58 protein-coding genes, 1 tRNA gene and 1 pseudogene (1 of these 60 cut by a window edge) are annotated in these 54940 nt (G+C 61.6%); 11 read left to right on the forward strand and 49 right to left on the reverse strand.

The window, feature by feature from the left end; all coding sequences use genetic code 11:
* Positions 1-441 precede the first annotated feature (441 nt).
* Positions 442-1647: a hypothetical protein gene (locus CHB65_RS09510; RefSeq protein WP_089384835.1), complete on the reverse strand. Its 1206-nt coding sequence runs from the start codon at positions 1645-1647 to the stop codon at positions 442-444.
* 306 nt (positions 1648-1953) lie between these two features.
* On the opposite strand from CHB65_RS09510, the gene CHB65_RS16895 reads away from it, so the two are divergent.
* From CHB65_RS16895 to CHB65_RS09530, 3 genes are all read left to right on the forward strand, one after another.
* On the forward strand, positions 1954-8064 hold the full coding sequence (locus CHB65_RS16895; protein WP_143420388.1) for a sacsin N-terminal ATP-binding-like domain-containing protein: 6111 nt from the start codon (positions 1954-1956) through the stop codon (positions 8062-8064).
* A 257-nt stretch (positions 8065-8321) separates the two neighbouring features.
* A complete protein-coding gene (locus CHB65_RS09525) occupies positions 8322-8603 on the forward strand; it encodes a DUF433 domain-containing protein (protein ID WP_089384838.1) in 282 nt (93 codons plus the stop codon).
* Positions 8604-8930 (forward strand): DUF5615 family PIN-like protein, encoded by a 327-nt coding sequence (locus CHB65_RS09530; protein ID WP_089384839.1) that lies wholly within the window; start codon positions 8604-8606, stop codon positions 8928-8930.
* A 333-nt stretch (positions 8931-9263) separates the two neighbouring features.
* Here CHB65_RS09530 and CHB65_RS09535 read toward each other — a convergent pair whose 3' ends face one another.
* Positions 9264-11483 (reverse strand): restriction endonuclease, encoded by a 2220-nt coding sequence (locus CHB65_RS09535; protein WP_245809948.1) that lies wholly within the window; start codon positions 11481-11483, stop codon positions 9264-9266.
* A gap of 257 nt (positions 11484-11740) precedes the next feature.
* Here CHB65_RS09535 and CHB65_RS09540 point away from each other — a divergent pair, with 257 nt between their 5' ends.
* On the forward strand, positions 11741-14965 hold the full coding sequence (locus CHB65_RS09540; protein ID WP_089384840.1) for a MarR family transcriptional regulator: 3225 nt from the start codon (positions 11741-11743) through the stop codon (positions 14963-14965).
* A 153-nt stretch (positions 14966-15118) separates the two neighbouring features.
* Here CHB65_RS09540 and CHB65_RS09545 read toward each other — a convergent pair whose 3' ends face one another.
* From CHB65_RS09545 to CHB65_RS09695, 31 genes are all read right to left on the reverse strand, one after another.
* Positions 15119-15427: a hypothetical protein gene (locus CHB65_RS09545; protein ID WP_143420389.1), complete on the reverse strand. Its 309-nt coding sequence runs from the start codon at positions 15425-15427 to the stop codon at positions 15119-15121.
* 547 nt (positions 15428-15974) lie between these two features.
* Complete coding sequence (locus tag CHB65_RS09550; RefSeq protein ID WP_179213635.1) at positions 15975-17042, reverse strand: tyrosine-type recombinase/integrase; 1068 nt, start codon at positions 17040-17042, stop codon at positions 15975-15977.
* Positions 17043-17095: 53 nt separating this feature from the next.
* The gene (locus tag CHB65_RS09555; protein WP_089384843.1) at positions 17096-17716 is read right to left on the reverse strand and encodes a hypothetical protein; all 621 of its coding nucleotides are present in this window, start codon (positions 17714-17716) and stop codon (positions 17096-17098) included.
* 49 nt (positions 17717-17765) lie between these two features.
* Positions 17766-19241 (reverse strand): preprotein translocase subunit SecY, encoded by a 1476-nt coding sequence (gene secY, locus CHB65_RS09560; protein ID WP_089384844.1) that lies wholly within the window; start codon positions 19239-19241, stop codon positions 17766-17768.
* Between the two features lie 2 nt (positions 19242-19243).
* Positions 19244-19738, reverse strand: a complete 495-nt coding sequence (locus CHB65_RS09565; protein ID WP_089384845.1) for an uL15m family ribosomal protein — start codon at positions 19736-19738, stop codon at positions 19244-19246.
* A complete protein-coding gene (locus tag CHB65_RS09570) occupies positions 19735-20199 on the reverse strand; it encodes a 50S ribosomal protein L30 (protein ID WP_089384846.1) in 465 nt (154 codons plus the stop codon). The genes CHB65_RS09565 and CHB65_RS09570 overlap by 4 nt, the downstream gene beginning before the upstream one ends.
* Positions 20199-20846, reverse strand: coding sequence for a 30S ribosomal protein S5 (locus CHB65_RS09575; RefSeq protein WP_089384847.1), 648 nt, complete (start codon positions 20844-20846; stop codon positions 20199-20201). Before CHB65_RS09575 ends, CHB65_RS09570 begins: the two co-directional genes overlap by 1 nt.
* Entirely contained in the window at positions 20839-21396 is a 558-nt protein-coding gene (locus tag CHB65_RS09580; protein ID WP_089384848.1) for a 50S ribosomal protein L18, read from the reverse strand. Before CHB65_RS09580 ends, CHB65_RS09575 begins: the two co-directional genes overlap by 8 nt.
* Positions 21396-21857: a 50S ribosomal protein L19e gene (locus CHB65_RS09585; protein WP_089384849.1), complete on the reverse strand. Its 462-nt coding sequence runs from the start codon at positions 21855-21857 to the stop codon at positions 21396-21398. The genes CHB65_RS09580 and CHB65_RS09585 overlap by 1 nt, the downstream gene beginning before the upstream one ends.
* Positions 21850-22560: a 50S ribosomal protein L32e gene (locus CHB65_RS09590; RefSeq protein ID WP_089384850.1), complete on the reverse strand. Its 711-nt coding sequence runs from the start codon at positions 22558-22560 to the stop codon at positions 21850-21852. Before CHB65_RS09590 ends, CHB65_RS09585 begins: the two co-directional genes overlap by 8 nt.
* A gap of 2 nt (positions 22561-22562) precedes the next feature.
* A complete protein-coding gene (locus tag CHB65_RS09595) occupies positions 22563-23096 on the reverse strand; it encodes a 50S ribosomal protein L6 (protein WP_089384851.1) in 534 nt (177 codons plus the stop codon).
* A gap of 2 nt (positions 23097-23098) precedes the next feature.
* Complete coding sequence (locus CHB65_RS09600; RefSeq protein WP_089384852.1) at positions 23099-23491, reverse strand: 30S ribosomal protein S8; 393 nt, start codon at positions 23489-23491, stop codon at positions 23099-23101.
* Between the two features lie 2 nt (positions 23492-23493).
* A complete protein-coding gene (locus CHB65_RS09605; protein WP_089384853.1) occupies positions 23494-23667 on the reverse strand; it encodes a 30S ribosomal protein S14 in 174 nt (57 codons plus the stop codon).
* Complete coding sequence (locus CHB65_RS09610) at positions 23664-24188, reverse strand: 50S ribosomal protein L5 (RefSeq protein WP_089384854.1); 525 nt, start codon at positions 24186-24188, stop codon at positions 23664-23666. The genes CHB65_RS09605 and CHB65_RS09610 overlap by 4 nt, the downstream gene beginning before the upstream one ends.
* Positions 24181-24936, reverse strand: coding sequence for a 30S ribosomal protein S4e (locus CHB65_RS09615; RefSeq protein WP_089384855.1), 756 nt, complete (start codon positions 24934-24936; stop codon positions 24181-24183). Before CHB65_RS09615 ends, CHB65_RS09610 begins: the two co-directional genes overlap by 8 nt.
* Positions 24933-25289: a 50S ribosomal protein L24 gene (gene rplX, locus CHB65_RS09620; protein ID WP_089384856.1), complete on the reverse strand. Its 357-nt coding sequence runs from the start codon at positions 25287-25289 to the stop codon at positions 24933-24935. The genes CHB65_RS09615 and rplX overlap by 4 nt, the downstream gene beginning before the upstream one ends.
* 2 nt (positions 25290-25291) lie before the next feature.
* Entirely contained in the window at positions 25292-25690 is a 399-nt protein-coding gene (locus CHB65_RS09625; protein WP_089384857.1) for a 50S ribosomal protein L14, read from the reverse strand.
* Positions 25690-26034 carry a 30S ribosomal protein S17 gene (locus CHB65_RS09630; protein WP_089384858.1) on the reverse strand — a complete coding sequence of 115 codons (345 nt, stop codon included), beginning with the start codon at positions 26032-26034 and terminating at the stop codon, positions 25690-25692. The genes CHB65_RS09625 and CHB65_RS09630 overlap by 1 nt, the downstream gene beginning before the upstream one ends.
* Positions 26025-26471 carry a ribonuclease P protein component 1 gene (locus CHB65_RS09635; RefSeq protein WP_089384859.1) on the reverse strand — a complete coding sequence of 149 codons (447 nt, stop codon included), beginning with the start codon at positions 26469-26471 and terminating at the stop codon, positions 26025-26027. Before CHB65_RS09635 ends, CHB65_RS09630 begins: the two co-directional genes overlap by 10 nt.
* A 5-nt stretch (positions 26472-26476) precedes the next feature.
* Positions 26477-26689 carry a 50S ribosomal protein L29 gene (gene rpmC / locus CHB65_RS09640; RefSeq protein ID WP_089384860.1) on the reverse strand — a complete coding sequence of 71 codons (213 nt, stop codon included), beginning with the start codon at positions 26687-26689 and terminating at the stop codon, positions 26477-26479.
* Positions 26689-27630, reverse strand: coding sequence for a 30S ribosomal protein S3 (locus CHB65_RS09645; protein ID WP_089384861.1), 942 nt, complete (start codon positions 27628-27630; stop codon positions 26689-26691). Before CHB65_RS09645 ends, rpmC begins: the two co-directional genes overlap by 1 nt.
* Positions 27630-28094: a 50S ribosomal protein L22 gene (locus CHB65_RS09650; RefSeq protein ID WP_089384862.1), complete on the reverse strand. Its 465-nt coding sequence runs from the start codon at positions 28092-28094 to the stop codon at positions 27630-27632. The genes CHB65_RS09645 and CHB65_RS09650 overlap by 1 nt, the downstream gene beginning before the upstream one ends.
* A 3-nt stretch (positions 28095-28097) precedes the next feature.
* Positions 28098-28523 (reverse strand): 30S ribosomal protein S19, encoded by a 426-nt coding sequence (locus tag CHB65_RS09655; protein ID WP_089384863.1) that lies wholly within the window; start codon positions 28521-28523, stop codon positions 28098-28100.
* The gene (locus CHB65_RS09660; protein ID WP_089384864.1) at positions 28520-29242 is read right to left on the reverse strand and encodes a 50S ribosomal protein L2; all 723 of its coding nucleotides are present in this window, start codon (positions 29240-29242) and stop codon (positions 28520-28522) included. Before CHB65_RS09660 ends, CHB65_RS09655 begins: the two co-directional genes overlap by 4 nt.
* A gap of 2 nt (positions 29243-29244) precedes the next feature.
* Positions 29245-29499, reverse strand: a complete 255-nt coding sequence (locus tag CHB65_RS09665; RefSeq protein WP_089384865.1) for a 50S ribosomal protein L23 — start codon at positions 29497-29499, stop codon at positions 29245-29247.
* Positions 29496-30242: a 50S ribosomal protein L4 gene (gene rpl4p / locus CHB65_RS09670; protein WP_089384866.1), complete on the reverse strand. Its 747-nt coding sequence runs from the start codon at positions 30240-30242 to the stop codon at positions 29496-29498. The genes CHB65_RS09665 and rpl4p overlap by 4 nt, the downstream gene beginning before the upstream one ends.
* A gap of 3 nt (positions 30243-30245) precedes the next feature.
* Positions 30246-31262, reverse strand: a complete 1017-nt coding sequence (locus CHB65_RS09675; RefSeq protein ID WP_089384867.1) for a 50S ribosomal protein L3 — start codon at positions 31260-31262, stop codon at positions 30246-30248.
* Positions 31263-31266: 4 nt separating this feature from the next.
* Complete coding sequence (locus CHB65_RS09680; RefSeq protein ID WP_089384953.1) at positions 31267-32130, reverse strand: putative RNA uridine N3 methyltransferase; 864 nt, start codon at positions 32128-32130, stop codon at positions 31267-31269.
* A gap of 161 nt (positions 32131-32291) precedes the next feature.
* The gene (locus tag CHB65_RS09685) at positions 32292-32828 is read right to left on the reverse strand and encodes a hypothetical protein (protein ID WP_089384868.1); all 537 of its coding nucleotides are present in this window, start codon (positions 32826-32828) and stop codon (positions 32292-32294) included.
* Positions 32825-33127: a UPF0175 family protein gene (locus tag CHB65_RS09690; RefSeq protein ID WP_089384869.1), complete on the reverse strand. Its 303-nt coding sequence runs from the start codon at positions 33125-33127 to the stop codon at positions 32825-32827. Before CHB65_RS09690 ends, CHB65_RS09685 begins: the two co-directional genes overlap by 4 nt.
* A gap of 162 nt (positions 33128-33289) precedes the next feature.
* Positions 33290-33604 (reverse strand): hypothetical protein, encoded by a 315-nt coding sequence (locus CHB65_RS09695; RefSeq protein WP_089384870.1) that lies wholly within the window; start codon positions 33602-33604, stop codon positions 33290-33292.
* Between the two features lie 107 nt (positions 33605-33711).
* Here CHB65_RS09695 and CHB65_RS09700 point away from each other — a divergent pair.
* Both CHB65_RS09700 and CHB65_RS09705 read left to right on the forward strand, forming a co-directional pair.
* Positions 33712-33782: transfer RNA gene (locus CHB65_RS09700), tRNA-Gly, on the forward strand.
* Positions 33783-34120: 338 nt separating this feature from the next.
* On the forward strand, positions 34121-34387 hold the full coding sequence (locus CHB65_RS09705; protein ID WP_089384871.1) for a hypothetical protein: 267 nt from the start codon (positions 34121-34123) through the stop codon (positions 34385-34387).
* Between the two features lie 229 nt (positions 34388-34616).
* On the opposite strand, the gene CHB65_RS16900 is transcribed toward CHB65_RS09705, so the two are convergent.
* From CHB65_RS16900 to CHB65_RS09715, 3 genes are all read right to left on the reverse strand, one after another.
* On the reverse strand, positions 34617-34817 hold the full coding sequence (locus tag CHB65_RS16900; protein ID WP_143420390.1) for a hypothetical protein: 201 nt from the start codon (positions 34815-34817) through the stop codon (positions 34617-34619).
* A 127-nt stretch (positions 34818-34944) separates the two neighbouring features.
* Positions 34945-36618: an ABC1 kinase family protein gene (locus CHB65_RS09710; protein WP_089384872.1), complete on the reverse strand. Its 1674-nt coding sequence runs from the start codon at positions 36616-36618 to the stop codon at positions 34945-34947.
* 3 nt (positions 36619-36621) lie between these two features.
* The gene (locus tag CHB65_RS09715; protein WP_089384873.1) at positions 36622-36987 is read right to left on the reverse strand and encodes an Hsp20/alpha crystallin family protein; all 366 of its coding nucleotides are present in this window, start codon (positions 36985-36987) and stop codon (positions 36622-36624) included.
* A 172-nt stretch (positions 36988-37159) separates the two neighbouring features.
* Between CHB65_RS09715 and CHB65_RS17760 the strand changes: the two genes are divergently transcribed.
* From CHB65_RS17760 to CHB65_RS09730, 3 genes are all read left to right on the forward strand, one after another.
* Complete coding sequence (locus tag CHB65_RS17760) at positions 37160-37882, forward strand: SHOCT domain-containing protein (protein WP_089384874.1); 723 nt, start codon at positions 37160-37162, stop codon at positions 37880-37882.
* Positions 37883-37963: 81 nt separating this feature from the next.
* Entirely contained in the window at positions 37964-38419 is a 456-nt protein-coding gene (locus CHB65_RS09725) for a DUF2240 family protein (protein WP_179213636.1), read from the forward strand.
* A 19-nt stretch (positions 38420-38438) separates the two neighbouring features.
* Complete coding sequence (locus tag CHB65_RS09730; RefSeq protein WP_089384875.1) at positions 38439-38843, forward strand: hypothetical protein; 405 nt, start codon at positions 38439-38441, stop codon at positions 38841-38843.
* Between the two features lie 27 nt (positions 38844-38870).
* Here CHB65_RS09730 and CHB65_RS09735 read toward each other — a convergent pair whose 3' ends face one another.
* From CHB65_RS09735 to CHB65_RS09785, 11 genes and pseudogenes are all read right to left on the reverse strand, one after another.
* On the reverse strand, positions 38871-39170 hold the full coding sequence (locus CHB65_RS09735) for a hypothetical protein (protein WP_089384876.1): 300 nt from the start codon (positions 39168-39170) through the stop codon (positions 38871-38873).
* Between the two features lie 86 nt (positions 39171-39256).
* Positions 39257-40102 (reverse strand): bifunctional hydroxymethylpyrimidine kinase/phosphomethylpyrimidine kinase, encoded by an 846-nt coding sequence (thiD, locus tag CHB65_RS09740; RefSeq protein WP_089384877.1) that lies wholly within the window; start codon positions 40100-40102, stop codon positions 39257-39259.
* Positions 40103-40202: 100 nt separating this feature from the next.
* On the reverse strand, positions 40203-41087 hold the full coding sequence (locus CHB65_RS09745; RefSeq protein WP_089384878.1) for a phosphatase PAP2 family protein: 885 nt from the start codon (positions 41085-41087) through the stop codon (positions 40203-40205).
* On the reverse strand, positions 41084-42976 hold the full coding sequence (locus tag CHB65_RS09750) for an ABC transporter substrate-binding protein (RefSeq protein WP_089384879.1): 1893 nt from the start codon (positions 42974-42976) through the stop codon (positions 41084-41086). The genes CHB65_RS09745 and CHB65_RS09750 overlap by 4 nt, the downstream gene beginning before the upstream one ends.
* A gap of 116 nt (positions 42977-43092) precedes the next feature.
* On the reverse strand, positions 43093-44277 hold the full coding sequence (locus CHB65_RS09755; RefSeq protein WP_089384880.1) for a hypothetical protein: 1185 nt from the start codon (positions 44275-44277) through the stop codon (positions 43093-43095).
* A gap of 218 nt (positions 44278-44495) precedes the next feature.
* Complete coding sequence (locus tag CHB65_RS09760) at positions 44496-45689, reverse strand: AGE family epimerase/isomerase (protein WP_089384881.1); 1194 nt, start codon at positions 45687-45689, stop codon at positions 44496-44498.
* Between the two features lie 129 nt (positions 45690-45818).
* On the reverse strand, positions 45819-46121 hold the full coding sequence (locus tag CHB65_RS09765; protein WP_089384882.1) for a DUF7091 family protein: 303 nt from the start codon (positions 46119-46121) through the stop codon (positions 45819-45821).
* A gap of 202 nt (positions 46122-46323) precedes the next feature.
* The gene (locus tag CHB65_RS09770; RefSeq protein ID WP_089384883.1) at positions 46324-47004 is read right to left on the reverse strand and encodes a phosphate ABC transporter permease; all 681 of its coding nucleotides are present in this window, start codon (positions 47002-47004) and stop codon (positions 46324-46326) included.
* A gap of 221 nt (positions 47005-47225) precedes the next feature.
* A pseudogene (locus tag CHB65_RS09775) lies at positions 47226-47489 on the reverse strand (hypothetical protein); the annotation flags it as partial.
* A gap of 254 nt (positions 47490-47743) precedes the next feature.
* Complete coding sequence (locus CHB65_RS09780; protein ID WP_089384884.1) at positions 47744-48022, reverse strand: zinc ribbon domain-containing protein; 279 nt, start codon at positions 48020-48022, stop codon at positions 47744-47746.
* Between the two features lie 91 nt (positions 48023-48113).
* Positions 48114-49955, reverse strand: coding sequence for a receiver/sensor box histidine kinase (locus CHB65_RS09785; protein ID WP_089384885.1), 1842 nt, complete (start codon positions 49953-49955; stop codon positions 48114-48116).
* Positions 49956-50100: 145 nt separating this feature from the next.
* Between CHB65_RS09785 and CHB65_RS09790 the strand changes: the two genes are divergently transcribed.
* Positions 50101-51552: a DNA polymerase Y family protein gene (locus CHB65_RS09790; protein WP_089384886.1), complete on the forward strand. Its 1452-nt coding sequence runs from the start codon at positions 50101-50103 to the stop codon at positions 51550-51552.
* Positions 51553-51623: 71 nt separating this feature from the next.
* The gene (locus CHB65_RS09795; RefSeq protein WP_089384887.1) at positions 51624-53561 is read left to right on the forward strand and encodes a helicase HerA domain-containing protein; all 1938 of its coding nucleotides are present in this window, start codon (positions 51624-51626) and stop codon (positions 53559-53561) included.
* A 14-nt stretch (positions 53562-53575) separates the two neighbouring features.
* Here CHB65_RS09795 and CHB65_RS09800 read toward each other — a convergent pair whose 3' ends face one another.
* The gene (locus tag CHB65_RS09800; protein WP_089384888.1) at positions 53576-54388 is read right to left on the reverse strand and encodes a CPBP family intramembrane glutamic endopeptidase; all 813 of its coding nucleotides are present in this window, start codon (positions 54386-54388) and stop codon (positions 53576-53578) included.
* A gap of 57 nt (positions 54389-54445) precedes the next feature.
* Positions 54446-54940 carry the 3' portion of a hypothetical protein gene (locus CHB65_RS09805; RefSeq protein ID WP_179213637.1) on the reverse strand. The gene runs 141 nt beyond the window's last position, so the window shows 495 of its 636 coding nt (coding positions 142-636); its start codon lies off the right edge, out of view — the gene reads right to left on this strand; it ends in the stop codon at positions 54446-54448.

Here is a 54940-nt window from a genome sequence, read left to right on the forward strand (position 1 = left end):
TTCGGTTGCTCTGTTCTCAAGATTGCTCGGTGCGAGATACGCGCGTTGTATTCAGTACCGACCTCGTATCAGCCTTGAAGGATTTCAACAGAGCCTCATTAGCTGTTAAGTCGCTCCCCGGAGATCGGGGACCCGCTGTCCTCGAAGTCACCCGTAACTGTTACTCCGTCTTGGACAAAGGTGCGTTTCCAGACGTTATCGGTTCTAATTTGACGCATCCCTTGGATGATCATTGCTCATGTCGTGGCGGTGATTAGAATCGGGCGTGGATCCTAGATTTCACATTCTAAACAGTCAAGATGTCCGCATTGAGGCGTTAATTGACTGTGAGAACAAAGATGCGTCGACGATTCCACTATTGAGGCGCTGTTGTCGCAGCTTCCGAGTAACTGGCGGAAGACGAGTGAACAGAAACGACAGTTGATTTCTGTTGCAACTACCCTATGGCTCGCTTTCATCCTCTATCACGCGAGAAATGAGCGATGCGATGTCGTCTTCAAGACGTTCTGGTTCAGCAATCACATTGTATATCCAGTTCGTAGAGTAATACTCAATCCGAGTTTTGTACAGGATTTGACCGTAAGGAGTTAGTGTCCAGTTCGCATTCGAGTCCTCTTGGGTAACAGGGCGATTCACTACGGTGGAATCCGTGTAGGAAAGGATTCGAAGGGCACGCGTCTTGCTATGCCTATTGGCTTTTGTTTCGTTCAAATCCTGAATACTCGTCTTTCCATTCTTTCCCAAGAAGCAGACAAGTTCATCCAAGTCAACACTCCAAATTTCACGGTTCTGTATGTGGAACACGTCCTCTCTCAAATCCTTAGAAAGACGATCAATACTTCGGAGCTGTGTTTGGTTTACCAGTCTGGACACAATAGACTCTAAACCGGTCCGGTGAATGTCTTCTGAGGATGGACTTACAGCCGGTGGATCAGGATGTTCTGCTGGGTTCGGATCAGTTGATGATGATTTTGTTGGAGATTCAAGGTTAGTGGCAGTCTCCCCTCTCGTATATTCTTGCAAAACAGTGTCAACGATGGGTGGTGCGGGATCAAATCCTTGTTCACGTAGTAATTCTCGGATTTGACTTCGTTCCTCTCGGAAACCATCATCTTCGCGGGCTGCTCTACCTGCAGATACCAGTCGAGTCTCGTAGTAGTCTTCCAGTTCTCCAAACAACTCGGCCATGTTCCGCGCTTCGTTTTCCCAGTCACGGTCAGACTCTCCAATAAGCCCGATAATGATTCCCCAAACGAACTCTGCCGGTACCGGGTCGTAGTGAATGAACCGGATGAGACTCCCGATCTCAAAGCCGAGCTCTAACTCTGGGCCTGAGTGTTGATGTGCTGTTCGAGCGATCGGTGACTGTCGAACTACTTGTGAGCGGTTCGTGATAGAAAGAAGATCTTCCCAGAGGTCGTCATCAGCATTGTCTAGATAACCGTGGAAGTAAAGTAGCGAGATGTCGTCAACCAATTGCTGAAATCGGTCGGGGAGTTTTTTCGCTTTGGCATGAATCCGATCTTCCATATCAGAGACGGGAGCTGTACCTGAATCACCGGTCAAGAGAAATTGTTGTTCCTTCTCGGCTAAACTTCGATGCTCATCAGGGTCTGTTTCGATCGCATTCCAGAGGGGGTCGTCCATGTGAGGGGTGAATAAAACACGGGAAATATAGTTTGGGGGCTGTCCGAATCATGTTTCACCACGCACTAGAACCCTTCTCGCTCGGTCACACAGTTCAGAAATTTCTGAGAAACAAACAGGTAGAGGTGGATACCTCTAACATGCGGTCCCTGACGGATCGCTCAGTTAGTCAAAGCGTACCGAGTCTGAATCGCACGTATACTGAGTACTTCTACGAGATCACGGTCGAGACGGGTGGGTAGTGATAGCATCGTCGATAATGAGAGCGACAAAACATACTTATCAGATACTTTCGTAGTTCGGTGAGTGCCCATTACCCATCCGATGCGTTATGCGACGTGGCTTGAGCAGCGTGTGAATTCTCGGCTCAATGCTCTTGCAGATGCGGCTGAGGGAAATCAAAGTCTTCGTGATGCGTATGACGCTGAATTAACTAGCCATGGAAATAGCGAGGAGAAGATCGCTCGAAGTCATGAAGGAAGAGAGCTGATTGAATTAATACAAAATGCTCGGGATGCCATTCAACCGTCCGGGCCGGGCCAAGTCTATGTCGGAATCCTTGACGAAGGGATCCTAGTAGCGAACACTGGCAAGCCGTTCGATCTACTCGACGAAGATACGGAGCGAGCGGTGAAAATGATTGGTGAGTCCAATAAGACGGATCAAAAAGATGATGAAACAGCCGGCGTCGATTTGGACTCTGATTCTGTCGGTCACATTGGCGTCGGTCTCAAATCGACCGTTGCCGTCGGGGACGACTTTGAAGTCTGGTCAAGACGCGCCGAGGATTCGGATACCCTACGCGTTAGGTACAGTCGAGCTTACATCACTGCAGCGGTCGCAGCACGGTTCGGCCATGAACTACCAGCTGAACTAAATCTCGATGATGGACTAATAGGACCCTATTATGAAGCCGCTGAGAACGGTTTGTTTGATCCGCATGAACAGTTCAGCAGTGATCCCGTCCCCCTGAATGATGATCTCGGGAAAGCGCCTTTATTCTGGTTTCCGTGGCCGCTTGACCCGTCGTCACCTGGCCCATCGAATGCGACGCTTGCAGACCGAGCGAATAAGCTGCTGACTGCACCGCAGGAAGCTCTTTCTCAATTCGCAGAACCGCCCTCGGAACCGTTCCGAACGGCAGTCTTTATCGAATACAGGGACGATATGTGGCGGAAGTTGTTATCCGCGTTTGATATTCCGACTCCGATTGAGCCACCAAACGACCCAGCTGCGAGAGCCGATGAGCTTTGGGGTAAACTGTCGTATCACGGTGATCGGGCAGAAGGATTCGATCCAGAGACACTCATCAATCTCGGTAAAATAGATGATCTGTATCTTGAGCGAATTCCTCAAGAAGCGACTAATGAAACGGAGCACTGGCACGCCACTGAGACGACGCCCCAACATACAATTCCAGATGCGGGCATAAAGCATCGTAAATTCAAAGTCCAAATAACAACTGATGGTGGGGCTCAGTCGTTGACTTACGACAGTTACACAGCAGAATGGAATGGGACTGAAACGACACGACCACGAATCATTATTGAGCGCCCACGTACGGATGCAGATGGAACCGCGCGAGCAAGCTATCCGTTACATCTCTATTATCCTATTTCATCTACAGATGATGCACTCCCAGTCTGTTTCCACGGTCGGTTTCGAGTTACGACAGAGCGGAAAGATCTGAGCAGGAGTAGCGCTGAACACAACCAACGTGTCCTCAAGCACGGAGCAGAACTTTTCGGGCGGGTTGCGGGCGGAACAGCCATGCTCGCGTGTGATCCCGATACAGTAAATCACTGGAACCGGTATCCGTGGCTGTTGCTACCTGATACAGGCCCGGATCTGGATAGCGCGCCCCAATCACTAAAAGACACACCTGATCTCATTGCTCACTTTCATCGACAAATTGTCGAAGAACTACGCGAAGCGGTTGCAGTTCCAACAATAAACGGGCCTGAAAAGGTTGATAACATCATATTATATCCGTCGGGATCTGTTTTCAAATCGATCGCGGCATCTGTTGAGCTCGCAGAAAAGTCTGGAACTACAGCGATAACGACGGGAACAGATCCGGTTCCGACATCGGAGACACTCCGGGCTGCATTGACGCTGCAATCAAAACGAGACAACCCAGAGCGCCAGTCTCAGCGGTGGGAAGCATTCGTTGGGACAGAGCGAGCAACGACAGCGCTGAAAGAGTGGGCACAATGGCTGAGTTTCAATCTCACCGTCAACGAATCATCTGCATCGGAAACGTATGTGCAAACTCGAACTGTTAATCAACGCCACGGACAAGAACTCTTCGGGGGGCTGATAGAACTTGTCGAAGAAACAGCCGCTGAGCTGGATATATCGATTGCAACTCTGTTGAAGAAAGATTGGTTGGCGGACACGCTTCCGGGAGTGTATTTACTCCCCTGTGAGCAGGCTGGAAGCGATGAAACGGTTGAACTCGTGCCAATCGAACCGAGTCCCAGTGGTCAGATTGAGCGGGGAACCCAATCAACGCGAACCGTACTCTGGGGATTAGACCGCGAGTCACTGCCCTTTTTTTACCCCCCAGAACACGGGGAGTTCGATGTCTTCTTTTTTGATCAGGAGTCCCAACGCGGAGCGACAGATGTACTGAGCAAGGCTGGTAAGACTCGTACATGGGGTGTTCGTGAATACAATGACCTTCCGAATCTGTTCGAGGCCTTACTGCAGACATTCAAATCATCGAAGCGTGATCTTGATCTCGGGAGCGTTGCAGCTCTCGCTACGCTTGTCCCAAATCTAGAAGTCGATTCTAAAGGACTGGGTCAAACCGAGCTTTCCGTCGGCAGTCGCTCACACTTCGTCAGCGCATTATCCAATACAGATCGTCGATCACTGCTTCGACTCCGACTCGGGGTCCGTCGATCGGCGATTCGCGGAGCGGCTTTCCCCGACACGAAGCTATCTGATTTCTCACTACCTGATTCTTGGCAGCAGCTCCGTCATGAAGCGCTTCAGGCAGCTACAACAGATTCAGGGGCCGGCTCGAACACGCCAGAGGAGCCAGAATGGCAGGCTACCGGCGAATTCGGTCCAACCTCATTCCCCGATCCAACAGGAGATGCCGATGCTTGGGCTGGGTTTCCAGAAGACTTGACAGAGACTGAAACTCGTCGTGGACTTGCTCGCGCGATCTCGTTACTCGGCGTCAGTAGTCTCCCTGGCATTCGGTATCTTCCGCTACATGGGGAAACACATCCGCCACTCGACGAGGGAGTTCCTCACTGGCATCCCTCAGAATGGAGTGATGATACCCTGCCTGCTTGGGCAATGACTCACCGGGAAAGTCTTCGCTCAGCAATCGAAGCTACTGATTACACACAATATATTACGAGCTATAACTACCATCCCAAGACGACGATCAATCATCTCGGGTGCGAAAGGGCTCCGACAACTGCAGACTCATCGCACCAAGAATCGTATCTTATCGGTTGGACATGGTTCGACCCAGCCCAGTTAGCGACACTCAAAGCGAGTCCGGAACGGGTTCGGGCACTTCTTGATAGGTATAGCAACGAGTACCGTCAGAATCTGCTCACAACGAAGTGGTATTGCCGTCGGTATCATGGATGCTCGATGAGAGATACAACCGTCCCAACGGTCGCAAACCTACAGCTACGACAACTGCCGATTTGGGACTCCATCGTGAAGATAACCGACTCGCTTGAGGATCAGCAATCCTGGGAGTCACAGCGATCTCAGCTTAGTTGCGCTGTTATTCAGACAGAAAGTGGCGGTAGGGCAGGATGGCGACTATTCCCACATGTTGATCCTGACGATGAAAATGTGATTATAAGTGAGTCACTTCTCGCTGAATTTGGTGTTGTTCCGCTTGGTGAACTGAACGTTACGGGCGCAGAGCATCGGCTGCAGCAGGTACAAGCGGTACTAGCTGATGTTGATACAGATGAGTTGCAAGAAATAGACGAGCCAGTTCAGCTCTCAATTCCGTCCTCACAGGTAGAAAATTGGAAGCGGGCGTACTCACAGCTACTTCGCCCGATCCTTGATGCGTGGGATTCACCAGATGACGCTAATGCAGTTGAGGCGAAATTGGATGAGCTATTATCCACGCTCACGCATATTCCACTAAAACGAGAAGAAGAGTGGTATACGGCATCTATCGAGTGGATTCGTGACCACGGCGGATCAGCTGTCTGGCGGTACCCGCGTGAAAACCCTACCCGGTGGGTGCAAACAGCACTCTCGACTGCCTATGACGACCGACCAGGGTACCGGTTTGAACATCCAGTTCAACAGGCAGGGTTTGCTGAGTTCGCTGGTACGGCACTTGACATTCCATCGATTTCGGCCACGGAACCGCAACTGTCCGCTGAGGAATTTACTTCCCGAAAACGTCCTACAGGCGAGTTTGTAAGCCGGTCAAAACTAGAGGAGTGGACTGATAAGCTCGAAACACGTCTACCGCTTCTTTTGGCTATTATTTCGGCACGAAGTCACGACCGTCTTCAGTCTGCTGCAGAAACGCTTCAAGTTGGAATTAACAACATAGCTGTTATAGAGCAGTTACCGGCCGATATTCGCGCTGATCTTTCTGATCCCAAATCCGTCACGTATCTACTTCCAGATGAGAACGGGCCAAACTCTCACGACGAGCAGCGGAAAGGGATCGCTATCGTTGCTTCCGAGGTCGGCACGCCAGCCATCGGAGACCTTACTCAGGCAATTGCACTCCTTACGAAGCAGTTCGGACACCTGGGAACGATTCAGCATGTATTAGAGGCGGATGAGTATACCCAAGCACGTCGCCGACTTGAAGGAACATACCCTGTTGAGGATGCCGAACTATTCCTTGAGGAACAGCGCCGAACCAATCTTCGAAACCGCCTCGAACTTGCTGCTGATCTGCTTGATTGGCTCGAATACCAGCGACCACCGGTCGAGGGGGCAGCAAAGCAGTTGCAGGAGAGATCAAACGAAGAGACTGATCTCTTTGAGCGACTGAGTATTGATGTCCGAATCGACAGTGACCTTTCTGAACTACCGGATGAGCTTCAAACGTATCTCAACTGTTGCCGCAGTGCTGACCAGGCGGTTCAAGAGATAATTGCACTACTTTTCAACCCTGGACCTGAGGGGGCTACGGCGATTCGTGAACGAATCATAGAACTCCCACCAGGGAACCGTAAACAAGACCTCATCGAATGGTTCGCCGTTCATTCGCGTGAACTACCCGGTGATTTTGTTCCCTTGGCGCTCACTAACCAGTGTCGTCGGTTATCACACATCGACGCTGTGTGGATCGAGACGGATGCGGATTTCGTCCAATCACCGACTGATTGGCATGAGGCAGTAGAAAGCAAGGAGACGACGCTAACTTGGCACAAGGAACTACCAGGATACGCTTCCACCCAGGAATTCGGGACGTACTGGCTCGATCTCTGCAAAGGCGATCGCGTTACTGCACTACTCGACTGTCTTAAGTCTCAACTCACGAGTGAGATTCCGGATCAGACAGCAGCCGCTGTCTGCGATTACGTTATTGACGGCAAGCAGCTACCATCGCCGACTGAAGCGTCAGCCGATCATAAAGAACGAGCCTTTGCGTCTGCAACAAACTATCTCCGTAACAATGAGATCCATTCGCTAGATATTATCGATGATAAGTCAGTACCTGATACTGTTTCCCCTGAACCTTCTGATTCAACTAAACCCACCGGTGGTCCTGGCGGACAACCTCAATCTTTTACTGGCAGAGGAGAACTTGCTGAGGTTGCTGTCACACTCGAAATCCTAACTCGCACTGCTGCTTGGTTAGAAGAAGAATCGGGACGCGGAGAGATACTTATTGAGCAATTTAACAACTTGTATCAGACACAAACTAAAGACGGGAATAATGCTGTTAATTATAAATGGCATACTGAACGTCGCTGGGACCGCGATCTTCTCCAGCTACTCAATCAAGATTCAGAACGGCTTTTGAACGAGTTCATTAACTGGCAATCATCAATTTCAACCGACAGCTCCCTTGCTGATCTCGCGTCGGTTGCGTTGCTTGACGTATCAGAAGAACGAGGCCCAGGATTCGATATTATCGATCCAGTAACACGAGATGGTACCTCGTTTTCGCCACGCCCGGTCGAGATTAAATCCGTTGCAACTACTAACCCACCATTTAGCATCCGTTTATCTACCAACGAATATCAACAGTGTAAGCTCCACGTGAGTCAGTCAGATCACCCGTATATATTACGTATTGTCTACGTCCCATCTGATAATCCAACGATCGCTGCCTCAAAAGACGTTGCAACATATCAGATCACGAGTGTTGACGAACTCAATGCCGTCGTCGGAGAGCCATTTGATATGCAGGTACGTAGCGGCTATCTCCGACCCACACTTGACAAAAAGTAAATAAACCACAATTACTTCCGTTCCGAACCCTATGCCGCCGTATCTCCAAAATTCAGAAACCCAACACCAAGTCAGTCTCATAGTCCAGCAATCTCATCCAGATCTACTGGAGCCTGACGACCAAGAGATACGTCAACTAGTGCGTGCTAGAATCGAGCCGTGGGACGAACCGAGTCACCGCGTTGGATTCGCCGTCAAAGACCCTGTCTACTAACTGGGGAACTCTTATTGCCGGGTGACCAGTAGTTCAAGATGAGATGAGTACCACGGTTCGCATCGTAAAAACGCCCGACGTGCTTCACGGAAAGCCCCGAATTGAAGGGACGCGCGTCGGCGTCTTCCAGATCGGCACTCTCGTACGGGAGCGAGAGTGGTCCGTCGAAGATGCGGCTGCGCAGTTTGATATTGATGTCAGTCAGATTCAAGCTGCCGTTGAATACTATGACGAGCATCCAGAACTGATGGAAACCCTGCAGGCACAAGAAGAAGCCCGGCAGCAGGCCATGCAAGCGGAGAGTAGGTGTGCAGATCTCAAGTAGATGCAAATCCTCTGCGATCAGAACGTCCCGCAGAAGTACGTAGATGCGCTGAGTGATACTGGTGGCATCACTGTTTCCACGGTCCGGGAGAAACTTTCTGCCGACGCTTCAGATCAAGAGATCGCCATGTATGCTGCAGACAATGACTGGGTGATCCTCACGAACGATAGCGACTTCTTTGGTGACGGCCGCGAGTTCGGACTGCTCGTGTACAGCCAACTTGAGGACCCACGTCCCGGCGAAATTATCGATGCAGTTCAGGCTATCGACTCCGCTTACGAAACAAATTCCGAAGTCGTAGAAGTAGTACCTGATGGCTGGGTATAGTTACCCCTTAATAAAACAGGTGAACCACCTGAAATTCGAACAGTTAGAGCCACGTACGGGCCTTTCTTGAGGATCTGTATACCCTGATCTGAAGCACTGATGAGTACCTCGTTGAGAAGTAGCCGGCTTGTGTTCTTGGAGAGTCCTAACTGACAGATAATCAGCCTCAAGACCCTGCCGATTTTGAGCACGATCTTCGTCAAGTAGCACGTACTATGTATCTATACGTGGGAGTTGACGAACCACCAGAGTAGATCCGTGTTGCAGCGCTCAAACAGAGCGTACGCTGTCAGAAAATAATAATCGAATGAAAATTAGATGTGGAGTCGCTGACTACCGGAGTTCACTTAGTCGGCGCTGATCAGCGTCGGTAAGCAGTTGGACATCGTATTCGTCCTCAAGTCGGGCAATTTCTTCGAAGCAGTCGTGGGCTTCTGCCTCGTCTCCCTCGGCGAGATGCTGCTTGCCCTGCTGTCGTTTGACTTTCGCTAAGCCCTGTTTCCCAGCGTATCGAGGCAAGGTTCGACGGTAGTACTGAGCTGCCTGGTTAAGATGCTCCCACCACTCATCTGTCACGCCCACTTCCTGTTTAGTCGTCTTGGCGAGCTTCCAGTGTGTTTCCGCGAGTTGCCCTGCGACGTTCCGTTCTTCATAGTCTTTTGAGGCTAGTTCCATCGCCTCTTCCAAGAGACTCACTGCTTCGTGGATATCTGTCTCTGTGCTATCCTCAAGGAGTGTCTCCAACCGGGCTTGGCGTTGCAGTCCCTCGCTTTTCCAGATGACGTGGCCGCCGAGGTCAATACCGTATGCTGAGTCATCGTCGGGTGCACCGAGTTGAAGCATCCAAGTGCCGTTACGATCGATGAATTTGAGCTGCTGGACGTTTCCGTGCTGGTTTTCATGCCGAAGTAGCTGTTCACCAGCGGAAACGTCAAACAGATAGGTACTGCAGTCAGGATTGAACGTACTAGTGGCAGCGTATTTTCCATCGGGCGTGATTGCAACCGGCCCGATGTTCGAGTCGAACTCGTGTTTTACGAACTGGTGGCCAGACTCGTTGAAGATGTGGAAGGTACCGGAAAGTGTGTCACCCCAGTCAGTCCAATCGACGACCGCGACAGTTCCGTCGTTGGCAACAGCACAAGCGTTCGGCCGGTCGATCTCGGTCGTGAATCGGAGTTCGTCGTCCTCGAAGAGGAACACACGGCCGGATTCGAGGTTTTTGTCTCCAGTTCCGGACCGCCCATCTTGATACGCTGCAATGTATTCACCATTCGGGGCTGTGGTGGTCCGAGCGTAGTACCGGTTGTCGCCGTATTCAAATTCCATGCGATTGATACCCCGATCAGTCGTTGAGATAGCATCATCATCGTGCTGTGAGGCATCTCCCAGGTCAGGTACACTCTCAGTCTGCGTGTCTGATGCGTAGGACGAGGTGGCTGATGCTGTTTGAGACTGTGAATTGGTCTCGGAATCAGAGTATGTTTCCGCAGTCGTCGCGGTATCCGGAGCAGAAGAGGAGTCTGTTTCTGGATCATTATTCGCCGACCCGTCGATTGAGCGGCGTCGCCACAGATACAGACCAGCAGGGATGATCGCAAGCAGCCAGATGAGTGACGTGACGACGTATGCCCACCAGTACTGCGGCCAGTCATAGGATTCTCGGACGTGTCTCGCGTCAAGAAAGAGTGCTACTGGGAGTCCGAACCAGACGGTGAGGAAGGTGATGGCCCACAGTGTTTCAGGTAGCGTTTCGACGCCGAAGAACGCGACGATCCAGCCTGGAATCGCTACTATGATGACTTTCTCCCAGAGTGTGGACGGAACTGGTCCCGAGCGTGTTTCGGTCCCTAGTTCTGATTCAGGTTGCGCCGTCGGTTCAGCTGTCTCTTCTTGAGAATCGTTTACCGCATCTGTTTGCTTCTGTGGATGCTCATTACTATGTTCAGACTCAACTGTCGTCACGAACTCAAGGTAGTTATCCACGAGATCGAGTGCGTCGTACTCAATGACGAGGGATACGAGGTTATCGCCATTGATGAGTTTCACGTTGAGCCGGTCCGCCAGATCACGGGCTTGGCTGGTAAATTCGTTTGTCGTCACCAGGACAACCTTATCGACGCCACTGTATTGCTGGCCGAGACTCGCATACTGCTGAATATCAGGAGATCCAACAGTCGTGTTGGGTCCATACCGCTTTGCCTGAATCAGCGTCGTCTGCTCGTACGGGTGTTGTTTGCGAGCGGTAACGTCAACCCCTTCGTCCATTGCTGCCGAAGAAACCTCTGTTTGCCAGCCCATGCGGTCCCAGAGATCCGCGATGAAGTGCTCGAAATCGTACGGATCCATCTGCTGCAGAACCGTTTTCAACTCATTAGCGTTTTCAATCGGACCGTCATCAAGCGGGAGTTCGTCAAGGCGGTGCTGTGTGGACTGGGGTGACGGCTCATTTGAGTCGCCTGCGCGTGAGGAGTTTGAGTTATCGTCTTTCCCAGCGTTTCGAATAAATCGGTACAGTTCTCGGTAGAGGAAGTAGCGTAGAAATCGTTTCATTCTGATCTATCCTCGCGTTGAACTCGCGCCCCTTCCTGTTGGTATTTCATACCGGCACGTTGGCTGTTTCTTGGGACGTAAACATAATAATGAATCCGGGAGTCAAAATAAATCGTTTGAGACCTGAGAGTGATCCTGATGATAGATTCCTCATTCTTAAGAAGTATTTAAAAGCGCGAGGAAATATACAATTGAATCGATTGAAATGTATAATTGACGTAACTTCCAGATACTAATTGGATTTTTTGACGAATGCGATGAGTAGCGATCAGCACGATAGTAAGACGAACAGCGACAAAAGTAACGGAACGTCACGCCAGCCCTCGGTTCGGACAGGAGCTTGGAACGAGGTAGACTTTACCAACCCAGAAACCGACACGTATCCGTCAGCGTGGCTCGAACGCGAACAATGGATGGGGCACCGCGACAAGCGCCCCTTCGCACCGTGGGGGGACCAAGATCACCCTGAAGCTGCCCCTGGCGTAGATGCGCGATACAAGTGGAGCTTATCGGAGAACTACCTCGATGGTGAAGAGATTGCAGTGGTTGAGGATCACCCGTCACTTGATGGCCGCGTGTTCATACAGCACGAAGAAGATCCCTTTGCATTCATCGACGGTGATAATATCCGCGATCCCGAGACTGGTGAGGTCCATCCAACGTTCATAGCTATCCTTGAACATCTCGGCCTCACCTACGCAGACGTATCCATCTCAGGGACAGGCATTCACGCACCTTATCTCGCACCCGACGGACTCCCAATCGACGGGAAGGAACAGGCATCTTTTCCGATCGATACTGAGCCCTGGGGCACGAACGATGAGCTCCCTAGCATCGAAATTTACGCGAACACGCACGTCTGCGTAACGACTGGCCTTCATGTACCAGGAACCCCAGGTGACATCCGTGAATGGAACGCCGACGCGCTGGAATCGATTTTACGAGCGAATGGCTACGACGATACGCCCGAGGTCAACCACGATACGAACCGTGACTGGAGCGATCTCGATGAATACGAACCCGATGCCACGGCAGTTGACGAAACTACCGAAGATGTCCGAGACGTGCTTGCGGCCATCGACCGTCTTCGACCGCAAGATGTTCCGCTAGAAACTCATCCAGTCGGTACCGACTCAACCGGATGGGAAACCTGGGATCCCAGCACGTACCGGTACTCAAGCGGAAAGGATTCACTCCATACCCCTGACCGTAAAACATTCTATGACCACAAGCAAGGTGAAACGTTCGGGGTGCTCAAACTGTTCGCACTTGAGCAAGGTATCCTGTCACGCCCCGGTGAGCGCCTTGCCGGCGAGAAGTGGTGGGAAGCCATCGAGAAGGCCCGGGAAGCTGGCGCGCCGATCCCGAGGTATGTCGGTGAACCGGAACCAGTCGGAGTGTTACCACCTGCTAAACGTGACCTTACGATCGCCGCTAGTGGATGGGATTGGAGACAGGCAGCCAAGCAAGATGAAGAAACACTCACGGTCTCAGAGGCACGGCAACGTACGACTGACGCGATCGCTAAAGCGTACACGTCGTATCAGCGTGTGCTGGTCGAAGCACTTCCAACGATGGGGAAGTCCTACGGTGCGGTGAAAGCCGCTGCCGAGACTGAAACACCAGTCACGATTCTCACCGGCCGAGGACACAAAGAGCAGTACGATCAGTTCACGAAGTGGTGCGATGAGTTCGACCTGAAGTACTACACACTCCCAAGTTTCACTCGTCACTGTAGTACCGCCAACGGCACGCATGGCGACGACTGGGCTGACACGGTTCTTAACTGGTACGTACGCGGTGCAACCCCGAAGAAGATCCACAAGACCGCCGAGTACGTTCTTGATCGCCCGCTCCCCTGTCATGAGCACGAACACCAACGCTGCCCGTACTCCGATAAATGGGACTTTGAGCCGGACGAATTCGATGTCCTCATCGGCCACTACGCACACGCCTACAAACCAAAGGTAACTATTGGACGAGCCGTCGTGTTCGATGAGTTCACCGATACATACGAAACGACGCTTGATTCGAACCTGCAACGCGCTGTCTCATACTGGCTTGAAGCCACGCCTGAGGTACCCTTTGACAGCTACACGGATCTCATCGAAAACCGCGACGATCAGGACCGGCGAGGACAGGCACTCCACTGGTTCATACACAATGGTATCGAACCTGACGAAATGTCCGTATTCGACGACGACAGCGCACATGCTGCAGCTCCGATCGCAGTATACACACTACTTGCCAGTGACGACCTGGGCAATGGATTCGAGCATGCCGAAATTGACGACGGTGGGGTTGCAGTCTTCAATCGGGAAGTCGGAGAAGTCTCGATTCTACACACGCCTGGGTTGGACTACGCCAGCAGCGTCGTTGCCCTTGACGGTACCCCTACGAAGCGTATGTGGGAGCTCGCACTCGGTGAATCACTCACATACCGACCCGTACTCGAAAAAGAAGAACGGGCAGAGTATATCCGAGATGCCCTCAACCTGAATCTTGTGCGTACGACGGAGTACATCAAGCCCTACAATCCAAGACCCGAGTACGCGGAAGATCGCATCGCCATCGAGAAAGATGCTGCACTGCTCGATGCAATCGTCGAGAAACACGATCAGCGTCCCGCCCTGATCACGACTACGACCGCGCTCAGAGAATACGACAGAGCAGGGGTGATTGATTTTGATCTTACCGCTGCAACCGGCGACCGCGTTAAGGACGGTCCTGTTGACTGCGTGAAGTGGTACGGAGATGTACTCGGTAGTAACGAATTTGACGAGACTCGTCTTGGTGTCGTGATCGGGTCAAACCATTACGGCGACGAGTTCATTAAAAAATGGGGAGCTTACGCTGGGCAAGCCGTCGAACGAAACGGTGAGAAAGGCAGTGAACTCTCGTACGGTCGATTTGGCGACCAAGTGCTCCAGCACATGCGCGAGCACGACACGCTTCAAGCAGCGATGCGATTCGGTCGTGACGGCAGGGGCGCAGTCGTCTACGTCCATACGGATACGCTTCCCGAGTGGGTACCACTCGTCGGTGAAGGGCGAGTCGTGACGACTTGGAGCGACGGAATGAAAGCCGTCGTCCACGCGCTCGAAGAGCTTGGCGAGGCGACGACCGCCGCGATCGTCGAGCATCCGGCTGTCGATCTTTCCCGACAACAAGTCTTCAACCATCTCGAAACACTCCGTGAACGTGGCGTGCTTACCCGGGAACAAGACGAGGAAGATGGGCGTCGAGTCGTATGGCGTGATGAAGGCCTTCATTGCCTCGGCGAGCACGGCGATGTAGACCTCGATTCCGTCGAACTGGAAGAGCTTGATGACGATGAGGAGATTCGTCAACTGGCACGTACTAGCACCTATACGTGGGAGTTTACGAACCTGCCCGGAGAAAAACCGAGCCCCAGTACTCAATCCGATCACTCGCCATCAGCTGGTGACGGTCAGCGGGGGATCGAAGGTAATCCTACGTGATACGGCCGTTAGCTCCGGAGCAGGAACTGAGTAGTCGCTTGATCATAGGAGTTAGCAGAGACACTCGATAGTTTTGCTCCATCCATTTTCAACGGCTGAGGGAGAGATGCGGTAATGGATACAAGATGTGCGTTGCACGAATTACGGAGCTATTCACTGTAGTTGTTTGCGCACCTCGTCGATATATTCTGGCTTGAGCCGGTGCGAGACGTGTCTGGTATTATTTTCAATCTCACTATCATCGACCCACTTGATGACCACCATATGTCTGGGGTATCTTGACGTTCGACGTATCACAGCGTTCATCCCGTTCTTTGTGAGTTCAATGCCGTAATCTTCTTTCAGTCGCCGACGTACCTCGACACCCCAGAGGGCTTCCCCGTCAGCATCAGCCAGTACCTTCAGTATCGCTTGTTGGTATTCCGTCAGGCTAGTCAAGTCCATTTCAGTATTACTGGTCATCTCTTATCGACTTCAGACAGATATAATATCAAACTTTCTATAAGATAAATCAGACGGAGTGTGTAGCCTCGACATCTTGCACGGTTGATTTCAATATGTCCGCTGCGCTAGTTGGCGTCTAGGTCGTCACTAAGCCAATCAGTCAATACAGAGTGTGACTTCATCAGGTTGATCTGGATGCCCATCTAATCCGAGATTCCATAGCTCGGTCAGATCGACGAGCATCCCGACGGTCATTAACTGTTCAGTCGCTCTCTGCAGATCAGAAACGTGCCGTTCTCGAAGTCCCCAGTAATCATCAGTCCGTCTCCGACACGAGATGCGTTTTCGGGCACTATCGATTCGAATCTGACGCCCTTCTGGATGGTCGAGAACTACATCATGCCGCTTACCGGAGTGATGTGATGGATCCCAGGGTTCAACGATGCACTCTACAAACGACTCGTATTCGGAAGTCGTGAAAGGTTGGGGATGACTGGGCATTTGTATCCGTACTAGTGGATATGCGTGCTTGAAAAGATATGTATATCAAAACCTCATCAACAAATTACTGCATAGCTTTCTGATAGTCCCTCGCTATTTGGGCGTCATCGTCTTCCACGTATGCCATCGTCTGCTGTATACGGGCATGACCGGCGATCCGCCGCACCTGATGCAGATCTAATGACTCACAATCGTTCACCCAATGCGAGATCGCTGAGCGGCGAATCCGATGAGTGGTCACAAACCACTCTTTAACCTCGTCATCGGGGGTGGGATTAGGTGGCCGTAACGGACGCTGCACTCCGGCATTCCTAGCAGCCTGTTTAACCACATTATTGATCTGCGGTCCCGGCATCTCGTTCTTATGTGTGGTGACCAGAATACGTCCGGAGTTGGGTTCCGCTGCTGAAGAAAACGAATGCCTAACCCGAGTACACCATCGTTTGAGCTGGAAACGGAACTCTTCGGGAAAGTAGACATCCCGTCGGATCTGTCCGCTGTGTTCTTTTACGTTCAGCTTCGCGCTCCGAACGTTGATGCTACACTCATCCCAGTCAATATTCTCGATTCGTAGCCTCGATAGTTCGACGCTCCGACAACCAGTGTACCAATTCAGACGGACCGCAATCTCGTTGCGTTCTTTGGTCGGTCGTGTTTTTCCCGGCACCGAATCGAAGAGGCGTTCTACCTGTTCCGGTTTAAGAGCCAAAATCTCCCCTGCACCATCCCGAACACCCTCAATATCGCCTGCAGAAAGATCGTGTTGTAGCTTGTACTCAGCTTTGTTCTCGAAAATATCGTAATCCTGCTTGAGGTCGATCGTACGCTTGTCCGGGCACGGATGTCCATTAGCGAGTTCAAGCCGATCGTCTGCAGCATCATTCTCAACGATGCTGTAGAACGACTGTACTGAGCGGTAATACGAGCCAATAGTCGTATCGGCCAAATGCGTGTTTACTTGGATGTATCCTTTAACATCCTCTGTGGTAGCCGCAAGGGGATCAATATCGTTTGACTCACAAAACGCCAGCCAGTAGCGGACCTCACGTCGCCGTGTATCGATCGTTGACTCTTTTGTACGCTCTTTCTGCTGTTGTAGACTGGAGAGATACCGTCCAAGCAACTCTTCCATCTCTCCCGAAATCTGTTTGTCTTCGGGACTAGCGTACTGACCTTTGGTATTTCTCATAGTCGCATCCAATGTCGTTTACCGCTCACAAGCCCACTGTGGACGTTCTCTGTCGTTTCATTTTCGAGGTAGCAGAGCGCTTCTCTGACGAGGTAGGTGTGTTCTTTCATTTCGGTTGAGAATCGTTGCGCACGCCCATCGATCGATAACTGCGGATCAGCACGGCTGGCCTCAACGATGTAAGAGATGTACTCTTGTGGTTCTCTACCCCCCATACCATCCATTTCTCTGAGTACACGGTCAGGGATGTCGTTTGGATAGGTCGGTAGACGTGGGAGAAGGTCCATGGCGAGGTCCTCGATGTCCCTGTCAGAAATTTCACCTGCTTGAGGAGCGGACATTGTATCGACCTTATGCTCAACAGAGGTCAAAGACTGACGAAGGTTCTCAAGCTGATCAAGGACTGGAGAGAGGTCCGCGTCGCCATCACCAGCGGTCACAGCGAAATCGTCGATCGCTTGTGTCGGAACGTATTCGTCATTAACTTCTCTGTCAACTGCCCTACGGACGAGTGACGAGAGTGTCTCGTCGTCATCAAGGGCGTCTTGCCACTCCTTTTTCTTACTGGGAGTGACCCGGACGTTGAGTTTGACTTTCCTGTGGGCACCGTCAGGCATGCCCCCGGCTACGCAGACTCAATAAATAAAGACTGGGACCCCAATGGGGTTACTCTCGGCCGAACATCTGGCGCATCATCGGATGCATCTCCATCAGCTGTTCTTCGGCGATCTCCTCGTACAGCTTGTACGTGATCGAGACCGCTAGCAGCAGTCCAGTTCCCTCGACACCGCCGATAGTGCCGAGCATGTTCGCCATGACGGCGAGCACGCCGACGAGCGCACCACCGATGACGGTCACCTGCGGGATGTACCGCTCCATGACCTTCTCGACGACCTGTGGATTACGCCGGAAGCCGGGGATCTGCATCCCGGAGTTCTGGATCTGCCGCGCGGTCGCCTCCGGGCCCATGCCGGTCGTCTCGACCCAGAAGATCGCGAAGATCGCGCCGCCGATGACCATGAACGTCAAGTCGACGGTGATCCGGACGGCGATCATCCACGGCTCAACACCTGCCGGAAGCTCCCCGAGGAACCACATCCAATCGGTCGGCTGATGGATGGGGTTCAAAAAGTAAAACAGGCCGTCGATAGGCTGCCCCTGCTCGCCGTAGACGCCGAGCCATGCGGGCATTCCCGCCCACTGTGAGTGGAGGATCTGCCCGAAGAACTGGATGTTCGCCTGCAGCGCACGCACGAGGATCATCGGCAGGACCGACGCGTAGATGAGCTTCACCGGGAACCGACCCCGAGCACCCTTCACGCGGGCGTGGGAGAGCGGGATCTCGACACGAACCGACTCCGCGTAGACGACGACGGCGAAGATAAACACCGTCGTGAACAGGGCGAGCACCTGCCCGGGATCGAAAAGCAGCTGTTCGAGCCCAGCCGGCGTGAGCGGCGATTCGAGCGGTACGTCGCCGAGGATGATCCCGAACCAGCTCGCGAAGAAGCCGGTCTCACCGAGCGCCGAGAAGCTGAAGAAGCCGCCGATGATCTGCTGGCTCACCGCGGCGATAATGAACAGCCCGACGCCGGATCCGACGCCCCACTTGCTCACGATTTCGTCCATGAACAGGATGAGGACCCCGCCGATGAACACCTGCGTGAATATCAGCAGCTCGACCCCGAACTCGCCGATCCCTAATGCGGCCGCGACGGCCGGATCGGATGGAAGGAACTCGCCGGTAAACACCATCGGTGCCGCCGTCAAGGCGGTGACGATGATGACGAGCAGCTTCTGGAGGCCCTGATAGAGGACCTGGTCACGTGGGTCGTTCGTATCGAGCCCGAGCAAGTTGGCACCGCCGAGCAGCTGCAGCACGATGGATGCCGTGACGATCGGGCCGATCCCGACCTGCAACAGCGAGCCGTGTTCGCCCGCAAGCACCGAGCGGAACTGCCCGAAGAAGTCCGTCCCCTGACCGGCCGCCAACCCGAACGGGTTGATGTTGGTCAGGAAGAAGTAGACGATCAAGATACCGGCCGTCCACGCGAGCTTCCGCTTGAACGGAACGTGACCCGCCGGACGCTCCACGACGGGGAGCCGCGTGAGCACCGGTTCGGCGACCTCCTTCCAGCTCATACTTACGCCTCGTCAGCCTCGTCGTCTGAAGTGTCTTCTGGTTCGTCGGCGGATTCGGCACGTTCCGAGAGGACGGCCGCACCGCCCGCCTCCTCGATGAGCTCGACCGCGCTCGCGGTGAACGCGTCGGCCGTCACGTGCAGTTCACGACGAACCTGTCCGGAACCGAGCACCTTGACGACGTCGGCCTCGTAGCCATCCTCAACGATATCGCGTGCGTCGATAACGTAGCCATCCCCGTCGGTCTCGGCGAGATCCTCCGCGACGTACAGCGCCGCGTCCTCATCGAGCTTCTGGACGGTGACCTCGACGACGTCGGCGACCGAGTCCTCGGGTCGTTTGAACCCGTGTTTGCCGAGCGGGCCGTAGTTGTGGAACTCGTGTTTCGAGCGGCCGGCCGCACCGCGACCACCGCGGTGACCGGCACCGCGCCGATTCTTGTGCGTACCGCCGCCGTGCGTGCGGGAACCGCGTTGTCTCCGTTTCTTGTTCGTCATCGCATGGCCTCCAGAAGTGCGTCGATCTCCTCGGTCGTGTGACGGCCGAGTTCGCCGCCCTCGACGACCGGGTGTTTGATCCCGTCGTGACCGCCGCGGGGAGCGTGCAGCCGCAGTGTCGGGGAGAGTCCCTGCTCGCGCAGGGTCGTCTCCTCGTCCACGAGTGCGGCAGCGAGCGCGTCGACGTCGTCGTAGTCGGTGTGTTCGCTCACCCACTCGTCGTCGATATCAGCGGCGCCTTCGAGCGGCTCGCCGCGGCGACTGATGAGCAGCGCAACCGTCTCGGCGCTCGGTTCGCCGAACGCCACGAGGTCGTTCACCTTCGTGATCATCCCGCGGTAGGAATCGGTCTCCGGAACCAGCGTGGCGTGATTGACCCGCCCGATGTTGAGCATATCGAGCGTGTCGGTTACCTCGTAATTCACGTTAACCTCGCCGCGGAGCTGGACGATCGCCTGCATCACTCGCTCACCCCATCATAGTGCACGCGACGGGCGTGCTCGGGCGTACGCGACTGTGCGGCGTTCTCCAACGCGTTGAACGTCGCCTTCGCGAGGTTCACCGTCGTGCGGGTGTTGCCATCGGAGTTCGTCCAGGCGTCCTCGACGCCGGCGAGCTCCAGGATGTTTCGAACCGTCTCTGCGGCGGCCAGCCCGAGCCCCTGTGGGGCGGGCTTGATCTCGACGGTGACGGAACCGGCCTTGCCGGTCGCCTTCCGCGTCAACGAGTTCGTGCCGCCGGGCTGGTCCTCCCAGGATCCCGAGCCGCGGTCGACTTTGATGATGTTCAGCTTCGCGACGTCGATCGCCTTCTGGATCGCGCCGCCGACCTGATCGTCTCGCGCCTGAGCGAATCCGAGGTAGCCGTCGCGGTTGCCCACGGCGACCACACAGCGGAACTTCACCCGCCGCCCGGAGTCGGTCATTCGCTGGACCATGTTGATGTCCAGCACTTCGTCTTCGAGCCCCGGGAGGAGCTGGTCGACGATCTCGGCCTCCTTCAGCGGGAGTCCGGAGTCGAGCGCCTGCTCCATCGACGTGATGTCGCCGTCCTGTACCTTGCGGCCGAGCCGCGTTCGCGGTTCCCAGCCGTCGTTATGTCTACTCATGGTCCTCCTGTAGGGTGGAGAGCACCTCATCGAAGTGCTCGGGTAACGCGGTCGCGTCGAACTCCCCAGCGTAGAGCGGCTCGTCGAGCTGCTCGGCGTACGCAGCGATATGCTCGCCACGCGTGCGCGACCAGTCGGCCAGCACGTCGTCGTTGTGGGGGATCTCGAGGCCCGCGTCGATCGCTCCTTCCTGTACTGCAAACGTCTTGTTGCCGGGGGTCGCCGTGTTGAGCCCGATGTCGAGGACGGCCTCCTCGAGGCCGGCATCGACGGCGCGAGCGCCCGCGAGGTAGCCCGTCAGGTACGCGCTGGGAAGGTTACCCGTTGGGGCTTCCCAGCCGTACGCCGCGAGGTCCTCGCTGGAGGCGGCCGCATGGGTCTCATCGCCGTTCGGTCCGGGAGTCACCAGCTGCGCCCTGACGTGAGCGTTGCTCACCCGGGCGACCAGGCGAGGCTTGCCCGATTTCAACAGGCGCAACCGCTGATGGTAATCCGTCCGGACCTCTCGGCGGCGCCGCATCGGCACCTTGTATCGTGGTCCTGTTGCCATTAGTCCGTCACCTCATAGCCGTACTGCGTCCGGATGTACGCCTCCAGACGCGCGACGTCCTCGAACTCGCCACCGCTCGCTTTGTTGTAGAGCTCACGGTATTCGGACGGGTCAAGGACGTCCTCCTCATCACGAAGTTCGCGAAGGCGGCGTCGCTGTGCGCGAATGCGCGCCTTCCAGTCGTCCTTCGTGTTCTGTCGAGCGCCGGCTTTCCCTTTGCGGGTCCCGGCACCCGAGCGATGCCCGTACGAGCGCTTTTCGGCGCGCTCACGGGCACGGCCGCGCGAGTTCGTCTTCGCGTCCTTCGCGCGGATCGTCCCTCGGTCGATCAGATCGCGAATGTCTTCACGCGTGATGGCGTCCGCGATCTCCTCCTGTGCGTCGGGGTCGAGCCACACGCGGCCCTTGCCGACATCGAGTTCGTCGGCCGCGAGCCGCTTTTGTGCCTTCAGGTCACTCATCGTCCACCTCCACCTCGATGTAGGTCGGGTTGAGCACGCGGATCTCGCGTTCTTCGGCCTCGTCTTCGATCAGCTCGCGCTTTCGCGCGCCGACCTTCGAGGCGATGCGAACCGCCTGCGTGTCGCCGTCGACGCCTTCGAGGTCGTCCACGTTGTGTACGCGAACCTCCTCGAAGCCGCTCGGATGCAGGCCGCGCGCCGGCTTCGGCGAGCGGAAGCCCGCCTCGACGACGTCGCCTTTGCCCTTCATCCGACGGCGCTGTTTCGAGAGCCCGCCCCGCGGCTTCCGCCACGAGGTCGGGACGCGTTTCTTCTTGTGGTAGTCCTGCCGGTTGAACTGCGGTTTGCCCTCGCGATGCTTCTGTGCGAGCGCGCGAGCGGTCTCATCCGACAGCGTCGGCGTGCGGTCAGCGTGACCGCGGGGACGAAGCTCCGTCTCGACGTCCGACTCCTCGTCGTCCGCGTCGGCTTCGTCCTCCTCGTCGCTCTCGTCTTCGATCTCCGCGTCGGCCTCCTCGTCGACCTCGAGGCCGCCGACATCGGCTTTAATACGCGCGGCGAGCGCGTTGCCGATGCCGTCGACGTCGGAGAGTTCCGACTGGGAGGCCGCCTTCACGTCCTCGACCGTCTCGTAGCCGGCCGCCCGAAGGGCGTCCGCCTTCGACGGGCCGACACCGCTGATGTCTTCGAGTTCCTCGGACATGGTTAGGCACCTCCAGTGGGTTTCTCGACGATGTACACGCCGTCCTGGAAGACGCGCGTGTCCTTGTCGGTCACTTTCGTCAGCTGTTCGATGTCGGCTGCGGTCTGCCCGACGGCCTCCTTGTCGGAGCCCGAGAGCGTGACCGTCTCGCCGTCGACCTGTACGTCGGTGTCGCCGCGGATCGGTGTCCGGCGTGCCGCTCGTTCACCGAGGAAGTTCTCGATGACGACCTCATCGCCCTGCACGGAGACCTGCATCGGGAAGTGAGCGTAGTACACCTCCATGGTGTACTCCCATCCCTCGGTGACACCGTGGATCATGTTGGCGATGTGGCTCTCGAAGGTGCCGACGGTGGCGTTCGTCTTCGCGTCCTCGTTTTCGGTCGCGATGACGATGGCGTCGCCGTCGACGCTCACGTCGATATCGGGGTACCAGAGGCGTCGCGTGACGCTCCCGTTTGGCCCCTCGACGGTGAGCTCGAGGTGGTCGACCTCGGCTGAGACGTCGTCCGGAATGTCGATTTCGATTCTGTTCATTGTTAGTAGACGTATGCGATCACTTGGCCACCGATGCCCGCCTCGCGGGCCTCGTAGTGGCTCATGATGCCGTGGCTCGTCGTGACGATGAGCGTCCCGTAGTCACGGGCGGGGAGGAACCGCTTCTCCCACTTTTCGAACTCATCCGCGCCCGCCGAGTAGCGGGGTTTGACGGCGCCACACTCGTTGATCGCGCCTTTTAATTCGACCTCGAACTTCCCGGCTTTCCCGTCGTCGACGAACTCGAAGCCGTCGACGTACCCGCGGTCATAAAAGACCTCGAGGACGGAGCCGATGATGTTTGAGGCGGGCTCTACCGTGAACGACAGGTGGCCAACGCTCTCGGCATTGTCCATGCCGGCGAGCGCGTTGGCGAACGGATCGTTTCCTGCCATGATTAGCTGTACTTCTCGAATCCCATGTCTCGGGCGACCTCGCGGAAACACTGCCGGCAGAGGTTGATGTCGTACTTCCCGACGAGCCCCTGCTTGCGGCCACAGCGCCGGCACTCGTTCAGCTGGCCGGTCCGTTTCGCCGCGTGTTCACCCGTCTCTTCGTTTGCTTCGCTCATTCGGTAACCTCGACGTCGAAGTTCGCTTCGAGGAACGCGATCGCGTCCTCGGCGGTCATCCGGTGATTCGACGGGATCGACCGGCTCGCCTTGTCGCGTTTGGCGACGCGATAGCCCGGACGGACGATCGTCGTCGTCACGTCGAGCCCGTAGATCCCGACGTTCGGGTCGTACTCCTGGCTCGGGAAGTCCGTGTGATCGGCGATCCCGAAGCTCAGGTTCCCCGTCTCATCGAACTGGCCCTTCGTGACGTCCACGAGCGACAGCGCGGTCTCGAGGAACGCGTGGGCGTCCTCGCCGCGCAGCGTCACCTTGACGCCGATCGGGTCGCCCTTGCGGATGCCGAACTCGCCGACGGTCCGCTTCGCGGTCGTCCGAACCGACTGCTGGCCCGTGATCGCCTCGATGATCTCCTCGGCGTCCGCGAGCGGGTCACCGCCGCGGCCGACGCCCATGTGGACGACGACCTTCTCCAGATACGCCTCACGCATCTCGTGGGAGGCGGTCTCGGCTTCACTCATCGGAATCACCCGCCTCGTCGGCGTCGACCTCCTCGGTCGTCGCATCCGGCGCGTCGTCGTCCGTGAAGTTCTCGTCGATGACGACGAGGTACTCCTCGACCGTCTCGTAGCCGCCGTCGTCATCGCTGACGACGACGCCGTTCGAACCCGAACCGAGCGTGACGTCGATCGACTCGATCTCGCCGATTCGACCGGCGTGCTGGCCGGCGACGGCGGTCACGAGCGCGCCCTCCCCGTACTCGAAGTGGGCGACGATCTCCTTCGACTCGTTGTCGATGACGATCGAGTCCTTCGTGGCGTAGTCCGTGTCGGCGTCGACGCGGACGTTCGTCCCGTCATGGAGCGTCAACTGGATCTCGCCGCCGGGAACGACCGTCTTGTTCATCACCTTGCCGAGCCGACCGTCCGCGGCGGACGCGTCGATGGGCGTCAGCGCGAGTCGGCCACCCTCGTCGGGGAAGACCCGGAAGTACTCCTCACGCGACGGGAACGACAGGATGTCGAACATCCCGATCGGCCGTCGTTCGTTGGAGACCGGATCCCCGTTCACGAGGACCGCGTCGTTGTTCAGCGCATAGCGCGCCTCCTTTTTCGAGTCGACGTAGCCGAGCACGTCACGCAGCAACACAACGAGGGGGACCCCGGCTTCGCCGTGGGGGCCCGCACCCGCCTTCACCGTGAACGTGTTCGTCTTCCGTTCGACCGGCCAGGAGTTCGGTACCGCCAGTCGTTTCTGATGTCGCGTCATTCGTCGTCCTCCTGGAGCCGCGCCGCACGGCGCTCGTCCTCGAGGTCCAGTTCGGTCACGCGGACGTTGCTCGCCGGGAGCGGACGGGGAACCTCCTCCCCGTCCGCCTTCTCGACGGTGACGTCCTCGACGGTGATCCGTCGTGAGGACAGATCCACGGCGATGACCTCGCCTTCCGTACCGGCGTGGTCGCCGCGGAGCACCTCGACGGTGTCGCCCGCGTTGACGCGGACGTTCCGCTGACCGTACTCCTCACGGAGGTCGTCCGTGAGCGTGGCCCGGACCCGCTTCTGTCGCTCGTGCAGCGACGCGGTCTCCGACCGTTTTCGTTGTTTACGTGGCTGTTTCGTCATGGTTATACGATCATCGTCGCGGTGGACGCGATGCTCCCGTAGCGCTCGGCGACCTCGCGGGCGACGGGACCTTTGATCTCCGTGCCGCGTGGTTCATCGAGGTCATCGATGATGACGGCCGCGTTGTCCTCGAAGCGGACGCGCAGGCCGTCGGGACGGCGGATCGGCTTGCGCTGGCGGACGACGACCGCCTCCAGCACCTGCCGCCGCATCTCCGGGGTTCCCTTCGTCACCGAGACGGTCACCTTGTCGCCGATCCCCGCCTTCGGGTGGCGGCTCTTCACGCCGGAGTAGCCGGCGACGGAGATGACCTTCAGCTCACGCGCGCCGGTGTTATCCGCACACGTGATGAGCGACCCCTTCGAGAGACCCTGCGTGATGTCGGCTTTGAGCGCCTCCATCACCGATCACCCGAGAGGTTCTCGACGACGACGTGTGATTTCGTCTTCGAGAGCGGTCGCGTCTCCGCGATTCGTACTTCATCACCGACTGCGAGCGGCTCGAGCACGCCCGGCACGTGGGCCGGGATGCGCGAGCGACGTTTCATGTACCGGTCGTATTTCGGCACGAAGACGTCGTATTCCCGCTCGACGATGACGGTCTTTTCCATGTCCGTCGACACGACCGTCCCCTCTCGGAGCTGGCCGCGGACGGGAAGCTCCCCATAAAAGGGACACTTCTCATAATCGTAATCCTCCGGGTCGTCTGGTTCCGGAGGCGTGGGTACGTCGATTCCTATCGCCATTGTGTAACACCTCGTTCGGTGCGTTCGGCGGGCCGGTCCCGCAACCGCGTGCCATCCACCGTCACGTAGACCGCGTCTTTGCACTCGCCTCGCTGGCTCGCCGGATCGGCGTCGGTGACGCCGCCTCCGGACGGGCCAGACTGACGGGGGCGGACCCCCGCAGTATCCGACCCGAGTTGGGACGCGGACCCCGACGACTGGCCGTCGTCGGCGGCTTCATCTGTGCGGACGGTCGCCTCCTCGACGACCATAAACTCGAACGTCGTGCCCGATTTGGGCACCCGTTTGTCCCCCGAGCCCGTGCGGATCACGAGCGTCCGCTGTGTCTCACCCGACGTTCGACCGGCGAGCCCGACGTGGGCGTCGCTGTCGGCGTCGACCACCCGAACCGGGAGGCCGATGAGTTCGTGTCGTGTGAGGGTTTCGGGGGAGATCATTCGTATTACTCGTCGTCGAAGTCGCCTTCTTCCGCCTGGATCGTCTTGATCCGAGCGATGGTCTTTTTCAGCTCGTTCATGCGCCCCGGGCTCTCCGGCATGCCGCCGGCGGCCTGCTGGGCTTTCATATTGAGGAGCTCCGTTTCGAGTTCCTCCAGTTCGACCTCGCGCTCCGCGGCGGTCATGTCGCGGATCTCTTCGGTGTAGAGGATCGCCATCAGTTGTCCTCCTCCGTCTCCTCGTCGGCGGCTTCCATCTCGGCGACGAGGTCAGCCGCCTCCGCTTCGATCTCCTCGTCGAGGTCATCGAACTCGGCGTCGTCCGTCTCGCCGGTCTCGACCGGCTCCTCGGGCGCGGCGTCGGTCGCCTCCTCGCCCGTCGAGTGGGTCTCCTCGACGACCTCCTCGACGATCTCCTCGTCGATGACGTCGGGGTCGACGGAATCGTCGGCGGCGTCGTCATCCTCGTCGCTTTCGACCTCGGGCACCTCGTCCGGCTCCTCCTCCAGGAGGGCCTCGACACCCTCATCGTCGCCGGCGGCCTGCTCGACTTCCGGCACCTCGGCATCCTCACGGACGTCGAAGTCGTCGGGGAGCTTCGCGCCCGGCGGGATGATCTTCACCGTCACGCCGATCGTGCCGAGTTTCATCACCGCGACACCCTGACCGGAGTCGACGACGGTCTGTGCGGGCTCGCCGTTGTGCTTGATGTAGCCGCGGTTGAACTTCTCCACGCGCGAGCGGGCGCCGGTGACCTTCCCGGAGAGGACGATCTCGGCGCCGAGTGCGCCCGCGTCCATGATCCGGTCGATCGTCGTGTGGCCCGCCTTCCGGAAGTACCAGCCGCGCTCGAGGGCGTTCGCGAGCCGATCCGCAACGATCTGTGCGTTCAGATCCGGTTCGTCGACCTCCTGGACATCGATCTGCGGGTCGTCCATGTCGAACCGGGTCTCCAGCTCGCTCGTGATCTTTCGGATGTTCTTTCCGCCCTTGCCGATGACCATCCCGGGCTTTTCGGCCTTCAAAACGATCTGGGTGCCCATCGGCGTCTTGGCGACGTCCATGCCGCCGTACCCAGCGCGGCCGAGCTCCTCCGCGAAGAACTCGTCTATCTGTGCGCGCCGGAGCCCGCTCTCGATGAATTCGTGTTCGTCAGCCATTAGTTATCCGCCTCCGGGTCCTCGATGATCAGTTCGACGTCCGCGAGCGTGGTGTTCCACTTCGTCGCGCCGGCCGCGCGTGGGTTGCGACCCGGGCGCTCGCCGACCTTGTGTGGGGCGACGTGTTTGATCACCATCTCCTCGCCGTCGAAGCCCTGTTCGTTCGCGTTGTTGCGCACGTTCTCTAGGAGCTTCAGGAAGTCCTTGGCGGCCTTCTCGGGGTAGCGACCCGCGTCCCACCCGTCGATGTCCGAGCGGTGGCCCGCGCCGGCGTTGTGCTGGCGCATCGGGACCGAACGCTCGCCGTCGATGACCGCGCGGAGGAACGCCTCCGCGTCGGCGACGGTCTCGCCTTTGATCTCCCGGGAGATCTCCTTGCTGTCCTTCACGCTGATGGGCCGGTCACGGAGCATCCCCTTGGCGGTGGTCTCCGGGTCGGCCTCGACGCTGTAGTTGATTCCCATGGATTATTTGAGGGGCACGAACTTCGAGGACCGGGTCGCGCCGATGCCGGCCTGTCCGTGTTCGACGGTGCTTCGGGTCAGGTGGAACTCGCCGAGATAGTGACCGATCATCTCGGGCTCGATCTTTACGCGCTCGAAGCTGTGTCCGTTGTACACGGCAAAGGTGAGGCCGACGAACTCCGGCAGGATCGGCATGTCGCGCAGATGCGTCCGGATGGGGTTTTTCGCCGTCCCCTCCTCCTCGCGGCTCCGGGCCTTTTCGAGCAACTTCCGCTGCTCGACGCCCAGCCCCCGCGTAATGGTTCGCCGCTGTCGTGCGGGCAACAGTTCCGCGACCTCCTCTACGTCCATCTCCTGCAACTCCTCGAGCGAGTGACCACGGTAGGTGAACGCCTCACCCTCGCGGCCGATACGGTATTCGGAACTCATTTGTTTCCACCTCGTCCGGTCCGCTTCGATGCGATGTCACCGACCTTCCGGCCCGGCGGTGCGTTCCGCGAGACCGACTTCGGCTTGCCGGGATGTTGTCGGCCGCCACCACCGAACGGATGGTCGACGGCGTTCATCGCGACACCGCGGACGCGCGGGTACTTCGTCCCGCGGGCACGCAGTTTGTGATGCTTCTTTCCGGCCTTGACGTACGGCTTTTCGGTCCGACCGCCGCCGGCGACCACGCCGATCGTGGCGCGGCATTTGGGGTCCAGTCGTTTCACTTCACCGCTCGGCAGCTGGACGACCGCGACGTCGCGGTCGTGGGTCAACAGGGTCGCCGAGACGCCGGAGGCGCGGGCGAACTTGCCGCCGTCGCCACGGTTGCTTTCGACGTTACAGACCGGGACCCCCTCGGGGATCTCGGCCAGCGGCAGCGTGTTCCCGGGTTTGATCTCCGCGCTCACACCGACCTGGATCGTCTCGCCCACGCGCACGCCCTCGGGGGCGAGCACGAGGCGACGGTCGCCGTCCTCGAACTCGACGTCCGCGAGCGGGGCCGAGCGGGCCGGGTCGTGTTCGATCCCGACGATCTCGCCGGTGATCGTGTCGTGGTCTTCGAGCGTGCGGTGCGACAGCTCCGCCTTGTAGCGGTGGGAGGGGGCCCGGAACGTCGGGCCGCCGCGTCCACGCCGCTGTCCTTGAATTCGTCGTCCCATGGTCAGAACACCCCGATTCTGGAGGCGATCTCGGTGGCGTCGTCGTCATCCGACAGCGTGACGATCGCCTTCTTTTTGCCCTGCGGGGTCACCTGCGTGTTCACGTCGTCGACGACGACGTCGTACCGGCTCTCCACCTCATCGCGGATCTCCGGTTTCGTCGCGTCGACGTGGACGAGGAACAACAGCTTGTTCTTGAAGTCCATCTCGTTCATCGCCTGCTCGGTAACGAGTGGGTGTTCGAGGATGGAGCTCATCGGTCGGCCACCTCCTCGAGGGCGCTTTCGGTCCACAGCGTCAGTCGGCCCGGGTGTGCACCCGGCGCGAGGTCCTCCGCGTTGACCTCCGAGGCCGTCGCGACGTCGACGCCCGCGAGGTTGCGGGCGGCACGCGAGGGCTCCTCGCTCGTCACGACGAGCAGCGACTTCGGCTGGCGGTACTTCCGTCCGCGGGTCTTGCCGCGGCCGGCACGGACGGAGCGACCGTCCTCGGCGCGCGTGATGTCGTCGGCGACACCGAGCGCCTCCAAGGTGGCGAGCGCCTCCTTGGTCTTGACGAGTTCCTCGAACTCGTCGGAAACGACGAGCGGTAAGTCGAGGTCGTCATCGAAGACGTGCCCGCGTTCGGCGACGAGCGCCGGATCCGCCGTGGCCGCGATGGCCGAGCGGGTCGCGAGCTGTCGCTCCTTGTCGTTCAGGTTCTTCGATTGGTCCTTCTCGGCCTTCGGTGGGTGTGCGCGGCGTCCCGACACGGCGTGGGGAACGCGCCGGGCGACGTTCTCCTGACGGGGAACGTGTGCGAGCCCGCGCCCGGAGCCGAACGACTCCGCGGGGGTTCGCATCCCGGCGAACGGGTCGGCACCGTAGGCCTGTTTCCGGTTTGCCTGTGCGGCGGCGACCGCGCGACCGATGAGGTCCGGTCGGAACGCGGTTTCGAAGACGGCCGGCAGCTCGACGCTGCCCGCCTCGCCGCCGTCCAGGTCGTGTACTGGTGTATTCATGGATTAGCCCTGGTTGGATGCGGTGGATACGTACCGAACCTCGGGATCGAGGCGCGGCTGGTCGTTCGGCCGGACGGCCGGGCGGAAGCGCAGCAGGCGCTTGTTCGGCCCCGGCAGCGAACCCTTGATGAGCGCGTAGTCGCCGTCGACCTCGCCGTAGTTGACGAAGCCGCCGTCGACGCTCGCGTCGTCCCCGTCGCCGAAGGCGATGAGGCGCTTGTTGAGTTCGGTTCGCTGGTGGTAGCCGGTCTGCCCCTGCTGGGGCACGGTGGAACGCACGCGGGAGGGGTTCCACGGACCGAGGTTGCCGATCCGACGCCGCCATCCCTGGCGGGCGTGTTTACCCTTCCGCTTCTGGACGCCCCATCGCTTGACGGGACCCTGCGTCCCTTTGCCCTTCGTGACGCCGGAGACGTCGGTGTACTGTCCGGCACGGAAGACGTCGCCGAACTCGTGTGCGCCGCCCTCCTCAAGCAGGTCGAGGGCGAACTCGGCGCGCTCCGCGAGGGAGCCGCCGCCGACGCGCGTCTCCATGACGTCGGGCTTCTTTTTGGGCACGTTCGCGAGCGCCGAGGGGGCCGTGTGCGTGATGACCCGAAGGTCATCGACGGCGCCGGCATCGAGCAGCTCGTGCAGCTCGTCGGCGTCCTCCTCGAACGTGTCGTCGGTCGGCAGGTCGAGGGTGCGGTCGAGTTCGTCGTGGAACTCGGTTCCCCAGACCTCCGCGACCGGCTGTTGTCCGTATGGCGTTTCCTCGTAGGCGCGCAGGGCGACCGCGTACATCGGTGGCGTCTCCACCACCGTCACGGGGACGGACTCCTCCATCCCCTCACGCGGCGAGTTGGCCTCGTCGTTGACCATGACGACGTGGGTCATTCCGGCCTTGTAGCCGGCAAAGCCCTGCAGTGCGGGTGCACCGTCGTCGTCTGGCCACGAACGGATCCGTGGCACCTCGCTCGTTGCGCGGGTGCGCGGGCCGTAGCCCAGCGAGCCTCTTCGTGGTCGGCTTGGTTGTGGCATGTGTTTACTCCGTGAGTGTGAGCGAGCCGAGGGTCGCGAACAGCGCCTCCTCCGTTCGGACTACCCCGCTGCCCTGTGCCGGGATCGTGTTCAGCCAGAGGTCGAACCCCGGATCGGGTTCGACCGGGCGGCCGTCGGCGACGGCCGCGCGGAGCTCCTCGGGCGACAGCCCGAGCATTTCCGGCAGCCCTCGACCGGGCGCACCGAAGGCGACGACGTAGCCGCCAGCCTCCTGTGCGTCCACGACGATCTCACCGAGCCGCGAGACGGAGAGCGATTCTCCGTGTCGCGACGTAGCGACGGCGAGTCCGTCATCGAGCGCTGCCGACAGGTCCGCGGACACGACCTGAAAGCCGTCCGCCGGCTTTCCGGTGATGCGGGCGCGGACCGGTTCTCTCGAAGAGACCCTGATGGTGACGCGCTCCCCCGGCTCGACCGACAGATCGTCGGGAACGAGCAGGGAGATCGGGTGTTCCCGCAGCGGGGAATTGACCCGGACGCGGCCTTCAGGTCCGACCTCGGTCACGAGTCCCTGTGTTGTCGACTCGTCCCCGTCGGGGGGCGAGCCGGTCCGCCAAGACACGCGAAGCGGCGGGAGGATCCCCGCGTACCGGAGCGCGTCGCGTTCACCCCAGAGGTCCTTTCGGAGCTCCGGTGGCGTCGCGGCGTACCCCAGTACGGCGCGGACGAACTCCCCGCCGAGTCGCCGTTCGCCCTCCCTGTCGGGGAAGACGAGCAGTCGTTCCGCCCGGAAGACCGCCGCCGCGCGGGCGACGGTGCCGAGTTTGCGAGTCGCCTCGCGGACGTCCTCGGCCTCCCGGACGATGGAGGACGGAACACAGATCGTGAGTCCATCCTCGGTGCGCATCGTGGCGAGACTGTACCCCGACTTCCGTACGAGCACCTAAAAGGATGGCGGTACTGATTCGTGGCTGAGAGGCGTTCACACGGGCCCTGAGGGCGGTTTCGGTGTGGTGTGCGTGACAGCACGCGGCATGCGAGGCGTGACGAAAGAGTGACGGAGAGATGTTATCGATCGGAGGAGGCCGTTTCGGCAGCGTCATCGATCAGTGAGTAGGCCGTATCCCGAAGGCTCCCCGTCAGATGGAGGCCATGGGAGTCGATCCGATCGACGAGCGTGTACGCATCCTCGCGATCGAATCCCTCCTCTACAGCCCGGACAACGACGCCGATCGTCCCGGTGACGACGGCTCCGAGTCCACGAGCCGTCGTGCGGACACGACGATCATCGGAGACGATGCCGACCGACAGCTCATCTGCAGTGTAGCCGAGGACCGCACCGATCAGATAGACATCGCCATTTATCTCGTCCTCGCCAAGGACCGCTTTTGCTTGCGTAAGGTAGTCGTCAACGACGGCATCCGTCGTCTCAATCTCGTACCGATCGATGAACCGATCCACATTTGTCCGGGCAGGTTCCGTCGTGACCTCATCGTGCACTGCCGGAAGGACGACAAGATCGCCCGAAAAGTTCTGCAGGTGGTCGAGTTCGCCGACGGTTCCGAGCGCGATGAGGGTCGTTGCATCGACGAAGAGACGCGTCATAGCTCCCGTGCAGCCGCAGCGTCGGAATCGAGATCCTCCGGGGTGAGTTGGGTCGTAAGGTTATGTTCACGGGCAATTTCAAGCCACTCGGCAAGGCTTACGTCGGCAATTCGGGCCGCCTCGTTGACTGAAACCTCGCCGCTCTGGTAGCGTTCGATCGCGATCCGCCGACGGATCGATGAGAGGCCCTCCGAGAGTGCTTTTCGAATAACGGTGCTTTTGTCCTCGTCGAGGAGTTCACTGACCGCGTCGATCTCGGCTTCGTCATCGTCGGGGACGCGGGCACTGATCGAGGGCATGTATACATAGTAGTACATCGTGTTACATAAGCGTGTCTCACACCGGTTCAAGACGGAGTTTCTCGATTCCTGTCAGTCATGGTTGGTGAAATATCGGTGACGGCGGTCGAGGTTATTTAAAAAGGCTTCGTGGCAAATTATAAAGAAATCGCCGACACCGACTCACTCGTACGTCAGTTTCGTCAGCCCGTACCGATCGGTGCTTCCGCCGCGCTCGACGGTGAGTCCGTAGCCGTCGGCGTCCTCCGTGAGCGTGCAGGTGAACTCGCCGAGGTTGCCGGGATTGAGCGAGGCGGGTGGCGTATCGAGCGTGAAGATGAACCGGCCGCCCGAGCCACGAACCCGCTCCGGCTTCTTCGCGTGCGCCTTGATCAGCTCGCCGTTGCGTTTCACCTCCAGCGTCCCGGTCAGCTCCCACGTGTCGCCATTGTACCTGAGGCGTTCGCCTTCGAGTTCGGAGACCTCGGTTTCGACCATGGACGACCCTACTCCCGCGGGGTACAAAAGGGATGAGGCGACCCCCATTCTGGACAGCGTTCGCAACCCTTATGTTTCAGAGTGGGCCTAGAGTGAGATGCGGACAGGCACCGGTAGTGTAGTGGTATCACGCAACCTTGCCATGGTTGCAACCCGAGTTCAAATCTCGGCCGGTGCATTCTTCGAACATCGTGAGAAGAATCGCCGATGATTTGAACCCTACCGGACGCGCGCAGCGGAGCGAGCACGTTCGGTTCCGGTTCAGAATCTCGGCCGGTGCATTCTTCGAACATCGTGAGAAGAATCGCCGATGATTTGAATCAGGAAGCTTTGTTGAAATCCGCTTCTGCAGACACATTCTCATCTGAAACACCCGGTTGCTGAAGGGGCGAACTGACCGCTGAGAATCTTCTCGGCTCGAAACGAGGGTCAGAGCGTTGTGCAGGACGGACAACGCGGGTCGGTCAGTACAACACCAGCCAAACGTTATTACAATGATTGAATTATCAACGCTGTATGACGACACTCGCTGGCGTTGGTGCCCTCCCGATGCTGGGGTTACTAATTCTTGGGACAACACTCGTGACCGCGATGCTTCAGTCGCGCAACCGCCTCCCGTTCACGCCCTCTGAAAGGGCGTATATCGGCGTCTCGGTCGGTGCGGTGTTCCTCGTTGCGAGTTTCCTTGTCGATTCGACATGGGAGACGATCGTGATCCTCTGTGTCGGCTGCTTTGCGTGGGGTGCTGGGTACGAGGTTGGGCAAATATCAGAGGAGCGATAAACACTCAGGTCCGGAAAAGAAATGACCGGCTCCGTCGAAATCCCTCTCCTGTCGCCGTGCTTCCACTGAAACGGCCGGTCGACAAGGAGTGCGAATCAAGCGGTCGGTTGCCCGGGTTGTTGATAAACGGTCGTGAGGGACCGTGGGGCTGTTTATAAAGAGCGACGGTGATCAAGGGGCGCTGTAGCGACGAACGAGGATCGACCGCCGCCGTACCCGTACCGCAGCCTCACGCCTCCCCAGCCTCGCCACGGCTGGCGTTCCCGCCAGCCGTGGGCTCCCTCGCGCTCGGCTTCGCGCCCTCCGGGCGCTCACCGGAGCGCGCCGACTGCAATGGCCCGTTTATAAACGTCCCCGTCCCCAGGTCGGCGGCTTTTATAAACGAACGGGCGGGTTCGGGCCCGCTCGCTGCGTCCCCTAAACTGAACACGGTGGTGCAGCATCTCCCACTTGCTGGGCAGTTCCACGGAGCCGGATGGACACAGCCCAGCGCAGCGAACGGAGTGAGGGAGATCGCCGGGCGGCTGTATATAAACCGCGTCCGCGTCGGGTCGACCTCACTCCTCGCGTCGCTTCTTCATCCCCTGCCGGGTGAACTGCGGTTTCGCGTGCAGGACGCGTTTCTTCCGGAAGGATCGGTAAAGCGCGATCGCGAGGGGAAACGCGAGCGCCAGGACGACGAGCGCCAGCCGTGGCTCCTCGGCGAATGAGTAGAGGATCGTCGCGGAGAGGACGCCGACGGCGAGCAACACGGAATAGGCGATCCGCATCGCGAGTTTATCAAGCACGTTCGTATCGTCCTCGATGGTGACGTTGACGTGAAGGTCGCCGCGGTTGGCCCGGTCGAGGAACTGGTCGGCCTTCGGCGGGACGGTAAACAGCGCCTCGGTGGTTCGCTGTATCTGTCGCCCCGCGTCCTCGGCGAGTCCACGGGCCGTCCGCTCGTAGTAGCCCTGCTCGCGGAGATAGTCGGTCGCCGTCGAGATGAAATCGAACTCGGGATCGAGGGTGACACAGACCCCCTCAACGACGGTGGCGACCCGCAACACGAGCGCGAGGTTCCGCGGGAGCCGCAGCGGGAACTCGTACATCGTCGATTCGACCTGCTCGATGATCTGGTTCACCCGATACTGCTCGATGTCCTCGCCGCTGGCGTCCGCGATCGCGAGCTCCATCACCTCGCCCATCACGTCGCGGTCGGCCTCCGGCGAGAGCGTCCCCATGGCGATCAGCGTATCGAGGATCCCGTCGATGTCCTGCCGCGCGACCGCGACGTAGAACTCGACGATCTTCTCCTGAATGTAGGGGTCGACGCGGCCGGACATCCCGAAGTCATAAAAGATGACCGCGCCGTCGTCGTCGACCGCGAGGTTCCCCGGGTGTGGGTCGGCGTGGAAGACGCCGTCGTCGACGATCATCTGCAGGTAGACCCGCTGGAGCGTCATCGCGATCTCTGTGCGGTCTAAGCCTGCGGCGTCGAGGTCGTCGATCCGGCTGATCTTCGTCCCCCCGATATACTCCATCGTGAGCACGCGCGGGCCGGAGGCCTCCTCGTAGGCGGTCGGGATCCGGATCCGATCGTTGTCCGCGAAGTTCGCGCGGATCTCCTCCAGCATCTCGCGCTCGCGGCGGTAGTTCATCTCCTCGCGGATCGTCTTGGCGAACTCATCGGAGAGGTTCTCGAGCGAGAACGCCCGGCCGCCGCCGATGAACCGGCGAACGAGCGGCAACGACCAGCGGATCGCCTTCAGGTCGGCCTCGACCAGCTCCTCGATCCCGGGCCGTCTGATCTTCACGGCGACGTCATCGCCACGATACCGGGCGGTGTACACCTGCCCGAGGCTGGCCCCGCTTATCGACTCCGTAGAGAAGTCGTCGAACGTCTCCTCGACCGGGCCCAACTCCTCCTCCAACACCTGCCGTGATTCCTCCCACGGGGCGGGCGGAACGTCGTCCTGGAGGTCCTCCAACACCTCGATATAGGCGGGCGGGAGGATGTCCGGCCGTGTCGAGAGCAGTTGGCCGAGCTTGATGAACGTCGGGCCGAGCGTGAGCAGGATGTTCAACAGGACGTCGGCACGCTCACGCTGGGTAGCCGCGTCGACGTCGCGTGAGCCGCCGAAGAGGAGAAATCGTCGGCGGTCCCGCCAGTAGGCGATGATCAGCGGCGAGAACCGCCGAATGACGACCAGAAACCGCCAGTAGGAGCGAAGATGGACCAGCGTGACCACCCGTCAGGCCGGATCGGCGTCGTCGATCGGGATGGATGTCGAGTCCCCGTCAAGCCATTTGGGGAGGGTCACTTCGAGCACACCGCGGTCCATTTCGGCTTCGGCCGCGGTGCCGTCGGCGTCCGACGGGAGGGGTAACTCGGCATCGAGGAACAACGGCCGGTCCTCACGGATGTATCGGAATCCCTCCGACGTCGTCTTCTCGCGGCGGGCTTCGATGGAGAGCCGGCCGTCCTCGGCGACCACGTCGGTCGTTTCGGCGGTCGCACCGGGGAGGTCGACGACGAGCACGTACGCGTCGTCGGATTCGAGCAGGTCCGCAAACACCGCGTCCGGGAGATCCCGAAGCGCATCGCGCAGCGCTGTCATATACGATGTACGGGTCCCGGAGCAAAAAAGGGTGGTGAACCGACATCGCAAACTCCCGGAGTGGCTGGGTTTATCAGCGATCAGCGCTGGTGAATCGTGGTCCACAGCCGCTCCCGGTCGTACGAGCGCTCGGAGCACGAAGATTCAATATCGCTCACGCGACGAGAGGGACATGGTCAGGGGCGAGGAACACGCCGGGACACAGCGAGACGTGAGCGTCGTGTGGATCGGTGTCGTCGGTGTCTTCCTGATCGTCGGCGTGAGTCTGGTCACCACGCTCTGGCCGCTACTGCCCCTGTTGAGCGGCGGTTCCGCGGGGATGACACCCGGGTTCGTCTTCTGGCTTCCCTTCCTCATACCGGTGTTGATCGTCGTGAGCATCCTCGCCATCGTCCTGTCGGCGGTACGGGCGGACGAAGGCGACACGGGGACGACGCCGGATCCGCTCGACGTGCTCGAGCACCGGTACACGAACGGGGAGATCGACCTCGATGAGTACGAGCGACGGCTGGAGCAGCTCTTCGAGATCGAAGGCGACGTCGACATCGATCCGCGCGTCGAGCGGCTGGCGATCCGGTACGCCCGCGGCGATCTCAACGGGAGGTCGCTCGATCGCGAGATGGAGCGGCTGAGTGCCGCCAACCCCGACGTCAGTCCGGACGATGTCGACCGGTTCCTCCGGGTCGCGTTCGCGGTCGACGGACGGGATGAGCTCGAGCAAGATGTCGGTACGGAGTCGGGAACCGGGCACGAGTGGCCCACGACCGTCGATCCGCAACTGTCGACGACGGCGGACGTGGATGCCGTGGAGCGCCTGCGCCGCCGATACGCTGAGGGTGAACTCACCGACGAGGAGTACCAACGGCGCCTCGCCGTCCTGCGGGAGACCGCGTGATCACGCCGTCCCGATTCGGACCGTCCGGTGTGTCCGTCCCGGTCCGGTAGGTTTACCGGCGACGCCCGCCCTCGCTCGCATATGAGTCTGGAGGTCACCGTCGCGACGCCGTTTAAGCTGCGGGCGACGGACCGGCTCGGGGAGGGCGAGTTCGTCGTCGCGCTCTCGCTCGAACGCGAGTGGTTCTCACCCGATCAGGCGAAGCGGCTCGTCGACGTCGCCATCGGCCGGGGGCTCCTCGCCGAGGAGGAAGGTGCGCTCGTTCCACAGTTCGACCCCACGGCGGTCGAGCTGCCGGAGGGGTTCTCCCCCGATGAGTCGATCCTCCGCGAGCAGTCCACCTTCGAGGCCGCCCTCGACGCCATCGTCGCCGCGGACGTCGACAAGCAGGCGGCCGTCGCCGCGATCAACGAACGACAGCGGACGCTCGGGATCACCATCGAGGCGGCCGCCGTCCTCCACGCGAAAAGTCACGACATCGACGTGGAACGGATCGCCGGGAAGGCCCGCCGGAACCTGCTGAATGGAGGCGAATAGCGATGCAGGGAGGGGAGTGATGGTGCAGGACCGCCTCCGCGACGGCGTGCGGATCGCCCAACTGCTCGCGAGCGAGGTGACCGGCGACACGGCGTGGCTCACCGACCTCACGGTGACCGATGCCGACCCGGACGTGGAGCCGACCGTCGACGGGGCGCTCGCGTACACCCTCACACGCGGGAAGGGGAGGAAAGGGGAGGGTGGCGACCGCCTCGCGGAGGTGTTCGTCCAGCCGGACCGCGTCCGTGTCGAGTTCATCGACCGCCCCGACGTCGCCGCCGAGGCGGCACGGGAGGCCTCCCTTCGGGTCCGGCCGAAGGCGGTCCGACCGCCGCGGACGCTCGTCTTCGTGGAGGACGGCGCACAGGTGAAGTGGCTGCTCCCGGTCTTAGAGGCCGTATTGGAGGAACACACGGGCGAGTGAACGGCGGTCGCAGTCGAGGCGTCCGGCTCACTTTCGGTTCGGCAGGGTTCCGGGCTCGACCGACTCCTCCTCCGGTTCGCTGTTGATCTCCCGTTCGAAGCCATAGAGGACGAGCCCGGTGTTCGCGGTGACGATGATCCCGGTCATCGGCACCGGCGCGAGGAGGTACATCGCGAAGCCGATCGAGATCGGGACCGCGGCGACCGTCGCCCACAGGACCGGCCGGGACAGCTCGATCCGGGTGGCGTCCCAGCGGATCACCGCAAACACCGCAAGCGTCGAGATAACGCCGAGGAGAACGATCCCGGGCGATTCGGCGATAACCATACCTCCTCTTGGTCGACCGGCTGAAAAAGGGTTCCGTGCCGGAGGCGGTCGATGCCGAAATAAGTGACAGTTCGACAGCAGCCCGGCTACCGATCGAGGGTCGTCGGGTTTACGGCCCCGGGACCACCGCCGACGTCGTAGCCGCGTCGGATCGCCCCGCTCATCTCCCCGACCGCGGCCTCGACGGCCGACGCAAGCGGCTCCCCGCGGGCGAGTCGCGCCGCGATCGCACTCGACAGGGTACAGCCGGAGCCGTGGGTCGCGTCCGTATCGATCCGCGGGTTCTCGAACCGTCGAACGGTCACGTCGTCGATCGCGAGGACGAGGGTGTCGTGGACCATCGGGTCGCCGGCGTCGTCCATTGACGACCCAGCGCCGTCGAGATGGCCGCCCTTGATGAGTGCCGCGTCGGCTCCCCGGTCGACGAGCGTCCGGCCCGCCGCCTCGGCGTCCGCGAGCGACTCGATCGGGTCCCCGACGAGCACCGCGGCCTCGTCGGCGTTCGGGGTGACGAGCGTCGCCTCACGGATGAGCGCGTCGTAGGCGTCCTCGGCGTCCGGCGAGAGGAGCCGATCCCCCGTCGCCGCGACCATCACGGGATCGACGACGGTCGGAACCGTGGCGTCCGCGAGCCGATCGGCGACCGTCTCGACGACCTCGGCGGTCGCGAGCATCCCGGTCTTGACCGCGGTCACCGGAAAGTCCTCGAGAACCGCGTCGTACTGGGCGGCGACGTGATCCGCCGGCAGCGCGTGAACGTCGTGGACCCCCCGGGTGTTCTGGGCGGTCGTCGCCGTCACGACCGACGTGCCGAAGACCCCGTGTGCCGTCATCGTTTTCAGGTCCGCCTGGATCCCCGCACCCCCGCCTGAGTCGCTGCCGGCGACCGTCAACGCGACCGGGGGCGTAACCGGATCGTAGGTGTGGGACATACGCGAGTGGTACCGCCGAGTGAATATAAACGGTGCCGACCCGGGCGTACCCGAGCGTATCCCGGAGCCGACCGCTTCGAGGCGCAGCCGTGCCGCAACCTCAGTCGCCGCCGTCACCGACGGCCGGATGGCCACCGCCGGGGTCGGCGGTCGCCTCCTCCGGTTGCTCGTCGGAGCCATCCGCGGGTTCTTCGTCCTCGATGAACCGGTAGGAGAGGTAGACACAGCCGAACGCGAGCCCGATCCCCGCGATCACGTCGACGAGCCAGTGGATCCCGAGGTACATCGTCGAGATCATCACCGACACCGCGAGCCATATCGAAAGCCCCGCCCAGATCGGGTACTCCCGCCGGGTCAGATAGCCGAAGACCCCGGCCGTCACCGCGAGCGACGTATGGAGCGAGGGGAAGACGTTGGTGTTCTCGTTCACCTCGCTCGTGAGCGCCTGGAAGTCTGGATTGAACGTATATAAAAGCGACGTGACCGCATCCGGCATCACGTTCCGGGGACCGTGTGCGAAGATGATCGTGTAGATCAGCAAGCCGATGGCGTAGTTGAGCGTGTACGCGACGATGAGCCGTTTAAACGTCGTCGTCTTCGGGAGCGCGGCGTACGCGATGAACGGGAAGACGAGCAGGAAGACGTACCCGTAGACGTAGATCCACGAGAAGTAGATGGTGGCCTCCGGCGTGACGAAGGTCGCCTGCAGCCACGCGACGAACCCCCCCTCCAGCGCGTATATCGTGCCGGTTAGCGGGATCCCGACCAGTCGCGAGAGCGTCTCAAGCGCGCTCCGGCCGACCGCGCTCACGATCAGCACAACCAGCAGCCCGGCGATCGGGACCTTGGCATCGCGGAGGATCGGGACGACCTCATGTCCGAGTTCGTAGAGCCGCCGTGGGCCGATGAGCGCGATGCCGGCGATGAAACACAGCACCCCGACCCAGAAGACGAGCCGGAGGACGACCGAAAGGAGGACGCTCATTGGTCCCGGGCGAGCAGTTCGCCCGCCTCATTGTAGCGGTAGCCGGCATCGCGGAACGCATCGCGCACCGCGTCCGTATCGAGCGCTCCGTTGCTCCCGTAAAACGGATGGACGGGGTCGGTTCCCCGATCGTCGTCCCATCGAAGCTCCTCCGGAACCAGTTCCGGCGACGCCGCGAGCATCGAGGTGGCGGGAGCGGCGTATCCCTCGAACGCGTCGTCGACGATCGTCGTCTTATCGAGCATCGACGCGATGATCGCCCTGAACCGTGGGTTCGAAAGCGGCGCCCGCCTGACGTTGTAACCGACGTGATAGAACGCGGCCGACCGCACGCTCACGAGCCTCGCGTCCGCCTCGCGACCGACCCGCGGCACCGCATCGGGGCCGAGGTTCGAGAGGGTCCCGTCCGCAAGCCCGTCGCCGACCTGCTGGACGGCCGCGATGTCCGACGGAACGACCTCGATGACGATCCGCTCGAAGCTCGGCTTCCCGCGGTAGGCGTTCGGGATGGGTCGGGCGTCCGTCACCGGATCGGTGTCCGTCTCCCCAGTCGACGGGTTCGGATCGTCGTCGACCTCCTCCAGAGGATCGAGCGTCCGGAGGAAGTGATCCGGGTTCCGCTCGAAGATCACCTCGGTTTCGGCGGTCGACTCGACGAGCCTGATCGGGCCGCTGCCGACCGGGTCGTCGTTGGGCGACACGAGCGCTTCGGTGATCTCCTCGTCGACGGCGATCCCCGCGATGCTCACGAGTTCCGTCCGGTCGCTCCAGATGTGCTCCGGGAGAACGGGGATCTCGAGCGCCCGGGCTCCGACATCGGGGTTGACAGAGCCCACGTCCAGCTCCACGGTCGACCGGTCGACCGCGGTGACTGACTCGGGGATGGTGCTCCGACCGCGGAAGATCGGGGTCGGAATCGGCGTCTCGGCTTCCCCCATCGAGGTGTCCTCGAGGAACTCGTAGGTGAACGCGACGTCGTCGGCCGTCAGCGGCTCCCCGTCGTGCCATTCGACCTCCCGTAGGTCGATGCGAATCGTCTCCGAATCCAGCCATTCCCATCCCTCCGCGAGCCACGGCAGCGGCCCGTCATCGTGACGACGGACGAGCGGATCATACAGCATCGAGGTGAACGTGCCGTGACGCCGATACTCGACCGCGATGGGGTTCCAGTTCTCCGTGATCCGGTCGTCGGTCGTCGTGAGCCGGAGCGTGTTCGACTCGTCCGCGTCGGCATCTTCCTCGGTGTCGGTATCGGTCCCCTCACGCTCCTCCGGAGGCACGTATGAAAGTCGGAGCAGCCCCTGCGCCGACGTCGGATGCCCGAATTCCCACCCGTCGAACCGCTCGTCGCGGTAGGCGGTCACCGCGTCCGGGAACGCGACGACGGAGAACGGCTGGAGCTCACAGACGGTTTCCTGCAGCTCCGCGAGCACCGCGTCCCGGTCCTCCGCCCCCGCGGATCGCTGCTCCGAGAGGAGGTCGTCGACGGCGAGTTCGGTGAATCCGAACGGGTTTTGCCAGCCCGATTCGGCGGCGAACCGCGAGTTGGCGAACGAGTAGAGCGCGTCGGGTTCGAACGGCATCGCCTCGGGGAACTGTCCGACGTAGATGTCGAAGTCGTGGTTGAGCAGGCTTCGCCGCAGGAGGTCGTCCAGATTCACCGTGTCGATACGCGTGTCGATCCCGGCCTCGTTCATGTGTTCGGAGAGATGTCTGGCGATCCGGACGGCGTTCGGGTCCGTGTCCGCGGGGACCGTGACGATCTCGAGCATGAGCTGGTCGGAGGGCTCCCGGCTCACGATGTTTCGGACGCGACCGACACAGCCGGCGCTCGCGACGGCGAGACCCGTTCCCGCCAGCACCGATCGTCGGCTCGTCGTTCGCGTCATTCCTTCATCTACCTTCGTCACCGAGGATATAACAGTTCTGTGGTCGGAGACCCCCAATTCGTGGACGGTGAAACGATCGCGGCGGGCCAGCGTGTCGGCGACGGTCGGACACGGATTTAGATCACGTCCGCGAGCGGAAGGACGAGGCCGACGGCCCACGCGATCAGCCCGGCGGCAAGCACGCCCCGTTCGGCGGCGGCGCGACCGACCGCGACGAGCCCGAGCGCGGCGAGCATCGCCACGCGATGGACGATAAGCTCCGGAGGGACCGCGACGCCGAGACCGGCGAAATCGAGGACGAACGCCGTTCCGAGGCCGAAGACGATGCCGAGGAAGGCGGCTGTCCGCTCACACTGCCCCGCCGCGACGAGGACGAGCGCCGGAAGGCCCGCCGCGATGACGAGATACAATGGGGCCGCGATCACCTTCGGCGGGACCCCCGGATAGGCGACCTCGAGGCCGATCCCGGCGGCCCGGACGCCGAGATAGACCGCCGCGAGCGCGGCCCCGAGGATCGCCGCGTCCGCGTGTCGCCCCGCCTCGCCGCGAAGCCGACGGGCCGCCTCGAGACCCGCCCGTCGCGTGCGGCGGTGGAGGAACGTGCCGAGAACCGGGAGCAGGACCGCGAGCTCGATGATCGTCAGCCAGCCGTCGCTCCAGCCGCCGTCGAGACCACGGTGCTCACGGGAGACCGTCGCCGCGCCCGACTCGATGAACTCGTCCTCCAGCCGGACCGCGGGATCGTCGATGTCGGTCACCGTGTGCCGGAGCCGGAACCAGTCGTAGTACTCCTCGTGGACTTGGATCGCAGTATAGGCCCCGTCCGGCGATTCGTAGGCCCGGATGTGATCGCGTGAGCCGAGGTACTCGCCGTCGTGGAGTTCGAAGCTCTCGGCCGCCCAGCCACTCTGGTCCGGCCCCTCGAAGTACGAGTACCGGACCGATCCGTGGGCGTCCTCCCAGTCGGTTTCGGTCACCGCTTCGGCAACGAGATCGGGATCGGCATCCGTCTCCAGCTCGTCGGTCTCCTCCCAGTCGGTCTCGGGCTGTGCGGTGAGCGCCTCCAGAACGGCGTCGCCGTCGTCGTGAAACACGACGTTGATCGCGAGCGTCCGTCCCTCGACCGACTCGCTCCGGCTCGTGTACGGCCACAGCTCGTACTCGCCGTCGACCTCGATGAGCGTGTCGGCCGGCACGGCGCCCTCGACGGGCTCGTCGGCCGTCCCACCGAGCAGTCCCGACAGCGAGAGGCCGACGGCGACGACGACGAGCAGCCCGACGAGCAGCGCCTTGTTTCGCATTCGTGTCGGCCCTCTTGCGACCGATAGTTAAAAGGGTATCACTCGATGCATCGAGGAAGCTCCAGAGGAACCATCGAGGAAGCTCCAGAGGAACCATCGAGGAAGCTCCGGAGGAACTGCGGGCAGGCGGGCGCAGCGATCGGGCGGGGATCACCGTCCGGATGCGGCGGAAGCAATACCGTCGGAGCCATCCCCGCCGGGGTAGCTGAAAGGAGGCGCTAAGCCCCCTTCCTCAGCGAACGCCAGCTTTCGAAGTAGGCCCCGGCCGGATGGTAGTCCGGTTCGACTCCCGGGGGCTCCGGGACGACCGGGCCCCCGCCCTCGGACGCCGAGCGTCGCTCGTACCAGAGGCCGGCCGGCCCCCGAAACGCGTCCGTGTGGTCGATGAGCCGGGCTTCCCAGCGGCGGAACCGGTCGGCCGCGTCGCCGTCGCCGTGTGCGTCGGCCCGCTCGGCGAGCACCGCCGCGGCGCCGATCGCCTCCGCGAGCGCCCACCCGTAGCGGTCGGAGACGATCGGGTCGCCGTTCCGATCGACGGTGTACAGAAAGCCGTCGTCGGTCCACCCGAGTTCGACGGCGGCGTCGAACAGCTCGTGAGCGCGGGTGTAGAGCCCGTCCCCCTCGCCCGCGCCGTACCGGTCGAGCAGGCCGAGGAACTTCGCCCATTCGACGTGGTGTCCGGGCTGGTATCCCGGCGGTCTGAACTGATGACGGGGGTCGTCCTCGTTGTACGTGAAATCGTGCTCCCAGTTCGGGGTGTAGTGTTCCCACAACGGGCCGTCCGTCTCAGTCGCGAGGTCGACCGCGATCGTTTCGGCGAGCTGGCGAGCACGCTCGAGATAGCGGGCCCCCTCGGTCGCCTCGTAGGCGGCGAGGTACGCCTCGCAGGCGTGCATGTTGGCGTTCTGCCCGCGGTACGCCTCGAGCTCCGTCCAGTCCGGCCCGCAGTCGCTACGGAGCATGCCGGCGGTATCCCGGAACCGCTCCTCAATGAGGTGGTGGGTCCGCTCCAAGTCGGCCTCGGCGCCGTCGACGCCGGCCGCGGCCGCCCGCGCGTACGCCAAGAGGACGAACGCGTGTCCGTACGCCGACCGGGTTCGGTCGACCGGCTCACCCGCGGCGTCGACGACGAGGTCGTAGCCGCCGTCCGCGCGTCGGTGACCCGCACGCAGGAACTGCAACCCGTGATCGACCGCATCGAGGCACCACTCGGGCCCGTCCACGAGCGCACCCAGCGCGAAGTTCGATATCGATCGGCAGGTCGCGACCAGGTGCCGCCGGCCGTTCGAGTACGGCTCCCCCGAGACGGGATCGAGGAGCTGAAAGCCGTGGTCGGCGAGCGCGTCCGGATACTGAACCCGCAGGACCGAAAGGAGCCGTGCCCGCCGGTCGGTCGTGAGGTGCGATCCCATACGGGAGAGGGACAACATGACGAATAAAAACTATCGACCCGGTTCGAGACACGGCGGGGGACCGGCGCTTGCATCGCACGGTGATGGTCCCCGAACCGTCTGGAACGCCGCCGTGACCGTTGTGACGGTTCACCACGTCTCGACACAGCCCGCACGAACGTCCTCGGCACAGCCCTCACAGTCGGGATGCCCGGACTCGAAACAGGCCGGTCGTCCCTCCGTATCCACGGGACGGGCACGTCGTTCGGCGTATCGCCGACAGACGATCCGGGCACGTCCCTCGTCGTCGGCCGGGAGGTCATACAACACGGCCCCAGCGTTCGAGCCGTCGGGATCGAGTTTTCCCTCTCGATAGGCGCGTCTCGCCTCCTCGAACTCCCTGCCGGCTTTGCGGAGCTGTTGGCGGAGCACGCGTTCGAGCCGGTCGTCCATGACGGCGCTTCGGCCGCCGGAAACATAGGTCCATTGGCGGCCCCGACATGCGGGGGCGTGGAGCGCGTCAGGAGTGAATCACAGGCGGGTTCCAGTCGAAACGGCGCCCGCGCATGGCTGACGTGCGTCCGACGTCCGGCTGACACCCTCGACGGATGCGTCGAGCGGGATGTGGGGTCGGCCACGGCACGGTACGAGAGGATCACCCCGACGAGTTCGCGTCTTCGCGGTCGTCGCTGACCGTCCAGCGGGCGGCACCCGGCAGGATCCCGACCAATCGCGTCACGTAGCCGAACTTGAAGAGCCCGAACTGCGAGAGAACGCCCAGAACGAAGATCGCGAGGAACGCCGGCGACGTGACGTCGAAGAGGATCGGCTCGACCGTGACCCCCTCAACGGCCGCCTCGAACGACTCGGCGGTGAGCGCCCGCGAGGCGAGCGCCCCGCCGAGAAAGGCCGTGGAGACGACGAGCGTGGTGCGGCTGAGCACGAATCCGAACAGCGCGCCGACCGCCAGCCCCGCGAGCGTCGCCCCGACGAGAAGGAGGGTCCCCTCTACCCCGGCGGCGTCGGCCGCGTAGAGCGGACCCACCGCGAAGCGGCCGAGGAACGCGCCGATGAGGCCGCCAATGGCGACGACCGCAAACGAGAGGCCCGCGTACGCGAGAAACCCGCCCACGGCGGCGCCCGCGATGACGACGCCGCCGGTGAGCGCGACCGCATCCACCGTGACGAGGCCGACGAGGGTCGGCGAGAGGAGGTAGCCCGCGCCGGCGCCGATGAGCACGCCGGTCAGCGTGACGGCGTAGACGGAGACCGCCGCGCCGATGAACGCGAGCAGCACCCCCACGAGGACGAGCCCGGCATCGAGTGGCGTGACCATGGACAGTCTGTGCCGCGATCCGACTTAAAACGTCGTCACGTCAGTTCGTGTGACCCCGTGGTTCGCCGGCTCTATATAAAAGGCCGTTCGATCGGTCGTATTTAACGGGCCGACCCGTCACGATCGTCGTCATCCGAATCCTGCTCGGCGCCTCCGCCGTCCCCGTGTTGTGGCTCGGGAGTCGAACGGGCCCGACCGCCGTACTCGGCCGGATCGACGGTGTCAGCGACGTCGGCGTCGGGGGCATGGACGTCGATCGGATGGCCGGTATGTCTCGCATGCGTTCGGGCAAAGCGGTTCGCCGGTCGCTCCGCGAGAAACTGTTCGCCGGCCGGACAGATCCGGCAGGTGACTATCCAAGGGGTCACCCCGTCGGGATAGTGGCCCGTGTGGCGCTCGTGGTCCATCGCGAACCGTTCGACCGCACGGTTGCCGGCGAGGAGGTCGTCGAGTTCGTACGCGAGGTCCCACTCGTGGTCGCAGATGGAACACCGAACCGTGGGGACGTCGTCGACCGCGTCCGGATCGGTGACGCCGCTCCCGGAGGGATCGGCGGGGTCGCGGGACGGGGGGACGTCCGGGACGTCCGAGCGGTCCGGTCGCCCCGGGTACGCCGGAAGGTCGTCACTCGATGCGTCCGTCTTTCCGTCGCGGGGGCCGTCATCCGCCGGTTCCTCGGACACGATGAACGCTCCGTCGGGCCGATATGTTAACGTTGCGGCGGCCCGGGGGGGCCCGTTCAGCGTGACCGGCGTTTGTCCTGTCGGTCGAGATATCGCGTGTAGCCGCCGACGACGAGCCCGAACCCCGAAACCAGGAGGGTGAAGCCGACGAGTCGGCTCGTCCCGAGCGTCATAACGGTCAGGATGAGCCCGAAAAGGAACGCGAAGACGCCGCCGCCGACCAGCACCGCATCGAGCAGCGGTGATGGCTGGAGCGCCGAACAGTGCGGACAGAGACGCGCGTCGCTCGGGATCGGCTCCAAGCAGTCGACACAGCGGACGCGATCGCGGGACACGCCCGTCGATTCGAGCCCCGGCGGTTTATATTGGCCGCCGGAAGCGAAAAGGCGTCGTCCGGCCGTCGGAAGACGTCGTCCGGCCGCCGGATCACTCGACCGCCTCGACGGTCCTCGGACGGTCGACACCGGTAAACTCGAAGCGTGCGCCGCCCGATTCCGAGTCGGTCACCGTCACCGCCCAGCCGTGTGCGGTGGCGATCTCGCGGACGATCGACAGCCCGAACCCGGTCCCGTCGGACGTCCCGCTGTAGCCCGGATCGAAGATCGCCTCGCGCCGCGTCGGATCGATCCCGGGGCCGTCGTCGGCGACATAAAAGCCGTTCTCGAGGTCGCCGACGTGGATCGTCACCCCGTCGGGGCCGTGTTCGATGGCGTTGCGCAACAGGTTCTCGAAGAGGTTACGGAGGCGGTCGGGGTCGGCCAGGACGTCGCCCTCGGCGAGAATGTCGATGGAAGGTCCCTCGCCGTTCTCCATACCCCTGTCGCCACCGACGGAGGCCTGCGGAGCGACGGCCCGCCAACTCTTCTCGACGTTCGAGGCGAGATCGACCGGCTCCGGATCCCCGACGGTCTGTCCCTCCCGGGCGAGCGTCAGGGTGTGGTCGATGATCGACTCCATCCGATCGAGCGCCTCGATAGCGGGGTCGAGATGCGGATCGCCGTTCGGATCGCGGGCGAGTTCGGCCCGACCGCGGGCGACGTTGAGGGGGTTTCGGAGGTCATGCGAGACGATGCTCGCGAAGGAATCGAGCCGTTCGTTCTGGCGTTCGAGCGCCTGCTCGCGCTCCACGAACTCGGTGATATCCTCCTGGAAGCCGACCCAGTTTTTCACCTCGCCGTCGGGCCCACGGATCGGCGCCATACTGACGCGGTTCCAGAACTCGGTGCCGTCCTTCCGATAGTTCAGCAGTTCGACGGTCACCGGCTCGCCCGCGTCGACCGCCTCGCGCATCCGACGGACGGGTTCGGGATCGGTTTCGGGCCCCTGGAGGAAGCGACAGTTGACCCCAACGGCCTCCTCTCGGTCGTAGCCGGTCATCTCGACGAACCGGTCGTTGACGTAGGTCATCGGGTTGTCCGGGCGGGTCGGGTCCGTGATCGTGATCCCGACCGGGGCCTCGTCCATCGCCCGCCGTTTCGTCTCCAGCTCCTCGCGACGGCGCTGCTCGTCGGAGATGTCACGGAGGATACCGACGCTCCCCTCGAACTCCTCGCCCTCGTAGGGCAGGACGGCCATGTGGTCCCGGCAGGGGATCGGATCGCCCGCCTTCGGGATGATGTCGACGGTGAACCGCTGGACGTCCGGTCCCGAACTGGAGAGGATCGTGCCGAGCCGGTCCTCCGCCTCCGTGACCGCCGCGTCGTCCTTGATGATCCCCGGTTTGCTCCCGACGATCTCCTCGACATCGTAGCCGGTGAGGTCGGCGAAGGCGTCGTTGACGAACTGGAACGTGCCGGTCTCATCGACGACGTAGATCGGGTAGCCGAGCGCCTCCATGACCGTCGAGTAGCGGTCGGCGATGGCCTTCGTTCTGGACTCCTCGACCGCGTCGCCGACGCGGTGGGCGAGCCGCTGCTGCTGTTCGGGACCGCCCTTTTGAAAGTAGCCGGTGACGCCCGCGTTGAGCGCCTGGCTGGCGATCTCCTCGGAGCCCTTGCCGGTAAAGAGGATAAACGGGACGTGGTGAAACTCCTCCCGGAGGGACTCGAAGAACTCAAGCCCGTTCATCCCGGGCATGTCGTAGTCGCTGACGATACAGTCGAACGGGAGGTCGTGTTCCGTTCCGGCGCCGAGCCGGTCGAGCGCCTCCTGCGGATCGGTGACGCTCGTCACCTCGACGGCGTCGAGTTCACGCGCGAGGTACGCCGCCGTCAGATCGGCCATCGCGGGATCGTCGTCGACGTGGAGAACGTCGATCCGTTCGGTCATACGGGGATTATGGGATCGAGGAATATACAGACTTCGCCCCAAGTATCAGCGGTGAATTTCCGGCGCTGTGCGGGACCGGTCCGTCCGGGGCCGAGACACCCGAGGTGGGTGTCGTTTAAGTCCGCGCGAGGCCGACCGACCGACGATGGACGACGGGACGCTCCCGGGCGTCGGCGTGGACGAGGATGCGACCGACCGCATCATCTGTCACGTCGACATGGACTGCTTTTATGCCTCCTGTGAGCGGCTTCGCCGACCCGACCTTCGTGGGGAGCCCGTCGTCGTCGGAATGGGCTATGAGCCCGGCGAGACCGTCGGCGCGGTCGCGACCGCGAGCTACGAGGCTCGGGCGTTCGGCGTCGGGAGCGCGATGCCCATCTCCGAGGCGCTCGACCGGCTGCCCCGGCGGGCCGACGCGGAGTCGGACGATGGTGACACCCCCGACCCATCGGAAACGGGCCACTACGTGCCGGTCGACCTCGATTTTTATAAGGAGATCGCGAGCGACGTGAAAGCCATCCTCCACGACTGTGCGGGCGTCGTCCGCGAGGTCAGCGTCGACGAGGCCTACCTCGACGTGACGGATCGGACCACGTGGGCGGTCGCCGGCGACCCGGACGACCCGGCGACGAGCGCGGCGGCCGGTCCGACGGACGCCCGTACGCTCGCGGAGGGCTATGCGAGACACATCAAAGAGCGGATCGCCCGTGAGGTGGGCGTCCCCGCGAGCGTCGGCGTCGCGCCGAACATGTCGACGGCGAAGGTCGCGAGCGACGCCGACAAACCCGACGGGCTCGTCGTCGTCCCGCCGGGCGCGGTGAGCGAGTTCCTCGCACCGCTCCCGACCGCGGAGCTGCACGGCGTCGGCCCGGTCACCGAGGAACGGCTCGCGGAGCGGGGGATCGAGACCGCGGGCGACCTCGCACGGGCGGACCCCGAAGCCCTCTCCGAGGACTTCGGCGAGCGCGGGCGCGAGCTGTGGGCGCGTGCCCGCGGCGAGGACGACCGCGAGGTCACCCCCACCGGACTGCCGAAGAGCCTCTCGCGGGAGTCGTCGCTGTCGACGACGGGCGACGCGGAGCGAAAGCGCGAGACGGTCAGCGCGCTCGCGGCTGACGTGGCCCGTCGAGCCCGCGAGCGTGGCTGTCGCTACCGCACCATCGGGATCAAAGTCATCGAGCCGCCCTACGAGGTCAACACGCGGGCGAAGAGTCTCCCCGGGCCGGTCGACGATCCCGCGGTCGTCGAACGGGTCGCACTCGACCTCCTCGCGGAGTTTACGGACGCGCGGGTCCGAAAGCTCGGCGTCCGGGTCTCGAAGCTCGATTTCGGCGGCGGCGATCAGGCGACCCTCGGCGGGTTCGAGTCGGAGGGGGACGCGGGTGGTGCACGAACGAACCCCGGATCGCGGACGGCGACCCGGGGGCCGCCCGGCTCGACGCTCACCGACTGGGCGGCGGGTGCGGCGATGGACTCGACGGACGGGGAAGCGACGGGCGGATCGAACGGATCGGAGGACCCGGACGCGCGCGCGTTCGGTCGGGAGGAGCCGGAGGAGGGGCAGGCCTCCCTCGGGGAGTGGACCGAGGACGGGTGACGTTCCCCGTCGCCGTCGAACGCCGGATATGGAGGCGAAGCTCTTTGTCACCCGGCTCACCTGTATCACCTATGAGCGAAGCACAGACGATCCACGTCGCGGACGTGAGCGATGGGATCGGGGGCGACGCGACCGCCGAGGCGGGTAGCCCGGTCGAGCTCCCGGTCGTCGACGTCCTCACCGGCCGCTCGTTTATTACGGGTAAAAGCGGCTCCGGCAAGTCGAACACGGCGAGCGTCGTCATCGAGAACCTGCTCTCGAACGGCTTTCCGGTGATGATCGTCGACACCGACGGCGAGTACTACGGGTTAAAAGAGGAGTACGAGATCCTCCACGCGGGTGCCGACGACGAGTGTGACATCGTCGTCTCCCCGGAACACGCCGAGAAGATCGCGTCGCTGGCGCTCGAACAGAACGTCCCGATCATCCTCGACGTCTCCGGCTACCTGGAGGAGTCGACCGCGAACGAGCTCCTCTTGAAAGTCGTCAGACAGCTCTTCGCGAAGGAGAAGAAGCTGAAAAAGCCCTTCCTGCTCGTCGTCGAGGAGTGTCACGAGTACATCCCGGAGGGCGGCGGGATGGACGAGACCGGCCGGATGCTCATCAAGGTCGGCAAACGCGGGCGAAAACACGGCCTCGGGATCGTCGGGATCAGCCAGCGCCCCGCCGACGTCAAAAAGGACTTCATCACCCAGTGTGACTGGCTCTGCTGGCATCGACTCACGTGGGACAACGACACAAAAGTCGTCGGACGGATCCTCGGCTCGAAGTACGCCGACGCCGTCGAGGAGTTGGGGGACGGCGAGGCCTTCTTGATGACCGACTGGGACGAGTCGATCCGGCGGATCCAGTTTCACCGCAAACAAACGTTCGACGCGGGCGCGACCCCCGGGCTCGACGACTTCGAGCGACCGGAGCTGAAGTCCGTCTCCGGCGACCTCGTCAGCGAGCTCCAGTCCATCTCCGATGAACGCGCCCGCCGGGAATCCGAGCTCGCCGACCTCAGGCAGGAGCTCGATAAAAAGCGTGCGCGGATCAACCAGCTCGAACGGGAACTGGAGGAGGCGCGCGACCTGAAGAACATGGCCGACAAGTTCGCGCAGGCGATGCTCGGCCGGGCGGAAGCGCCCTATCGCGGCGGGGAGGGGCGGAACCTCCGGGATCCTGCGGCCGGAAAGGCCGAGCGCGACGGGCAGGCCGACCTCGATGCGTACGGCGACGGGGACACGAGCGACGGGACCGAGGGGGTCTCGATCGACAGCGGCGTGGATGCGGTCACGGTATCCGATACGGCTTCGGCGTCCGAGGCGACGCCGGCGGCCGAGGCGACGCCGGCGGCCGAGGCGACTCCAGCGCAGGCGGCGGACGCCGATGGGATGACTGCCGACGCCGGTCCGGACGCCGGATCGACGGATACCGATCCGACCGCCAAATCCGTGACCCGGGAGGACGTCGCGGCGGGCGTGCTGGAACTCGACGCGAAGGCCAACTTCGGCACACGCGAGGCGGTCATCGAGGAGCTTCAGTCCCGGGTCGCCACCCTCGAACCGCTCTCGATCGGAATGCTCCGCCACTACCGCCGGGAGGGGGTGAGCGAGCCGGTCGCCGCACACATCGACGCCGGCGGCGACGCCGACCGCGAGCACGCCTACGCCCGACACCGACCGATCCGGACACAGGGGCTCGTCCGACACGTCGGAAAGGGGCGATACGCGTACGCCATCCCCGACCTGATCCGCGAGGCGTACGCCGACCGACTGCGCGAGGACGCCGTCGACGAGATGGTACGGGAGGTGGAAGCCGCGTTCGTCCCGACCGCCGAGGACGACGCCGACGATGAGGGTGAGGATGGCGCCGACACGGACGAGGAGCCCGAGGTCGATCCGGATATCGACCCGGATACCGAGTCCGAGTCGGAGACCCGTCCGTCACCGCCCGGGCTCAGCGAGGACGCCAAACGGTTCGCGGAACGGGCAACCGGAAGCGACGGGAGCGAGTTCGGGGGGTGAGGAGATAACGGGACTCAAAACAGCACGATGAGGGCCGTCGAGGTCACGACGAGCGCGACGTGAAACGCCGCATGGGCGATCATCGCGGTTTCGAGCGACCGTTTCCAGAACAGCCAACCGAGGACGATCCCAGCGAGCGCGTTCAAAAGGACGGTGCGGAGGATAAGCGGGGTCGTGAGTTCGAAGGTCGTCGCGAGCGCGGGAAGATGACCGACGCCGAACATGATGGCGCTCACAACGATGGCGATCCAGAAGATCGGCTCCGAGGGGGCATCGGTCGCCTCGCCGGCCCGGTTCCCGACCCACCAGAGGCCGTACGCGACCGGGGCCATGAACCCCCATCGGAGCAACAGCTCCTCGGTGATCCCGCCGTACAGCAGCCGCATCGGGATCGAAGCGAGGAGGTCGGCCAGCGCGTCCGCATCCCCCGGCGGCTCACCGGTGGGGACCCCGGTAAACTGGGCGAATACGACGTCAAGAACGACGATGAGGACGAACAATCCCGTACCGAGCGCCAGCGCGAGCGGCAGGGAGTCACGGATCTCACCCCACTCGGGGGTGCCATCGGCGGCCCACGTGAACACGTGAGAGGTGAGATCGATCCGTGGAGCGGTGGCCGCCCCAAGGAGGACGAAGACGACGAGCAGAAGGAGCGAGTTGATCGACGCGAGCAGCACCAGCGTCGGGTAGGAAAGCGCCGAGAGTTCCGGGATCTCACGCAACGCGGGAACCGTGTAAACCGCAAGCGCGAGGACGCCGAGCAGGCCGAGGGCGAACAGCGCGGCCGCCCCACGGACGGACGCCTTCCAGCCGTACGGCGAACTCATTGAGCGGGATGACGCCGGCAAGCATATAAATAATGAGCGCGGGCCGTCGGGACCACCTTACGATCCTTCGCGGTCGGTCAGCGCGTCGACGACCGATTCGGCGACCCCCGAGAGATGTGCCTGTCCGAACGTCGCGACGACGACCGCCCCGAGCGTGTTGAACATCATGTCACGAACCGTGTCGTCGAGTCCGTGTTGCGCGAGCGGCATCGCGATCCCGGTCACGTCGGCGATGATGTCGAGCCCGAACTCGAACAGCTCCCAGATCACGCCGAAGGCCATCACGACGATGAGGATGTAGACGAACGCGAACTTCGCGGGGAGGTGGATCCCGTCGTGGTGGACGTCGAGCGCGCGGGCGAACGTGTAGCCGATCCCGGCGACGACCGAGGCGGACATCGCGTGGGTGAGATGATCCCACCAGCCGATCGCCGCGTACAACCCGGCCGACCCCATCGTGTGTAAAAAGACCGCAAGGGTGATCCAGAGGCCGAGCCACGGGTCGAGGGGAACGTCGTAGTTGCGCTCGAACACCGCCGGGGCGAAGGTGAT

This window comes from Halorubrum vacuolatum, assembly GCF_900188065.1.
GTDB lineage: Archaea > Halobacteriota > Halobacteria > Halobacteriales > Haloferacaceae > Halorubrum > Halorubrum vacuolatum.

What these genes read in the sequence shown, in the direction of transcription:
- CHB65_RS09645 (WP_089384861.1), bottom strand. Translation starts at nt 27,630, where the DNA reads ATGGCTGACGAACACGAATTCATCGAGAGCGGGCTCCGGCGCGCACAG.
- CHB65_RS09690 (WP_089384869.1), bottom strand. Translation starts at nt 33,127, where the DNA reads ATGCCCTCGATCAGTGCCCGCGTCCCCGACGATGACGAAGCCGAGATC.
- CHB65_RS09605 (WP_089384853.1), bottom strand. Translation starts at nt 23,667, where the DNA reads ATGAGCGAAGCAAACGAAGAGACGGGTGAACACGCGGCGAAACGGACC.
- rpmC (WP_089384860.1), bottom strand. Translation starts at nt 26,689, where the DNA reads ATGGCGATCCTCTACACCGAAGAGATCCGCGACATGACCGCCGCGGAG.
- CHB65_RS09545 (WP_143420389.1), bottom strand. Translation starts at nt 15,427, where the DNA reads ATGACCAGTAATACTGAAATGGACTTGACTAGCCTGACGGAATACCAA.
- CHB65_RS09530 (WP_089384839.1), top strand. Translation starts at nt 8,604, where the DNA reads ATGCAAATCCTCTGCGATCAGAACGTCCCGCAGAAGTACGTAGATGCG.
- CHB65_RS09750 (WP_089384879.1), bottom strand. Translation starts at nt 42,976, where the DNA reads ATGACGCGAACGACGAGCCGACGATCGGTGCTGGCGGGAACGGGTCTC.
- CHB65_RS09570 (WP_089384846.1), bottom strand. Translation starts at nt 20,199, where the DNA reads ATGCAGGCGATCGTCCAGCTCCGCGGCGAGGTTAACGTGAATTACGAG.
- CHB65_RS09790 (WP_089384886.1), top strand. Translation starts at nt 50,101, where the DNA reads ATGGACGACGGGACGCTCCCGGGCGTCGGCGTGGACGAGGATGCGACC.
- CHB65_RS09625 (WP_089384857.1), bottom strand. Translation starts at nt 25,690, where the DNA reads ATGGAGGCGCTCAAAGCCGACATCACGCAGGGTCTCTCGAAGGGGTCG.
- CHB65_RS09595 (WP_089384851.1), bottom strand. Translation starts at nt 23,096, where the DNA reads ATGAACAGAATCGAAATCGACATTCCGGACGACGTCTCAGCCGAGGTC.
- CHB65_RS09735 (WP_089384876.1), bottom strand. Translation starts at nt 39,170, where the DNA reads ATGGTTATCGCCGAATCGCCCGGGATCGTTCTCCTCGGCGTTATCTCG.
- CHB65_RS09575 (WP_089384847.1), bottom strand. Translation starts at nt 20,846, where the DNA reads ATGAGTAGACATAACGACGGCTGGGAACCGCGAACGCGGCTCGGCCGC.
- CHB65_RS09785 (WP_089384885.1), bottom strand. Translation starts at nt 49,955, where the DNA reads ATGACCGAACGGATCGACGTTCTCCACGTCGACGACGATCCCGCGATG.
- CHB65_RS09630 (WP_089384858.1), bottom strand. Translation starts at nt 26,034, where the DNA reads ATGGCGATAGGAATCGACGTACCCACGCCTCCGGAACCAGACGACCCG.
- CHB65_RS09525 (WP_089384838.1), top strand. Translation starts at nt 8,322, where the DNA reads ATGAGTACCACGGTTCGCATCGTAAAAACGCCCGACGTGCTTCACGGA.
- CHB65_RS09800 (WP_089384888.1), bottom strand. Translation starts at nt 54,388, where the DNA reads ATGAGTTCGCCGTACGGCTGGAAGGCGTCCGTCCGTGGGGCGGCCGCG.
- CHB65_RS09585 (WP_089384849.1), bottom strand. Translation starts at nt 21,857, where the DNA reads ATGAGTGACCTGAAGGCACAAAAGCGGCTCGCGGCCGACGAACTCGAT.
- CHB65_RS09680 (WP_089384953.1), bottom strand. Translation starts at nt 32,130, where the DNA reads ATGCGCACCGAGGATGGACTCACGATCTGTGTTCCGTCCTCCATCGTC.
- CHB65_RS09565 (WP_089384845.1), bottom strand. Translation starts at nt 19,738, where the DNA reads ATGACGAACAAGAAACGGAGACAACGCGGTTCCCGCACGCACGGCGGC.
- CHB65_RS09590 (WP_089384850.1), bottom strand. Translation starts at nt 22,560, where the DNA reads ATGTCCGAGGAACTCGAAGACATCAGCGGTGTCGGCCCGTCGAAGGCG.
- CHB65_RS09745 (WP_089384878.1), bottom strand. Translation starts at nt 41,087, where the DNA reads ATGAGCGTCCTCCTTTCGGTCGTCCTCCGGCTCGTCTTCTGGGTCGGG.
- CHB65_RS09755 (WP_089384880.1), bottom strand. Translation starts at nt 44,277, where the DNA reads ATGCGAAACAAGGCGCTGCTCGTCGGGCTGCTCGTCGTCGTCGCCGTC.
- CHB65_RS09615 (WP_089384855.1), bottom strand. Translation starts at nt 24,936, where the DNA reads ATGACGCGACATCAGAAACGACTGGCGGTACCGAACTCCTGGCCGGTC.
- CHB65_RS09550 (WP_179213635.1), bottom strand. Translation starts at nt 17,042, where the DNA reads ATGGAAGAGTTGCTTGGACGGTATCTCTCCAGTCTACAACAGCAGAAA.
- CHB65_RS09600 (WP_089384852.1), bottom strand. Translation starts at nt 23,491, where the DNA reads ATGGCAGGAAACGATCCGTTCGCCAACGCGCTCGCCGGCATGGACAAT.
- CHB65_RS09510 (WP_089384835.1), bottom strand. Translation starts at nt 1,647, where the DNA reads ATGGACGACCCCCTCTGGAATGCGATCGAAACAGACCCTGATGAGCAT.
- CHB65_RS09715 (WP_089384873.1), bottom strand. Translation starts at nt 36,987, where the DNA reads ATGACAGCGCTGCGCGATGCGCTTCGGGATCTCCCGGACGCGGTGTTT.
- thiD (WP_089384877.1), bottom strand. Translation starts at nt 40,102, where the DNA reads ATGTCCCACACCTACGATCCGGTTACGCCCCCGGTCGCGTTGACGGTC.
- rplX (WP_089384856.1), bottom strand. Translation starts at nt 25,289, where the DNA reads ATGACGAAACAGCCACGTAAACAACGAAAACGGTCGGAGACCGCGTCG.
- secY (WP_089384844.1), bottom strand. Translation starts at nt 19,241, where the DNA reads ATGAGCTGGAAGGAGGTCGCCGAACCGGTGCTCACGCGGCTCCCCGTC.
- CHB65_RS09675 (WP_089384867.1), bottom strand. Translation starts at nt 31,262, where the DNA reads ATGCCACAACCAAGCCGACCACGAAGAGGCTCGCTGGGCTACGGCCCG.
- CHB65_RS09635 (WP_089384859.1), bottom strand. Translation starts at nt 26,471, where the DNA reads ATGATCTCCCCCGAAACCCTCACACGACACGAACTCATCGGCCTCCCG.
- CHB65_RS09795 (WP_089384887.1), top strand. Translation starts at nt 51,624, where the DNA reads ATGAGCGAAGCACAGACGATCCACGTCGCGGACGTGAGCGATGGGATC.
- rpl4p (WP_089384866.1), bottom strand. Translation starts at nt 30,242, where the DNA reads ATGAATACACCAGTACACGACCTGGACGGCGGCGAGGCGGGCAGCGTC.
- CHB65_RS09655 (WP_089384863.1), bottom strand. Translation starts at nt 28,523, where the DNA reads ATGAGTTCCGAATACCGTATCGGCCGCGAGGGTGAGGCGTTCACCTAC.
- CHB65_RS09650 (WP_089384862.1), bottom strand. Translation starts at nt 28,094, where the DNA reads ATGGGAATCAACTACAGCGTCGAGGCCGACCCGGAGACCACCGCCAAG.
- CHB65_RS09695 (WP_089384870.1), bottom strand. Translation starts at nt 33,604, where the DNA reads ATGGTCGAAACCGAGGTCTCCGAACTCGAAGGCGAACGCCTCAGGTAC.
- CHB65_RS09760 (WP_089384881.1), bottom strand. Translation starts at nt 45,689, where the DNA reads ATGGGATCGCACCTCACGACCGACCGGCGGGCACGGCTCCTTTCGGTC.
- CHB65_RS09610 (WP_089384854.1), bottom strand. Translation starts at nt 24,188, where the DNA reads ATGAGTGAAGCCGAGACCGCCTCCCACGAGATGCGTGAGGCGTATCTG.
- CHB65_RS09770 (WP_089384883.1), bottom strand. Translation starts at nt 47,004, where the DNA reads ATGGTCACGCCACTCGATGCCGGGCTCGTCCTCGTGGGGGTGCTGCTC.
- CHB65_RS09685 (WP_089384868.1), bottom strand. Translation starts at nt 32,828, where the DNA reads ATGACGCGTCTCTTCGTCGATGCAACGACCCTCATCGCGCTCGGAACC.
- CHB65_RS09705 (WP_089384871.1), top strand. Translation starts at nt 34,121, where the DNA reads ATGACGACACTCGCTGGCGTTGGTGCCCTCCCGATGCTGGGGTTACTA.
- CHB65_RS09730 (WP_089384875.1), top strand. Translation starts at nt 38,439, where the DNA reads ATGGTGCAGGACCGCCTCCGCGACGGCGTGCGGATCGCCCAACTGCTC.
- CHB65_RS09660 (WP_089384864.1), bottom strand. Translation starts at nt 29,242, where the DNA reads ATGGGACGACGAATTCAAGGACAGCGGCGTGGACGCGGCGGCCCGACG.
- CHB65_RS09665 (WP_089384865.1), bottom strand. Translation starts at nt 29,499, where the DNA reads ATGAGCTCCATCCTCGAACACCCACTCGTTACCGAGCAGGCGATGAAC.
- CHB65_RS09765 (WP_089384882.1), bottom strand. Translation starts at nt 46,121, where the DNA reads ATGGACGACCGGCTCGAACGCGTGCTCCGCCAACAGCTCCGCAAAGCC.
- CHB65_RS09580 (WP_089384848.1), bottom strand. Translation starts at nt 21,396, where the DNA reads ATGGCAACAGGACCACGATACAAGGTGCCGATGCGGCGCCGCCGAGAG.
- CHB65_RS17760 (WP_089384874.1), top strand. Translation starts at nt 37,160, where the DNA reads ATGGTCAGGGGCGAGGAACACGCCGGGACACAGCGAGACGTGAGCGTC.
- CHB65_RS09540 (WP_089384840.1), top strand. Translation starts at nt 11,741, where the DNA reads ATGAGTAGCGATCAGCACGATAGTAAGACGAACAGCGACAAAAGTAAC.
- CHB65_RS09555 (WP_089384843.1), bottom strand. Translation starts at nt 17,716, where the DNA reads ATGCCTGACGGTGCCCACAGGAAAGTCAAACTCAACGTCCGGGTCACT.
- CHB65_RS09535 (WP_245809948.1), bottom strand. Translation starts at nt 11,483, where the DNA reads ATGAAACGATTTCTACGCTACTTCCTCTACCGAGAACTGTACCGATTT.
- CHB65_RS09725 (WP_179213636.1), top strand. Translation starts at nt 37,964, where the DNA reads ATGAGTCTGGAGGTCACCGTCGCGACGCCGTTTAAGCTGCGGGCGACG.